Origin of the sequence: Curtobacterium sp. LFS084 (assembly GCF_047977705.1) — a bacterium.
Classification (GTDB): Bacteria; Actinomycetota; Actinomycetes; order Actinomycetales; family Microbacteriaceae; genus Curtobacterium.
In genome coordinates this window covers 223,063-275,945 of record NZ_JBFPFM010000001.1, presented here as the reverse complement: position 1 = coordinate 275,945, position 52,883 = coordinate 223,063, and the positions used below count along the sequence as shown (strand labels likewise).

Genomic DNA, 52,883 nt, shown 5'->3' with positions numbered 1-52,883 from the left:
TGGGTCGCCCCGTACATCGCGCCGAGCATCGCACCCTTGGCCTGCTGCCGGGTCTCGACCGCACCGGAGGCCACGACGCCGTCGTACAGGTCGCGCCCGTCCCCGGCCGTCGCCATCGCCCGGTCGCCGGACATCGCCGCGAGCACCCGGGGTTCCAGCTGTGCCGCGTCGGCCACCACGAGCTTCCAGCCGTCGTCGGCGACCACGGCGGCACGGATCCCCTTCGGCAGCTGCATCGCTCCCCCGCCGTCTGCGGCCCAGCGCCCCGTCACGACCCCGCCGACGAGGTACTTCGGGTGGAAACGACCGTCCTGCACCCACTCGTCGAGCCAGGTCCAGCCGTTCGCGGTCAGCAACCGGGCGAGCCGCTTGTACTCGAGCAGCGGTTCGATGACCGGGTGCTCGATCTCCTGCAGCTCCCACTTCCGCGTGCTCGTGACCATCAGGCCGGCCCGACGGAGGGCCTTCAGCACGTCGGCGGGTGAGTCCGGGTTGAGCGACGGGTCGCCCAGCCGGTCCCGCACGACGGCCGCGATCTCCTCGAGTCGTCGCGGTCGCACCCCGTACGGCACCCGTGGGCCGAGGGCGTCCTCGAGCAGGCGTTCGTGCACGTCCGCACGCCACGGTAGCCCGGCGTGGAGCATCTCCGCCGCGACGAGCGCACCCGCCGACTCCGCCGTCACCAGGAGTCGCAGCGCGCCGGGCGCGGTGGACGACGCGACCGCGTCGAGCTGCGCGCGCAGCTCCGCCACCGGGTCGAGCGCGTCGTCGGGAGGCGACACGTCGAAGAGCGCGTCGTCGAAGAGCCGGGCGTGCGTCGGTCGGGCGACCCGCGCCTCCTGGACGGGTGCGTCCCACCCGTCTGCCGGCGCCGCGGCGAGCGCGGTGCCCCGCGTCGCGAGCGCGGACCGCAGGATGCGTCGGCAGAGCCGCAGGTCGATGCACCGGCCGACACGGCCGCCCGCTCGGAGCACGGCCGGGTACCAGCGCGCGGTGTCGTCCCACACCCAGCGCACGTCGGGTGCGTCGCGGGCCGCGACGAAGGCCGGGAGGCGCGGCTCGTCCACGCGGATCGGCTCGCCGTCGGCGGTCCCCGCGTCGGTCAGGGGCGTCACGAGGACGCCACCGTCGACGCGGCGGAGGACGAGGTGCACGGAACGATCATGCCGTGCGCCACCGTCAGTGCCTCACACGGTCGGTGCGGTGGCTGCCGGTGTCACTGCTCGGGGTCGCGGCGGCGGTCCCGGCCGGCCGCGTCACCGGGACGCACGGCGGCGGTGTCGGCGACGTCGATGCGGACGTCGCCGTCGTCGGCGCGGGACACCTCGACGCGTGGGTCGGCGTCGTGCTCGTCGGAGCCTGACATGCGTCGGAGGGTGTCCTGCCGGCGGGCTTCGAAGGACATGTCGACTCCGTCGTCGAGGTGGTCACGGTCGGGCTTCGTCATGGGGCCGACCGTACGCGGTCAGCAGAGCGGGACGTTCACCGCGAGCCCGCCCATCGCGGTCTCCTTGTACTTCGTGGACATGTCGGCCCCGGTCTGGCGCATCGTCTCGACGACCTGGTCGAGCGACACGTGGTGCACGCCGTCGCCCCGGAGCGCCATCCGCGCCGCGTTGATCGCCTTGTTCGCCGCGATCGCGTTCCGCTCGATGCACGGGATCTGCACGAGTCCGCCGATCGGGTCGCAGGTGAGCCCGAGGTTGTGCTCCATCGCGATCTCGGCGGCGTTCTCGACCTGCTCGGGCGTCCCGCCGAGCACCTCGGCGAGCCCGGCGGCGGCCATCGACGCCGCCGACCCGACCTCGCCCTGGCAGCCGACCTCGGCGCCGGAGATCGAGGCCCGTTCCTTGTAGATCGAGCCGACGGCGCCGGCCGTCAGCAGGAAGCGCACGACGGTGTCGTCGCGGTTTTCCGCGGTGACCGTCGGGACGTAGGTGAGGGCGTAGTACAGGACGGCGGGGATGATGCCGGCAGCCCCGTTCGTCGGTGCCGTGACGACCCGGCCGCCCGTGGCGTTCTCCTCGTTGACGGCCATCGCCATGAGGTTCACCCACTCCATCGCGAAGAGCGGGTCGTGCTCGGGGTCGTCGGCGGTGAGCTGCTCGAACCAGTTCGCGGCGCGGCGGCGCACGGTGAGCCCGCCAGGGAGCGTCCCGGAGCGGGCGACGGACCGCTCGACGCAGGACTCCATGACGTCGTGGATGCGCAGGAGGCCGGCCCGGACGTCCTCGGTGCTGCGTGTGGCGGTCTCGTTGGCGAGCGCGATCCCACTGACCGGCAACCCGTTCGCCGCGCACGCCGCGAGGAGCTCGGCGCCGCTCGAGAACGGGAACGGCACGGCGTCGTCGACGGGGATGGCAGCCTCGGCGACGTCCCCCTCGGAGTCGTTCGTGATGAAGCCGCCACCGATCGAGTAGTAGGTCTCCTCGGCGAGCACCGCGCCCGAGGCGTCGGTGGCACGGAGGCGCATCGCGTTCGGGTGGCGGGGCAGCATCGTCAGGGGGTGCAGGACGATGTCCGTCAGCCGGAACGGGACGGTCGCGCCGCCGGCGAGTCGGAGCCGACCCGTGTCCTCGAGCTCGGCGAGCGACGCGCCCATGGCGTCGGGGTCGACGGTCTCGGGGTCGGAGCCCATCAGACCGGCGACGACCGCGCCGAGCGTCCCGTGGCCCTGGCCCGTCGACGCCAGCGAGCCGTACAGGTCGACGGCGACCGACGCGACCGGGGTTCCGGCCAGGCGGGACGCGAACGCGCGCCCGGCCCGCATCGGCCCGACGGTGTGGGAACTCGACGGACCGATCCCGATGCTGAACAGGTCGAAGACGGAGACCGGCATCCCGCCACACTAACCCGTCCGGACGGGTGGGCGATCAGCGACGCGAGCCCTGGTTCGGCATGAGGATCCAGAGGACGACGTAGGCGATCCAGAGCGGCCCGGGGAAGAAGCTCAGGATCACCCAGGCGACGCGGACGAGGGTGCGGGACCAGCCGAAGCGGTCGGCGATGCCGGCGCAGACCCCGGCGAGGAGACGGCCCGTGCGAGGGCGGATGAGTGTGGTCATGGCCTCGACGCTACGGAGGTTCCGCCCGGCATCGCACCCGGGGGACACCCCGATCCGAGGTGGGGACAACCCCACCCCCGCACCGCATGCATTGGTGGACCGCTCCATCGCCGTGGACATGGGAGACTGACGGCATGCCCATCCTCAACAAGGACATGCAGGTCTGCATCTCGCTCGCCGCGCGACCGAGCAACATCGGCACCCGGTTCCACAACTTCCTCTACGACGAACTCGGGCTCGAGTTCGTCTACAAGGCGTTCACCACGACCGACCTGCCGGGCGCCGTCACGGGCATCCGGGCGCTCGGGATCCGCGGCTGCTCGGTGTCGATGCCCTTCAAGGAAGCGATCATCCCCCTCGTCGACGTCGTCGAGGAGTCCGCGGCCGCAATCGAGTCGATCAACACCGTGGTGAACGACGACGGTGTGCTCACCGCGTCCAACACCGACTACGAAGCGGTGGCGTCGCTGCTCGCCTCGCACGCGGTCGACCCCGGCCGGAGCGTGCTCCTGCGTGGCTCGGGCGGGATGGCCAAGGCGGTCACCGCGGCGTTCCGCGGCGCGGGCTTCGACCGCCTCACCGTGCTCGCCCGCAACGAGCAGGCCGGGCCCGCCCTCGCCGCGCAGTACGGCTACGAGTGGGTCGCCGACGAGCGGGACGCGCCCGACGCCGACGTCCTCGTGAACGTCACACCCCTCGGGATGCGTGGCGACCAGCAGGACACGCTCGCCTTCGACCAGGACCGGATCGACGCCGCGACGACCGTGTTCGACGTGGTCGCGTTCCCGTCCGAGACCCCGCTCGTCCGCGCCGGGCGCGCTGCCGACAAGCAGGTCGTCACCGGCGCCGAGGTGATCGCGCTGCAGGCCGCACGGCAGTTCGAGCGGTACACCGGCGTCGCGCTGACCGACGACCAGGTCCGACGGGCGAGCGAGTTCAGTCGCCGCGAGGCGTGATCGGCTGGTCGGTGTACCGCATGCCCATGCGGGAGCGGACCTCGTCGAGGGTCACCTCGGCGATCTCGTTCGCCCGACGGTTGCCGGCGGTCAGCACCTCGGCGACGATCGACGGGTCGCGTGCGAGTTCGGCGCGACGGCGTCGGTGCGCGGCGAAGCGCTCGTTGACCGCCTCGACCGCGACACGCTTCACCGCCGCCGCGCCCGCTGAGCCGATCTCGTCCGCCAGTTCCTCCGGGGTCGTGCCCGTGCAGAGCGCCGCCGTCGTGAGGAGCGCTGCGATCCCCGGACGGCGCCCCGGATCGAAGGTGACGTGCCGGTCGCTGTCCGTCCGTGCCCGTCGCACCACCGCCGCCGTCTCGTCCTCGGTCATGCCGAGCGCGATGGCGTTGCCGTAGCTCTTGCTCATCTTCCGCCCGTCGACCCCCGGCACCTCCGGGGACGTCGTGACGAGGGGCTCCGGCTCCGGGAACACCTCGCCGAACCGGTCGTTGAACCGCCGCGCGATCGTCCTGGTCATCTCGACGTGCGGCAGGTTGTCCTTGCCCACCGGGACGAGGTTGCCCTTGCAGAACAGGATGTCGGCGGCCTGGTGGACCGGGTAGGTGAGCATCAGCCCGCTGAGCGTGCGACCGGAGGCCTGGAGCTCGGCCTTCACGGTCGGGTTGCGGTGCAGCTCCGCCTCCGTGACGAGGCTCAGGAACGGCAGCAGCAACTGGTTGAGCGCCGGCACCGAGGAGTGCGTGAAGATCGTCGTCGCAGCCGGGTCGAGTCCGGCCGCGAGGTAGTCGAGCACCGCCTCGTGCACGTTCGAGGCGACGTCGCCGGCGGTGTCCCGGTCGGTGATGACCTGGTAGTCGGCGAGCACGAGGAAGGTCTCGACGCCGCGCCCCTGCAGCGCGATCCGTTCGGCGATCGTGCCGAAGTAGTGCCCGAGGTGCAGGCGACCGGTCGGCCGTTCGCCGGTCAGGACGCGGAACCGATCGGGTCGGGCGCGGATCCGCGCGTCGAGGTCGTGCATGCGGTGCTGTGTGGCGGTGAAGGTGTCCACTGGAGTTGCCCTCTCGAGAGAAAGGGCTGCACGACGGTCCTGCGGGTCTGCGAGCTGCCGTGCAGCCCGCGACCATGCGTCAGGAGGCTGCTACCGCAGCCACCACGAAGAACGACGTGTACGCATGCAGCGGATCGTAGCGCGGTCACATCCGGAGTGACACCCCTCGGCGCCGTCCACCGTCCAGCGCCCGGCACGACCCCGCCACGGGTGCCGGGGTCGCCTACGCTGGTCGGATGCTCTCCCGACGTGACGCCGCCGTCCGGCTCGACATCCCCCTCGAGATGGCGACCCGACACGGGATCCCCGCACGCCTCAGCGAGGCCGAGCTCACGGCGATCGAGCAGGACCCGCCCGCCTGGCTCGTGCAGTCCCGAGCGAACCGCACCGGCACGAAGAAGGTCTGGACGCGGCTCGAGTGCGTCGTGTGCGGCTACTCCGAGGAGGCCCGTCCGAAGAAGTGGTGGCCCGACTGGGACCACCTGATGTGCGACTACCACGAGCCCTACCAGGCGCCGGACCCCGCCTCGGGCGCCACCCGGCACGAGGTCGAAGGCATCGGCAGCCGCTTCGTCGCGCTCGTCGACACCCGGCCGTAGCGCGGAGCACACCCGAACCTCGCACCGAGCTGCACCCGCGCCGCGCCCTGATCGTGCACCGTCCACGACGGAAGGCACGGTACCCACCGGCACCGCGCCTCCCGTCCTGCCCTCACACGGCGCCCACCGGCGCCGTCACGCGGCTGGGTCAGTCGACGGCGTCCCCGATGGCGGCACCGACCCCGGCCGCCGCCACGACGGCGCCGGCCCAGGCCACCGCTGCCGGGGTGGCCGCGACGGGACGGAGGCCACGGAACGTGGTCGCCTCGTCACTGTCGAACGGGACGGCGTCGAGCTGTCGTGTCTGCTGCATGCGCTGCTTCCTTCCTCGATGTCCTGGTGATCAGTTCCCGACGGCCTCTTCGACCGCGTACGCGGCGACCGCACCCGTGAAGACCGAGGTGGCGGCGAGCGCTGCGAGCGGGGTCGCGGCGAGGGGCTGCTCCGGTGCGAACCGCTGCCCGCGGTCGCTGTCGAACGCGATGTCGGCGATGGTGGTCATGCTGGATTCCTTCCGTTCTGCGATGGTGATGGTCGGGCGCTGGGCCCGGTTCCCGGCCCGGGGGGCCGAGGTCACTCTCGTCGTGCCGAGACGACGAAGACTGCGGCTGCGATGCCGAGCACGACCAGGACCGACAGCCACGCGAAGCCGGGCAGGTCGAACAGGAGTATCGCCACCGCGATGGCGATGAGCACGACGGGTGCTGCGAACCACAGCGCGGTCCGTGTGTTGGCGTTCATCTGGTCTCCTCCTTCGGTCGTGCGGACGCTGCGGAGGCGGCGTCCGGCTGCCGACGGGGGCCGTCCCCGTCGTGCATGGGTTCCCGTCGGGATGCGAAGAGCTCCTCGACGGGCACGGTGTCGTCGTGGCCGCCCGTGCGGACGATCGCGAACTGGACGGCATCGGCGCGGCCACCGGTCTGCGCGGCGACGACGCGGCGGACGAAGGCGAGCAGCGCGCGGTAGTCGGCGCCCGTCTCGTACCCGTCCGGCAGCTGTTCCGCTGCCACCAAGAACCGTCCGACCACGTCGAACAGGCCCTTGTCGACCCGCCGGTCCGGGAACCACAGCATGTGCCGGAGCCGGCGTGCTGCGACGTCCTTGGTCCGCGTCCACTCGCTGACCACGTCGTCCTGCCGGTACCGGTACAGCAGCTCGAAGTCCATCGAGGCGGGGATCGGTGCGAAGAAGCGCCAGTTCGGGATGAGCAGCGCGGCGGTGTCGACCTGCCGGACCCGGTCGAACCGACGGTTCGGGTGCTGGCCGATGACCGTCGCGATGATCCAGAGCGCGAGGCCGATCGCGAGGGGCAGTGCCGGACCGTCTCCACGGCGGCTCATCGGTCCACCCCGATCGCCTCGCGGACGAGTGCACCGACCCGTCGGACCGGTGCGGGGTGGACGAGCAGGCCGTCGTGGGTGGACCGCACGACCTCGCGGCGGCCGTCGTGCTCGTGCGCGACGCGTTCGTGCGCGGCGCTCACCGCCGGTTGGAGTTCGTCGCTCGTGCTCGCCGTGACGACGAGCACGTCGGCACCCTCGGGGATGCGGCGTCCGGGTCGGTCGGCGACGAGGTCCGGCTCCGCCGCCTGCCACTCCGCACGGCCGGTGCGCCAGAGCCGGGCGTTCCGGTACACGGGGCTCAGGTCGTCGGTCCGCCCCTGGCGTGCGGGGATCGCCCAGGTCGTGGCGTCGAGCAGCCATCCCCAGCCGGTCCGGAGGGACCACTCCATCAGCGGGAAGCCGTCCGTGAGCGACCGGACGGCGGTCAGGACGTCCTCGTCGGGTCGGTCCACGAAACCGGTGGTCGGGTCGAGGAGGACCACCCCGGCGACGTCGCGCCCGAGCTCGGCCGCGTGGCGTCGGAGCAGGTGCCCGCCGAACGAGTGCCCGACGAGCCAGAGTGGTCCGTCCCCGGCGTGGCGGCCGACGAGGAAGCGGAGGTCCTCCGCGTAGGTGGCGAGCGTCGCGCCTGGTGCCGTGCTCGCCCCGGTCCCGGGACGGTCGTACGTCAGCGTGGCGACGTCGCCGCCGAGCTCCGCGATGATCGGGTCCCAGTACTCCTGGACCGCGACGAGCGAGTTCTCGAACACCACCAGGGGTGCCCCCGGCCCCGAGGTTGCCGGCCGGTACCGCACGGCCAGGCGCGATCCGGCGGGCGTCTCGACCACGGTCTGCCCGGCGCGGGGACGTCGACTGCGCCGGGCGTCCACGACCTGCCGGACCACAGCCTGCGTCCCGACCGCGGCCCCGATCACGCCGAGGACCCACGGGAACCCGTCGTGACGACGCGGTACGACCGATCGGCGGTCTGCGGTGACGTAGAGCACCGCGGGCTGCAGTGCGAGGAACGCTGGGAGGAACCGACCGAGTCCCATGGTCGCGGCGATGGTGAGGTGCATCCCGGCGATCGCGCCGAGGTACGCCACGCGCATCCGCGGGCCGAGCACGAACACGATCGGGAACGCGCACTCGAGGACGAGCGTGGCGACCTCGCCCACCCGGGCCAGTGCCGGCCGGTCGCGCAGGACCCGCCACACCCACTCCGAACCGTAGGTCCGCGTGCGCATCACCCCGAGCAGCGCCGAGCCGTTCCGCCAGGGCTCACCCATCAGCTTCACCCACCCCGAGACGAGGTACGACAGCGTCGCCTGGCTCGCGACCGCCCACAGCGCGGTGTCCACCGTCGCGGGTCGTCGGGAGGCCCGGGCAACACCCGACAGCGCCTGCGTGAAGAACGCCGCCTGGTCGCTGCCGTCGCCGCCGTTGTGGTGCAGTGGCCCGAGTGCGTAGCCGGTGAGCACCGTGACGGCGGACGCCGCGGCGCGGACGCGTCGGTCGCGGACCGGGGACAGGTGGACGAGGGCGGCGGCCACCCGGAGCCCGTGCATCGCGGTCACCACCCGGGGCCGGTAGACGCGGTCGAGCACGCGGCGCAGTCGCTCGTTGCGGACGAGCGCGGAGCCCCGCAGCAGGGTCCAGTCGTTCAGGCCGCCCGTCCGGCGGTTGTCCGCGTTCGCGAGGTGCTCGAGACTCCCCATCAGCACCACGATCGCGGAGGCCCGCTCGGTCGCGGCGAGCACGTTCCCGCGGTCGGCCGACCGGTCGACGACACCGCGGACGACCCGGTCCACGAACCCGATCACGACGCCACCTCGAACTCCACCGTGTACGTGGGGGACTCCGGTGTCACCGGACCGCCGTCCCGGTCGCCCGTCACGGAGCGCACCGCGAGCCCGAGCTCCGTACCGAGGCCGGTCAGGACCTCGACCGATGTGAGGAGGCTCACCTCGTTCCCGATGGTCGTCCGTCCGCCGTCGTGCCACAGGTGACTGACCTGCCAGAGTCCGGTCGGCTCGTCCAGGGTCGCGTAGGTCTGCAGACCACGGCCGACGCCAGGGTACGGGACGAACCAGGTTTCACGACGACGTCCGCCGTGCAGGCCGAGCACCGCGTCCGGGTTGTGCGTCTCGACGACCAAGCGGCCACCGTCGGCGAGGTGGTCCCGCGCGGTGGCGAGCGTCTCGCGCTGGTGCTCGCGGGTCAGCAGCATCGAGATGGACGCGCAGACGCAGAAGACCAGGTCGAACCGCTGTCCGAGGCGGAGGTCGGTCATCGAGCCCTGCACCAGGTCGAGGTCGACGCCGGCCTCGTCGGCGCCGTCGCGGCACCGGTCGAGCATCTCGGCGGACAGGTCGACGCCGGTGACGCTGATGCCCCGCTGCGCGAGCGGGATCGCCACGCGACCGGTCCCCACGCCGAGCTCGAGCGCCGTCGCCGGTGCGCTGGAAGCGAGCACCTCGACGAGGCCCGGTTCCGGCGGGAAGACGTCGTCGTAGATCTCCGCGAACTGCTGCCCGTACGTGTGCTGCACGACCCGACCCCCCTCGGCGTCGGGCTCCCTCGGCCCGACACCGAGGGACGCTAGGCCTGTACGTCCGCTCAGTCACACGAGTCCCGACGATCGCTCAGGCTGCTCGGAGGCGTTCGCCAGGTCCAGTAGGCATCCCGCCTCGGCGCGTGCGCCGCGTCGAACCGCACCAGCTCGGGGAAGCAGGCGGGCGGGCACCGGATCGGGTTGGTCGGGCACGCGGCGGACCCGCGCGTACCCCGGCCCCGCGGTCAGTCGGCGGCTGTCGCCGCGAGGTCGCTGTGGGTGGCCGCGTACCAGCCGACGGTCGAGTCCCCGGACGTCGGACCGATGGTGACGTACTCGCTCCGGGTGCGCAGGTACAGGTCCTCGTCGTGTCCGCACCGGATCTCGCCCGAGGCGACCACAGGACGGACGGGAGGCGCGGTGCGGGCCCGACCCGCGCCTCCAGGCCCTCAGGCGGTCGCGGCGCGACCCGCGGCCACCCAGCCGAGCCGTCGCAACGTCTCGCGGTTCCGGATCCAGATCATCGGCTGCACCAGGAGGTCCGGCGCCCAGGCACCCGGCCCCGCCACGGCGTCCTCGACGATGGTGACCTTGCAGCCCCGTCGGTGCTCCTCGACGACGAGCTCGACCCGGGCCTCGCCGAGGGGCCACCCCTTCGGCTGGATCACCATGCGGTGCGGAGCGTCCCACTCGAGGACCGTCGTCACGTCGTCGATCACGAGCGGCCAGATGCCGAACGAGTGGTGCAGGCGGGTGCCGACCGCGGGCCACCCCTCGTCCTGACCGCGCATGCGTGAGGCGCCGACGACCCAGGTGGTGAAGAGCCAGCCGTCCGCGAACACGTCGAAGACGTCCTCCGGGCGGCAGCGCAGGATGCGGACGTTCTTCGCCATGGTCAGTCCTCCGGTGCGAGATCGACGTGCTCGGTGAGCCCGAACGTGTGTCGCAGGGCGCTCCGTGCAGCGTGCCAGCCGGCCATGCCGTGCACGCCGGGGCCCGGGGCGGACGCCTCGGAGCAGAGGTACATGCCACCGCCCATCCGCCACGGGTCGGACGACAGCACCGGGCGCTTGACCAGCTGCCAGAAGCTCGCGGCGCCGGCGGCGATGTCGCCACCGACGTAGTTCGGGTTGTACGCGCCCATGTCGACCGCGGTGCGGCTGCTCGACTGCAGGACGGTGTCGCGGAACCCCGGTGCGAAGCGCTCGATCTGCCGCGTGATCGCCTCGGTCTGGTCGATGTCGGACCCTGCCGGCACGTGCGCGTAGGCCCAGAAGACGTGCTTGCCGGCCGGTGCGCGGCTCGGGTCGACCACGGTGGGCTCGGCACCGAGCACGTAGGGCCGCTCGGCGTGCGCACCGCGCGCGACCGCGCCCTCGGCAGCGGCGATCTCGGCACGGGTCCCGCCGATGTGCACGGTGCCGGCATCGCGGAGCGCCGCGTTCGTCCACGGCACCGGGTCGGAGAGCGCGAAGTCGACCTTCGCGGCGGCATTGCCGAACCGGAACTGCCGGAGGGCTCCGCGCCGCGGCGTCGGGATCTGCTTCCCCGCGATCCGCAGCATGCCGGGGACGCTCGTGTCGAAGAGCACCGCCTTTGCCGGCGTGAGGTCGCCGAGCGAGCGGACCTCGCGGCCGGTCTCGATCCGGCCGCCGTGCGCGACGAGGTCCGCGGCGAGCGCGTCGACGATCGCCTGGCTGCCGCCGATCGGGACCGGCCAGCCCCGGGCGTGCGCGTAGGAGCCGAGCGACAGCGCCGCGGCGGCGGTGGAGAGGGACGGCATGTGCTGGATCGAGTGCGCCGCGACCCCGGAGACCATGGCGGGCGCGACCTGGTCGCGGAAGCGGAGGTTCCACGCGCTCGTTCCCTGCTCGAGGGCGCGGAGTCCGAACCGGAGGACCGTGAGGGGGTGCCGCGGGACGTGCAGCAGCGCGTCGGTGGCGAAGTCGGCGACCTGGTCGGCGTTGCCGGACAGCGGCGCCATGAGCTGCCGGAACGCGGGACCGTCGACGCCGAGCGACTCCGCGGTGCGAGCGAGGTCCCGGTACGCGATGCCGGCGCGCCCACCGTCGAGCGGGTGCCCGTACTGGACCTCCGGCAGGCGGAGTTCGATGCGGTCCTCGAGGCGGAAGCGCCGGAAGAACTCGGACTGCAGCGCCATCGGGTGCACGGCGGAGCACACGTCGTGTCGGAACCCGGGCAGCGTCAGCTCGGCGGTCCGTGCGCCACCGCCGATCGTGTCGCCGCGTTCGACGACCTCGACCGACAGCCCCGCGCGTGCGAGCGTCACCGCCGCCGCGAGTCCGTTCGGCCCCGCTCCGACGACCACCGCATCCACCATGCACCCGAGCCTAGGGACCGCTGCTGCGCGCCGTCTCGGTCGGGACGGTCCGCCGCGGACCGGAGGCGCGGCTCGGTGCCGCCCCGCGCCTCCGGTCCGTCGTCGGGCGCGGTCCAGGGCCGTTCCCGGTTCCGCCGCTGACCGTTCCGGTTCACGAACCCCGGGAATCGCGAACCAGAACGGTCAACGCGCCGACGGATTCAACGCATCCTGCCGAGCGCGCCGAGGACGATGGACCCGCTCGGCGACAGGACCCGGGCACGTGTCGGCGGCTCTGCCGTCCTGGCAGCCTGACAGGTCAGACGCGCGCCGCGTCCGGGTCCGCCGGGTCCGATCCGTCGTCGCCCGCGTCCGCCGCGTCGGGCTCGTCGGCGTCCAGCGCGGTGGACCCCACCGGGTGCTCGGCCAGGAGCGCCGCGAAGTCCTCGTCGAGCATCTGCTGCAGCCGGTCGTCCCGTCCGACCTCGTAGTCGTCGGCCGGACGCTGCGCCCACCCGAGCCGCCCGACGACGGTCGTGCCGATGTCGTCCCACGCCCGGGCCCGGGCCGCGAGGACGATGCCGTCGACGAACCCCTTGTCGTCCCGGCGCTTGTCGAGCATCGTCGCGAGCTGCTCGTACGTCGCCTCACGCGTGCGGAGCTTCAGGTCGTCGCCGCGGCGGTAGTCGTGCTGGTGCCGCGAGCGCCCCTTCTGCTTGCTCGACCGCGACCGGATGTCGCGCATCCGGGCAGCGTCGCCGCGCTGTTCGTCGGCCATGCGGTGGAGCTCCTCGCGCGCGGCCTCGGCGATCACGGCGTGGTCGAAGTACCCCTCGTCGCGCAGCGCGTTCGTGATGATCCGGTTGCCGACGGCGATGGTGACGGCGGCCTTGGCGATGAGGAAGCCCTCGTCGACCGCTCGCTTCAGCTCGACCTGGCTGACGGGCCGGTCGCGCACGTCGTGCTTGCTGCGTCGTCCGAACAAGGCCATGCAGTCGACGATACCGGCGTCGGGTGACCATCCGTCCGCAGGTGGACCCGGATCACGCTCGGGAGGGACGACCCGCCTCCCACGGACCCGTAGCGTCGGGTGCATGGCCACGATCTCGGAATCCCCCCGCACCGGTCTCGGCACGGCGAGTCTCGTGCTCGGCATCTGCTCGTTGCTCGCCGGGTGGACGTTCGTCGCGCCGATCGTGGGGCTGTGCCTCGGCGTCGCCTCGCGGAGCCGCGAGCCGTTCGCCCGTGGTCGTGCCGGCTGGGGGATCCTGCTCAACCTCGTCGCGCTGGCGGTCTGGATCCTGCTGCTCGCGCTGTTCGTCGTCGGCGGGGCGTTCGCGGTCTGGACCGGGGTCACCCACGGCCGCTGAACCGGAGCGCCCGACTCAGAACACGAGGCCGTACACGGCGACGTCGACCCGCACCGGCCCGAGCGGCAGCGCGCTCCGCAGGGTGCCCTCGTACGCGAAGCCGAGCCGCTCGGCGAGGGCACGGCTCCGGCGGTTGTCCACGGCGGTCCGGATCTCCACCCGGGCCGAGCCGCGGGTCCGGGCGACCCCGACGAGGACGGTGGCCGCCCGCCGGGCGACACCCCGTCCCTCCTGGCCCGCATCGACCCAGTAGCCGAGGGATGCCTGCCCGAGGTAGGGGTCGAAGGCGAGCGAGGCGGCACCGACGACCCGGTCGTCCAGCCGGATGACGCACGGGAGCGCCCGGTCCATCGCGTACTGCGCGAGCAGGCGCTCGGTGTGCAGGCCGATCGTCTCGACGGTCTGCTCCTGCCACGCCCACGGTTCCGCCGCGCGCAGCCGGTCGGCGTTGGCGACGACGAGCTCGTGCAGCGGCCGGACGGTCGTGAGGTCGCGCAGCGTCAGCGTGTACCCGTCCCCGAGGTCCCGTCCGAACGCCGCCACCCCTCAGAGACTAGGCACGCGCGCGCCTACTCGTACCGGAGCGCCTCGATCGGGTTCTGCCGAGCGGCCCGACGCGCGGGCAGGGTGCCCGCGAGGAAGGCGATGAACATCACGACGAGGATGATCGTGATCACCGAGGACGGCGCGAACTGCATGATCTGCAGGCCCGGCAGGTCCTTGAGGACGGTGCCGGCGAGCACGTTCGAGATCCCGGTGCCGAGCAGGATCGCCACGCCCGCGCCGATCGCGCTGCCGAGGAACCCGATGAACACGGCCTCGAGCGAGAACAGCGTGTAGACCTTCCCGCCGCCCATCCCCATCGCCTTCATCAGTCCGATCTCACGGGTGCGCTCCTGCACGCTCATGAGCAGCGTGTTGATGATGCCGAACCCGGCCGCGACGAGTGCGATGACGGCGAAGGCGTTCAGCACGCCGACGATGCCGTTGATGACCGTCTGGAACTGGCCGAGCTGGTCCTGGATGGTCTGGCCCGTGTAGCCGTCCTTCGACAGGGCGCTCTTCACGGTGGTCGCCGACGCGCCGCTGTCGAGGGTGGCGGTGGCGCTGGCGTACGAGGTGGCGATCGACGAGGGCTTGCCGGTCTCCTGCGCGGCCTGCATCGCGTCGGTGAGCGCTGCGTTCGCACCGGCCCCGCCGCCGAACAGCGACTCGTTCTGCACGCCCGCGACCGTGGCGGTCAGGGTGTGTTCCTTGCCCTGGTAGTCGTCGACCGCGATGGTGAGGTCCTTGCCGACCGCGGCCCTCGCGCTGCCGAGCCCGAGGTTCTTCAGGTAGTTCGTCGGCAGCAGCACCTGGTTGCCGGCGGAGGACGAGTCGTCGAGCTGCTTCCCCGCGGCGAGGTCGGCGTCGAGCTCCCCCGCGTTCGCCGCGATGTCGACGACGTACTTGCCCGCGCTGCCGTACTCGACCCACTTCGTGCTGAGGGCGACGGCCGGACGGACGCTCTCGATGCCCGCGACGTCCTCGATCTTCGTGACGTCGGACTGCGACAGGTACGCGAACGACGCCGGCCCGCGGTCGACGCTCTGACTCGACTCGTCGGGGTCGTACTTCGCCGGCCCCGAGTCGGTCGAGGACTCGACGGCCTTGGTGATCGTCAGCGACCCGGTGTCGCCGATGGAGGCCACCTGGGTGTCGATGTAGTTGCTGACGCCCGTGCCGATGGCCGAGGTCAGGGTGATGGTGAACGCGCCGATGAAGATCGCGATGACGGTGAGCGTCGTGCGGAGCTTCGACCGGAAGGTGTTCGCGACCGCGGTGCGGAAGAGGTCGAGGACGTTCATGCGGAGTGCCTCCCGTGACCGGGGGCGACGGCATCGACGGCATCGACGGCATCGTCCCCGCCCACGATGAGTCCGTCGCGGACGTTGACGCGGCGGTCGCAGCGTTCGGCGAGTTCCTCGTCGTGGGTGACGACCACGAGGGTGATCCCCCGGTCGCGCTGCAGGCCGAAGAGCATGTCCTCGACGACCTGACCGGTGTTCGTGTCGAGGTTGCCGGTCGGTTCGTCGGCGAAGATGACGCTCGGCTCCCCCACCAGGGCTCGTGCGATGACCACGCGCTGCTTCTGCCCGCCGGACAGGTCGTTCGCGTCGTTCTTCGCCTTGTCCGCGAGCCCGAGGGCGTCCAGCGCGGCCATGCCCCGGCGCTTCCGCTCGGCGCCGGTGACGCCCGCGATCTTCAGCGGGAGCACGACGTTCTCGAGCACCGAGGTCTTCGGCGTCAGGAAGAACTGCTGGAAGACGAACCCGAACGTGCTGTTCCGCGTGCGGTTGACCTGCCGTGCGCTGAGCGTCGCCGCGTCGGTACCGTCGAGCAGCACCTGGCCGGCCGAGGGCTTGTCGAGCAGCGCGAGCAGGTGCATGAGCGTCGACTTGCCGGAACCCGACTTGCCGACGATGGCGAGGCTCTCGCCCTGGTCCACCTGCAGCGACACCCCCTTGAGCGCGTCGAACCGCGTCGCGCCGCGGCCGTAGGTCCTGGCGAGGCCACGGGCCTCGAGCACGGGAGTGGTCATGCGCCAACCGTACTGTCCACTGCACGACTGCAAGTTTGCGTTTGCTGTAAACCATGTGACGTTCCGGTTACAGTCGGGCCATGCCCGACACCGCGCCCGCCTCCGAGATGGGCCTCCGCGACCGCAAACGCCTCGAGACCCGGCACCGCATCGCCGAGGCCGCACGCACGCTCGCCCTCGAACAGGACATCGACCGCACCACGATCGAACAGATCGCCGCGCGCGCCGAGGTGTCGCCCCGGACGTTCTTCAACTACTTCGAGAGCAAGGAGGACGCGGTCCTCGGGCACACCGAGCTCGACCTCGCCCCCGAGACCCTCGCCGCACACCTCGCCGCGGTCGAGGGCGAACCGGCGGCGCAGGCCGTGGTCGACCTGGCGTTCCTGGTGTTCGGGGAGTCCTTCGGCGACGAGCGCGAACGGCTCGCCCGCAAGGAGGTCATCGTGCGCTTCCCGCAGCTCATGCGCCGGCAGGTCTCGCGGATGACCACGGTGGCCGAGGCGATGACGGGTGCCGTCCGCACGATCCTCGAGCGGGACCCGGCGTGGGGTCCGGACGCGGCCACCCCCCAGGCGGCCGAGATGCTGCTCGGCATGTGCATGACCGGGCTGCGCAGCTCGGCACGCCACGAGGGGTCGGACCCCGACGCGGTCCGCGCCGCGGTCGTCGCGTCGATCCGCGACACCGCCGCGCGCATCACCACCCGGTAGCGGACGGGAGGCGCGTGACGGGCCCGCCCCGTGCCTCCAGTCCGTACATCGTGAGCAGAAATGGTCGGGTGCCGCGCGCGGACCCGACCATTTGTGCTCACGATGCGAGCGCGCCGCGCGCCGCACGCCGCACGCATCACGGCTTCGTGATGAAGCCCTCCTTGACCATCCAGTCGAAGGCGACGTCCGCCGGCTCCCGGCCCTCGACGTCGACCTGCCGGTTCAGCTCCTGCAGCACGGCGTCGGTGAGCTTCGGCGAGATCTGGTCGTAGACGTCCGCGAGCTGCGGGTACTCCGCGAGCGTCTCCGAGTCGAGCACCGGAGCGACGTTGTAGGCCGGGAAGAACCCCTTGTCGTCCTCGAGCACCGTCAGGCCGAGCGACTTGATGCGGCCGTCGGTGGTGAACACCTCGCCGAAGTTGCACTTGCCACGGTCGGTCGCCGTGTAGACCGTGCCCGTGTCGAGGATGCTGACGTTGCCGCGCGGGACGCCGTTCTCGCCCGAGCCGCCGAGCTCGAGCCCGTACTTCTCGAGCATCGGCTTGAAGCCGTCCGCGCGTGAGTTGAACTCGGACTCGACGCAGAAGGTGCGCTCGCTGACGGGCAGCTTGGTGATGTCGGAGAGCGTCGTGACGTCGCCGAGCTCCGACACGGCCTCGTCGCGGACGGCGAAGGCGTAGGTGTTGTTCATCGGCGCGGGTTCGAGCCAGGTGAGGCCGTTGCCCGCGTCCTCCTGCTTGACCGCCTCCCACTGCTCGGTCTTGTCCGGGATGCCCTCACTGTGCCCCATGAAGGTCAGCCAGGCCGTGCCGGTGTACTCGTACGTGAAGTCCGCCGCGTGCGAGGTCATCAGCTCGCGGACGGCGACGCTGCCGGGGACGTTCGTCTCGTCGGTCACGTCGAAGCCGGCGGCCTTGGCGGCGAGCACGGCGATCTTGCCGAGCACGAGCTGCTCGGTGAAGTTCTTTGAGGTCACCGTGAGGTGCGCCCCGGCGGGCAGATCGTCGATCCGCTTGATCGATCCCGGGTCCGCCGCGGGCACGAAGGACGTCGCCGGCTGGAGTCCGCAGCCCGTCAGTGCGAGCGCGGCGGCGCCCGCCACGGCGGTGGCGGTCACGATGCGGCGGCGGAGCGTCGGACGGGAGGCGCGGCGTGCGTCGCGCGCGTCGGCGTGCGTCATCGGAGTCCCTTCGGTCGTGCGACCGTCTCGACCACGCGGCCGAGCCAGTCGATGGACAGGGCGAGGAGCGCCACGAGGAGCGCCCCGGAGACGAGCACCTTCGGCAGGAACAGCGTCACCCCCGTGGTGATGAGGAGGCCCAGGCCGCCGGCGCCGACGAAGGTCGCCAGGCTCGCGGTGCCGACGAGCAGGACGAGGGCGGTGCGGATGCCGGAGAGCATGACCGGGACCGCCAGCGGCAGCTCGACCTTCATGAGCACACTGAAGGCACTCATCCCCATGCCCCGTCCGGCCTCGACGAGCCGAGCATCGACGCTCTGCACGCCGATCATCGTGTTCCGGAGCACCGGCAGGATGGCGTAGAGCACGAGGGCGACGACGGCGGACCAGGAGTTCAGCCCGAGCCAGGCCGCGAGCAGCACGATCAGACCGACGGCGGGCGCCGCCTGGCCGAAGTTCGCGACGGCGATCACCCCGGGGCTGATCCGACGCAGCGGCCCGCGGGTGAGGACGACCCCGAGCGGGATCCCGATCACGAGCACGAGCACGGTGGCCTCGAGGGTCAGCATGAGGTGCTGCCCGGTCAGGTCGAGGATGGTCGACGGGTTCAGGGTCCCCCGCTCGGTGGCGGTGAGGTCCGCGGTCGCGAGCCACACGGCGAACGCTGCGAGGACCACGAGGATCGCGATCGGCTGGAACAGCAGGCCCTTCCAGGACGTGCTGGCGCCCGTGGCCGGTCCGGCGGCGACCGCGCTCACAGGTCCTCCCCGGACGGCGCGATCGTCGGGGCGGCGGGCGACGAGGGCATGGTCTCGATCGGGTTGGTGTTCGTGCCGACCGGGGCGTACTGCTGCTCCTCCGCGGCGGCGGCGCGCGAACGGGTGATGGCGTCCATGACGACCTCGACCGTGATGACGCCGCGGAACGCCTCGCCGCGGCCGGTGACGAGCGCGGCACCGGCGCTCGAGACGAGCATGGTGTCGAGCGCGTCGTTCAGGGTCGCCGCCTCGCCCACGACGGGCAGGTCGGGCTCGATGCCCTCCGGGATCCGGTCCAGCCGCTCGAGCTGGCGGCGGGTCGGCCACCCGATCGGACGCTGACGACGGTCGACGACGACGGCGTGCCCGTGACCGCCGGCCTCCTGCATGCGCTGCAGGACGGCCTTCGTCTCCTCGCCGGGCGAGCAGGTGACCGCCGGCGCGAGCTCGACGTCGCGGACCCGGTTCAGCGTGAGCTGCTTGAGCCCGGCGCCGGACCCGATGAAGTTCTCGACGAACTCGTTCGCCGGCTCGGCGAGGATCCGCTCCGGGGTGTCGTACTGCACGATGTGCGCACCCTCGGTGAAGATCACGATCCAGTCGCCGAGCTTCACGGCCTCGTCGAAGTCGTGGCTGACGATCACGATCGTCTTGTGCAGCTCCTCCTGGATGCGGAGGAGCTCGTCCTGCAGGCGCTGCCGGGTGATCGGGTCGACCGCACCGAACGGCTCGTCCATGAGCAGGACGGGCGGGTCCGCGGCGAGCGCCCGGGCGACGCCGACGCGCTGCTGCTGCCCGCCGGAGAGCTCCCGCGGGTAGCGGTCGCGGTACGTGTCGGGGTCGAGCGAGACCAGGTCGAGCAGTTCGTCGACGCGGGCCGCGATCTGCTCCTTGGACCAGCCGAGCATCTTCGGCACGATCGCGATGTTCGCCGCGACCGTCATGTGCGGGAAGAGTCCGCCGGCCTGGATGACGTAGCCCATCCGGCGACGGAGCTCGTCGGCGTCGATCCCGGTGACGTCGTCGTCGCCCACGACGATGCGTCCCTCGGTCGGTTCGATGAGTCGGTTGATCATCTTGAGCGTCGTCGTCTTGCCGCAGCCGGAGGGACCGACGAGCATGACGATCTTGCCCGCGGGGATCTCGAGCGTGATGCCGTCGACGGCGGGCTTCTGCTGGCCGGGGTACCGCTTGGTGACCTCGTCGAGCAGGATGCTCCGGCCGGTGACGTCGCCGTCGGGAGCGGTGGTGGTGGCGGGGTCAGTGCTGGACACGGATACCTCTCGAGATGGTCAGGCGGCCGAGGCCGATGAGGAGCAGGTCGAGGACGAAGGCGATGATCACGACACCGACCACGCCGACGACGACGGAGGACAGGGCGTTCGCACCACCGAGGCGCGAGAGGCCCGAGAAGATGAAGCCGCCGAGCCCGGGACCGAGTGCGTACGCGGCGATCGCGGCGATGCCCATCACCATCTGCGCCGACACCCGGACGCCGCTGAGGATGATCGGCCACGCCATCGGCAGCTCCACCTGCACGAGCGTGCGGAAGCGGCTCATGCCGATGCCGCGCGCGGACTCGACGACGGTGGGCGGGATCTCGGCGAGTCCGACGACGGCGTTGCGCAGGATCGGGAGCGCGGCGAAGAACACCACGGTGGTCACGGACGGTACGACGCCGAACCCGAGGGGCACGATGAGCAGACCGATGACGGCGAACGACGGGAGCGTCAGGCCGATCGCGGACACCCCGTTCGCGACGGAGGTCAGCCGGGGGCTGCGGTAGACGAGGGTGGCGAGCACCACGGCGATGACGGTCGCGAGCACGGTGCACTGGACCACCAGCGAGAAGTGCTGCCACGACGCGAACCAGATCTGGTCCCATCGCTCCACGATGAACTGGAACACGCGGAAGCGCTCCTCCCGGTCGGCCGAAGTACCCACGGGTCGGGGCACAGGTGCCTTCGAACCTAGGCAGCGCGACGAGTGTTGTACACCTGCAAACGTCCGAACCGGGGTGATCCTGCGGATCCGTCAAGGAATAAACCCCAGGTCAGCAAGGCTTCAGGCGTGTGTAGCTGGGAGAACGGTAACGATCCCGAGCCGTCGTCGGCTATGCGTCGAGGTCGCGGAGCCCGGATCGCTCGGCGAGGTCGACGAGGTGCTCGCGCCAGGCGACCCACTCGGCGGGGCTCTTCTCGGCGAGGTTGCCGTCCCCGTCGCCGGCGAGTCCGTCGAGCATCTCGCGCACGATGTCGGCGTGGCCCGCGTGCCGGGCGGTCTCGGCGCCCATGTGCACGATGATCCGGTGCAGGGTCACCTGGCGGCGGTCCTCCGGCCACCAGGACACGACCCCGCGGCTGTCGAGGTCGAGCGCCTCGATCGTGGCGTCCGTGTGCGCGGCGCTGCGGTGGTGGAACGCGACGATCTCGTCCAGGGTCTCGTCGAGCGACGCGTACATGTCGTCGCCGTCCTCGGACTCGAGCCAGGCGGGCGGATCCGGCAGCGGACGCCCGAAGACCTCGCCGAAGTACCGGGCCTGCACGCCCGCGACGTGCTTCACGAGCCCGAGCACGTTCGTGCCGGTCGGCGTGACGGGCCACCGTGCCTGCCGCTCGGCGAGTCCGTCGAGCTTGGCGACCAGCGCGGCGCGCTGCTTCTGCAGGGAACGGTGCAGCGTCCGCTTGCGCGCGGCGGCGTCGACACCGGTCGCGACGCCCTCGTCCGACAGCATCGACCCACCGCTCGAGGCGATGGTCGGTGCTGCCGGTGCGGGGTGGACCTCGGGGACCGGGTCGGTGCGCGTCATGCCCTCGATCGTGCCACCGCGCGGTCACGCACGCCCTGCGACTCGGTCACGGCGACGCGTTCGGCGGTGAGCAGGAGACCGGCCACCTCGCCGGAACTGCGCGTCGGTGCGTCGTTCCAGCTCGTGAGGTCGCGGACGCGTCCCATCCGGACGTCCGGTGCCGGGCACCACAGCACCGGCGCTCCCTCGTCGGAGGCGAGCGCGTGCCACACCAGGTCGAGGGCGCGCTGGACCTGCTGCGAGTGCACGGCGTGCGGGCCGCCCGCCGCGGAGACGACCGAGCCGACCAGGCACGCGGCGACGAGTGGCCGACCCTGCACGTCCATGGCGGCGGCGCTCGAGGCCTTCCGCATCCGTCCGTGCTCGTCGACGTAGGCGAACCACGCGTGCTGGATCCACCCCCGTTCGATGACGCCGCGGGCACCGGAGAGCAGCCTGGCGAGGTCGTCGAGCTCCTGCAGACGGGCTTCGACACGACGCTCGCGTGCCGCGGTGCGGCGCGCTGCGAAGCGGTCGAGGAGCCCGCGGATGCCGGTGCGGGTCGGGGCGGACGGGACGGGAGAGGCGTCGGTGGCGACGTCGTGCTGGACGCGGAACTCGAGGGTCATGACGGCCCCTCCGATCTTCACGTGCACGGATTGGTGCGGTCACGATAGCCCCGCGCGGACTCAGTCGTCCAGCACTTCTCCGATCACCCGGTGGGCGACGGCGCGGAACGCGCGGTCGTCGGACAGGTGGAGTGCCGAACCGATCGAGACGGCCCAGGCGCGGGCCCGCTCCCAGGTGTCGTCGTCGGCCGCGACGCGTGCGCGGAAGGTGCGCCGCGCCTCCCGGTCGAGCGTGAGCCACGCGGTGGCGAGGTCGACCGCCGGGTCGCCCGCCGTCACGTCGCCGAAGTCGACGACCGCCGACAGGCGGGTACCGCCGTCCGGTGCCGTGTCGAACAGCACGTTGAAGGGGTGCAGGTCGCCGTGCACCCAGACGGGAGGCCCGGCGTACGCGGGCAGCGCCGCCGCCGTCCGCCAGACTGCCGCGAGTGCGCGGGCCCGTGGCACGTCCGCCGTCGCGAGCCGCGTGAGCACCGCCTCGCTCCGGGTCGCGAGCGGCACCGCCCGGACCGGGTTCACCGGGGCGTCGGCGGGTGCCGGGACGTGCAGCAGTCCGAGGAACGCGGCGAGCGCCTCGGCGACGCGCACCCCGCCCTGCCGTTCGCCGGCCGGTTCGCCCGGGAGCCAGCGGACCACGCTCCACGACCACGGGTAGCCGAGGGCCGGTCGACCGGTGCGGACCGGGTCCGGCACCGGCACGATCGGGGCCACCCGCTGCGCGATCCCGGGCAGCCAGCGTTGCTCGTGCTCGATGAGGGTCGCGGCGGCCGCACGGCGGGGGAGCCGGACGGCCAGCAGGTCGCCGAGCCGGACCACGACGTTGTCCCACCCGTTCGCGGCGATCGCCATCGGGAGGTCGGCGAGGTCGGGGTGCTGGTCACGGAGCAGGGCGGCGACGAGCGGGACGTCGACGTCGACCTCGGCAGCGGGGGTGGCCACCGGGTCAGGCTAGCCCGGACCGCGGCGGACCCGTGAACGGGGGCGTGAGCGCAAACCTACCGCTGGGTATGCTCGGAGCGATCAGCGACGTGGGTGTCGGTGGGGGGACCCGCGTCGCTCGGTCGAGGGAGTCCGCTCAGTCGAGCGGGTTCGCTCAGTCGAGCGGGAGCGGGGCGATCATCCCGACGAGTCGGGGGATCTCCGGGCGGACCCGGTCCGTGACGATCGCGGCGAGCAGGACCGTCCAGAGCTCGCGGAGCCGCTCGTACAGGTCCGAGCGGTCGGCGAGGACGTCGGAGACCGTCTGCACGCCCGTGTAGGCGGGGATGACGACCCGGCCGACGAGGTCCGCGTCCCACGCCGGGTCGACCTCGCCGGCGTCGATGCCCTGCCGGACGAGGTCGGCGATCACCTGCATCCAGTCGGTGTACGGGTCGCGCCGTGCCACGCCCTGCGCAGCGGTGTCGGTGGACAGCCGGATGCCGGCGCTCACGACCGTCTCGTGGACCATCTGCGACGCGAGCCCCTGCGACAGCCACATGAGCACCTCGAGCGGGGTGGTGCCGCGCGCGACGGCCGCCTCGCCGTACTGCCGGGAGACCTCGTGCTGCCGGGCGACCACCGCACCGGCGAGGTCCGCCTTCGAGGTGAAGTGGAAGTAGAGCGCGCCCTTCGTGAGGCCGGCCCGCTCGGCGACGGCGTCCATCGAGGTGCCGAGGTAGCCCCGCTCGTCGAACTCGCCCGCCGCGGCGTCGAGGATCGCGGCGCGGGTCTCGACCGCTCGCTGCTGCCGCGTCCCGCTCTCCTGCGCCATGATCCTGCAAGCGTACCGACGCAACCGCGCCCAGGCGGCGTCCGGCCGGCGTCCGGGATCCTCCCCGGTCGGCTGTCGTACGGTTCCCGACATGGACGGATGGCGGAACCCCGCGCGCTGGGCCCGGACGGGGCGGTGGCTGCTGCTGCCGATCGCCGTGCTCGACTGGGTCGCGCTGGCGCCGCAGACCGTCGTCGTGCTGGCGTTCGCGATCGCCGTCGTCGGGTTGGCCGGCATCGCCGCGGCACTCGTCGCGTGGATGCTCCGACGGTCGCGTGGTGCCATGGCGGCGCTCGGGGTGGTGCTCCTGCTCGGAGGGCTCGTCGTGTTCGGGCTCGACCCGTTCCCCGCGGTGTTCCCGCTCGTCGACGGGTGGTGGCCGGAGTCGATCACCCGGCCGCAGGTCGTCGCGAGCGCCTACTGGCAGCTCGCCGGGCTCGGGATCGAGCTCGCCGGGTTCGGCATGCTCGCGACGCTCCTCGTCGTGTCGCTCACGGCGAAGCCCGCGCAGCGCTGACGACCGGGGGTCCGGGCCGTCGGGCACCCGCGCGACCGGGCATCCGGGCGTCCGGCGGTCAGTCGCGCGTGAGCACGAGGAGCGTGCCGACCGCCGCGTCGCCCCGGACGCGTTCGACCAGGTCGGCGACGTCGTCGGCGGTCCGCACCGACGTGGTCAGGGCGTCGAGGCCCCCGACCGCGGCCAGCAGTCCGTCGGTGCACAGCACGACGCGGTCGCCCGGTGCGAGCTCGACGGTCCCCGTCGTCCGCGGGGTCCCCGCGGGTTGCAGGCCGATCGGCAGGTCGCGCGACCGGAGGACCTCGGTGCCGCCGTCCGCGCGCACCACGGCCGCCAGGCCGTGCCCGGCGTCCACGTACGCGGCGTGCCCCGACGCGGGGTCGAGCCGCAGGTGGAAGAGCGATGCGACGGTGTCCGCAGCCGACAGGTCGGCGGCGACCTGCGCCTCCAGGCCCTCGATCGCGGTCACGGTGTCGACGTCGGTGCGTGCGATCACGGCCGCCCGGACCGCGGCCGCGAGGAGCGCCGCGGCCCGACCGGCGACCGGGACGGCACCCACGGTGCAGTGCAGGCGGCCGTCCGCTGCGACGCGCCAGTCCGCGACGTCGCCGGAGTCCTCGCGGGGGAGTGCCAGCGCGTGGAGTGCGTACCCGGGGACGTCGACGGGCTCCGGGACGAGGCTGTCCACGACCCGCCGGACCCGGTCGCGCTCGATCGCGTGGCCGAGCTCCCGTTCCGCCCACCGTGCGAGGTCACGGAGCAGGTCGAGGTCCTCCGGCGACATCGTCCGTGGGATCGCGTCCATGATGCAGAGGGTGCCGACGCGGGTGCCGTCGAGCATCGACAGCGGTGCGCCCGCGTAGAACCGGATCCCCTGGTCGGTGACGGCCGCGAGGTGCGCGAACCGCGGGTCGAGCGTGGCGTCCGGCACCACGATCGGCGCATCGTCGAGCACCGTCGTCGAGCAGAACACCTGCTCGGCCGGCGCGCTGCGACCCTGGTGCCAGCCCTGGGTCGACTGCGCCGTCACCAGGCCGTCGTGCACGATGTTGAGGAAGGACAGCGGGACGCCGAAGGCCTCCTGCGTCATGCGGGTGATGCGGTCGAAGCGCTCTTCGGGGCCGCTCCCGAGCACGCCGAGCGCCTCGATCACGGCCGACCGGTGCGCTGCGGCGTCGAGGTGGCTCACCCGTCCTGTCTACCCGCACCCTCGCCCAGGAACCAGTCCCGCGGGTGGGGGTCGGCGGTGAGCTCGCGCCGCTCGGACACGGGCGCCGCCCACGCGGCCGCGTTCGACAGCACCCGCTGGACGTCCGGGTGGTGGTACACCGGGTACTCCTGGTCGCCGGGGGAGAAGTAGAAGACCTTCCCGAGGCCGCGGCGGTACGCGACGCCCGAGCGGAAGACCTCGCCGCCGGCGAACGTCGACAGGAAGACCTCTTCGTCGGGGCGCGGGATGTCGAAGTACTCGCCGTACATCTCCTGGCGGTCGATGACGATCGGGTGCGGGACGCCCGCGGCGATCGGGTGCTCGGGCGCCACCGTCCAGACCAGCTCGCGCTCCCCGTCGTTGCGCCACTTCAGGGAGCAGGTCGTGCCCATCAGCCGCTTGAACGGCTTCGAGTAGTGCCCGGAGTGCAGCACCACGAGGCCCATGCCCGCGTGCACGGCGTCGACGACCAGGTCGACGACGGCGTCGCTGACCTCGTCGTGGGCGGCGTGACCCCACCAGAACAGGACGTCGGTGGTGGCCAGGCGCTCGGCGGTGATGCCGTGGTCGGGCTCCTGCAGGGTGGCGGTGCTCACGGTCGCGTCCGGGTGGTGCTCGCGGAGCGCGGCGGCGATGACGGTGTGCATGCCGTCGGGGTAGTGCCCCACGACGGTCTCGTCACCCCGGCTCTCGTGCACGTTCTCGTTCCAGACGACGATGTTCAGGGGACGGGATTCGGTCGGCGTCGACATGGCTCCCACGCTAGTCCGCCTGGTCGTCGAATCGATACGACCACCGGAGTGTCGGGGCTTTCCCGGGAGGCGTCCGCGACGATGTGGGCATGACTCCCCGATCCCTGTTCCGCGCCGCCGCGGTCGCCGAACTCGTGACCTGGACCCTGCTCATCGCCGGGATGGTGCTGAAGTACGGGCTGGACGCCGGCGACTGGGGCGTCCGGATCGGCGGCGGGGTGCACGGGTTCGTGTTCCTGGCGTACCTCGTGGTGACCACCGTCATCGCGGTGAACCAGCGGTGGTCGGCGGGCGCGCTCGTGCTCGGGTGGGCGAGTGCCGTGGTGCCGTACGCGACCGTGCCGTTCGAGGTCGCCGTCGCACGGCGCGGGATGCTCGACGGAGACTGGCGCCGGTCCGCCGACGGTCGCTCGGGCTTCTGGGACCGCCTGCTGTTCTTCGTGGTGCGCCGCCCGCTCCTGGCGGTCGTGATCGGGGTCGTCGCGGTCGCTCTGGTCTTCGTGGTGCTGCTGGCGGCGGGCCCGCCCGTCCCGTCCCGCACCTGACGCGCGGCGCGCGCTCACTTCGTGAGCAGAAATGGTCGGGGTCGTGGTGCTGACCCGACCATTTCTGCACCCGGATCGGCGCGGCGCGGGCACGGACGGACGGGAGGCGGGGGGCCTGCGGGCACCGCGCCTCCCGGCCGTCGTCGCTCGCGCCTACAGCGCGGCGAGCGTCGCGTTCAGCGTCGCGGACGGGCGCATGACCGCGCTCGTCTTGGCGTCGTCGGGACGGTAGTAGCCGCCGATGTCGGCCGGGTGACCCTGCACACCGTTCAGCTCCTCGACGATCTGCTGCTCCTGGGCGTCGAGCTTCGCGGCGATCTCGGCGAACGACGCCGCCAGGTCGCCGTCCTGCGTCTGCGCCGCGAGCTCCTGTGCCCAGTACTTCGCCAGGTAGAAGTGGCTGCCGCGGTTGTCGATCGACCCGAGCTTGCGCCCCGGCGACTTGTCCTCGTCGAGGAAGGTCCCGGTGGCACGGTCGAGCGTCTCGCCGAGGATCTTCGCGCGCTCGTTGCCGGTCACGCCCGCGAGGTGCTCGAGGCTGACCGCGAGCGCGAGGAACTCCCCGAGACTGTCCCAGCGCAGGTAGTTCTGCTCGACGAGCTGCTGGACGTGCTTCGGCGCCGAACCACCGGCACCGGTCTCGAACAGGCCGCCGCCGCCGAGGAGCGGGACCACGGAGAGCATCTTCGCCGAGGTGCCGAGCTCCATGATCGGGAACAGGTCGGTGAGGTAGTCGCGGAGCACGTTGCCGGTGACGGAGATGGTGTCCTCGCCGCGGCGGATGCGCTCGAGCGAGAAGCGCATCGCGTCCTCGGGCGACATGATCTCGATCTGCAGGCCGTCGGTGTCGTGTTCGCCGAGGTAGGTCCGCACGAGGCCGATGAGGTTCGCGTCGTGCGCACGGCTCTCGTCGAGCCAGAACACCGCGGGGGAGCCGGTGGCACGGGCGCGGGTGACGGCGAGCTTCACCCAGTCGCGGATGGCGACGTCCTTCGTCTGGCAGGCGCGCCAGATGTCGCCGGCCTCGACCTCGTGCTCGATGACCGTCTCGCCGCCGCTCGTGACCACGCGGACGCGGCCGGCGGCCGGGACCTCGAAGGTCTTGTCGTGCGAGCCGTACTCCTCCGCCTTCTGCGCCATCAGCCCGACGTTCGGGACCGAGCCCATGGTGGCCGGGTCGAAGGCGCCGTTGGCACGGCAGTCCTCGATGGTCGCCTGGTAGATACCCGCGTAGCTCGAGTCCGGGATGACCGCGAGGGTGTCGTGCTCCTCGCCGTCCGGACCCCACATGTGGCCGGAGGTGCGGATCATCGCCGGCATGGAGGCGTCGACGATGACGTCGCTCGGGACGTGCAGGTTCGTGATGCCCTTGTCGGAGTCGACCATCGCGAGCTCGGGGCCCGCGTCGATGCCGTCCATGAAGGCCTGCTTGATCTCCGCACCGTTCGGCACGGCGTCGAGCCCGGCGAGGATCGAGCCGAGGCCGTCGTTCGGGTTGAGCCCGGCGGCGGCGAGGTCGGCGCCGAAGCGTTCGAAGACGGTCGGGAAGAACGCGCGGATGACGTGCCCGAAGATGATCGGGTCCGAGACCTTCATCATCGTGGCCTTGAGGTGCACCGAGAACAGCACACCCTGCTCGTCGGCCGCGCGGATCTGGTCCCGCAGGAAGGCCTCGAGCGCGCGGACGTGCAGCACCGTACCGTCGACGACCTCGCCCTGGAGGACGGGGATCGACTGCTTCAGGACCGTGGTCTCGCCGTCGCTGCCCACGAACTCGATCGTCAGGACGTCGTCGGCCGGGGCGATCCAGGACTGCTCGTTCGAGCGGAAGTCGTCCGCGCCCATCGTCACGACGTTCGTCTTCGAGTCGTGGCTCCAGGCGCCCATGCGGTGCGGATGCTTGCGGGCGTAGTTCTTGACGGAGAGCGGGGCACGACGGTCGGAGTTGCCTTCGCGGAGGACCGGGTTGACGGCACTGCCCTTGGTGCGGTCGTAGCGGGCGCGGGTGTCGCGCTCCTCGTCGGTCGCGGGCTCGTCGGGGTAGTCCGGCAGGTCGTAGCCCTGCGCCTGGAGTTCCTTGATCGCGGCCTTGAGCTGGGGGATCGACGCCGAGATGTTCGGCAGCTTGATGATGTTCGCCTCGGGCGTCTTCGCCAGGTCGCCGAGCTCGGCGAGGGCGTCGTCCAGGCGCTGCTCGGCGGTGAGGCGCTCCGGGAACTGGGCGATGATCCGGCCGGAGAGCGAGATGTCGCGGGTCTCGACGTCGACACCTGCGGTGCCGGCGAAGGCCTGGATGACCGGGAGGAAGGAGTGGGTGGCGAGGAACGGCGCCTCGTCCGTGAGGGTGTAGATGATCTTGGCCATGCTGGCGGGTACTCCCTTGTTCGACCGTCGGTACGTCCACGCTACTCGCGCAGCGGGATGTCTCGACATCAAGATACATGGTGCCGCCTGCGTGGAGCGGATGCTCGGTCCGCTTTCTGGAGGCGCACTGGCGACTCATAGGGACGTCCCGTCGACTGGTCTTCCGCGACACACGGACCAGGAGGCGCACATGGCGACGACACGGCAGACACCGGAGGACTTCGGTTGGTCCGCGGAGGACCTCCGCTCGGCCTACGCCGTGGACGGCAGCGGACCGTACCGGTACGCACCGGACGGCTCGGGACCGTTCTCCTACGACGAGGACGGCTCCGGCCCCTGGCTGGTGGGGCCGACGCCCCGACGCGGGCTCGCCCGCTTCGCGCCGCGGGACCGCGGGTCGGGCTCGCGGCTGCGGCGGATCGGGACCGCCGTGACCGCGGGCACGCTCGCGCTCGTCCTCGCCGCAGGGAGCGTGGCACTCGTCGCCCACGTCGCCCCGCCGCACCACGCGGTGAACGCCTCGTCCGTCCACACTCCGGAGCCGGACGGGGACTGACCGCCCGGTCCGACCCGGACTGCGCGCGTCACTCGCCGATGCGCACCCGGAACACGCGGACACCGGCGGTCTTCAGCGCCGCGAGCCCGAGGCGCATCCGGAAGGTCCGGAACGGACGCTCGAACCCGGACGGCGCCGACGCCGCGCCGATCTGGTGCAGGACCTCGGACGTCAGCGTCCGCTCGATCTTCGGGGCGAGACGCGTCAGCCCGGACACCGTCACGACGATCCGGACGGCGTGCGGCGCCAGCAGCGGGTCGATCATCTCGGCGGCCTCGTGCGCGCGGTGGAACGCGGGATCGTCGCCCGGTCGACGGATCGCGATGACCGCGAGTTCGGCGTCCCACGTCTCGGCGGGGTCCGGCAGGTCGTCGACCCCGACCACCCGCATCCGAGCCGCGTCGACACCAGCCCGCACGGCAGCGGTGCGGAGCACGGGGAGGAGTTCCTGCGTGCCGGCGAGCACGACGTGGGCCGTGCCCAGGTCGACCGGTTCGTGCCGCTCGCGCGGTCTTCGGGCCATGTGGAGGGTCCTTTCGGCTCGCTCACTGCGGACACTACTGACCGGGCGTCGTCGGGGTCCGCCGCGGGCCTCGGGGATCAGCACCCTCCCAGCACTCGGTAACGATGAGATCACGAAAGGACCTGTACAAAGCGACAGAGTCGTGCAGAATGGTGGGCGGCCATGACGACTGCACGCGAACTCGACCAGCACCCGGACACCCCGGTGGTGCACCTGTCCCGTCGCGCCGCCCTCGAGGCCGAGCGCGCCGCAGCCCGGAAGCCGGCCCGCCGCGAGCGTGCATCGAAGCCGGTGCCGACCGGTCGTCGCACGGCAGCCGCACGCGCCGCGACCGAGCACGTCGACCCCCGCGTCCAGCGCGTCGTCCGCCGACCCGCGCCGACCGCGCCCGCCGTCGTCCGCGCGACCCGCGCCTCCCGGTCCCGCCGCGCCAGCCGCATCACCCTCACGAGCGCCCTGGCGGCCCTCGCCATGTTCGCCGCGTCCGCGATGCCCGCGCACGCGAGCGTCGGCACCTCGATCGCGACCGCGACCCTCGCGCCGTCCGTGCGCACGCAGGACTACGCCGTCACGCAGGCGATCGCCGCCTCGGCCCTCGACCGCGACGGGTTCACGGTCGGCGGCGGCTCGACGGGCACCCCCGGCACGTCGGTGTCCTACGGCGGCGAGATCCGCTCGCCCTTCCCCGGTCCGGTGCGGATGAGCTCGGGCTTCGGCTACCGTGCGGCTCCCTGCGGCGCCTGCTCCTCGCTCCACCAGGGCCTCGACTTCAACCCGGGCATGGGTGCGCCGATCGGCGCCGTCGCCGCGGGCACCGTCCGGGTCTCCGGCACGTACTTCTCGTACGGCACCGCGGTGATCATCGACCACGTCGTGGACGGCCGCAAGGTCTCGACGCTCTACGGGCACATGATCCCCGGCTCCTCGCCCCTCCGGGCCGGCGACACCGTCGAGGCGGGGCAGTTCATCGGCAAGGTCGGGTCGTCCGGCGTCTCCACGGGCGCACACCTCCACCTCGAAGTCCTCATGGACGGCGTGACGCCGATCGACCCAGAGGCCTGGCTCGAAGCGCGCATCGGGCGTTCCCTCACCGCTTGATCAGGTTTCCTGTGCAGAGTCACAGGCATGGACGACTGCCACAGACCGCCCGCCCGACGCCGATCTGAGCCGGTGGCCCGCTGATGGGAGCCGACACCTGGATCGCCTTCGGGCTCGTGGTCCTCTTCGTGCTCGTCGGCGGCGTGTTCGCAGCGGCCGAGATCGCCCTCGTCTCCCTGCGCGAGTCACAGCTGCAGCAGCTCGAGCGTCGCGGTTCGCGGGGGATGCGGGTCGCCGAGCTCGGTCGCGACCCGAACCGCTTCCTGTCCGCCGTGCAGATCGGCGTGACCGTCGCGGGGTTCTTCTCTGCCGCCTACGGTGCGTCCTCGATCGCGCCGGACGTCGCCCCGCTCTTCACCGGCATCGGCCTCGAGCAGGGCGCGGCCGAGGTGGTCGCACTGGTGCTCATGACCCTCGTGATCGCCTACCTGTCGCTGGTGTTCGGCGAGCTCGTGCCGAAGCGGCTCGCCCTGCAGCGGGCCGAGGGCTTCTCGATGGCCGTGGCGCCGACGCTCGACCGGTTCGCCACCCTCATGCGCCCGGTGATCTGGCTGCTCTCGAAGTCGACCGACGCCGTGGTGCGACTGCTCGGCGGGGACCCGGACGCCCGGAGCGAGTCGATGAGCACCGAGGAGCTCCGCGGCCTCGTCGAGGAGCACGACGCCATCGACGCCCAGGGCCGCCGCATCGCCCGGAGTGCCCTCGACGCGGGCGACCGGATCCTCCGCGAGTCGATGCGCCCGTGGTTCGACGTCGCGACCATCGCCGCCGACACCACCATCGCCGAGGCCACCGACCACGCCATCGAGGTCGGCCACACGCGGTACCTCGTGACCGAGGGCTCGCGCGACGACGTGGCCGGGTTCGTGCACCTGCGCGACCTGCTGCGACCCGAGGACCCCACCCGGCCGGTGTCGACCCTCGTCCGTCCCGTGCTCGCGCTGCCGGAGACGAAGTCGCTGTCGAGCGCCATCGCGGACATGCGCACCGAAGGCCACCAGATCGCCCTGGTCGTCGACGAGTACGGCGGGAGCGCCGGGATGGTCACGCTCGAGGCGCTGCTCGAGGACCTCGTCGGACGCATCCGGGACGAGTGGGACGCCGCCGAGTTCGACGAGCAGGCGGCCCGTCACGACGGCGTCGACGGGGCGACCGTGCTCGAGGACCTCGCCGCCGACGGCGGCCCGACGCTGCCGGACGGTGACTACGAGACGGTGGGCGGCCTGGTGCAGGTGGCGCTCGACCGCGTGCCCGAGGTCGGCGACGTGGTCGAGGTCGACGGGTACCGGCTCGAGGTCACCGCGATGGACGGGCACCGCGTGGCCCGGGTGCGCATCACGGCGGACGTCGCCGCCTGAGGTCGCGGTCCCGGGCAGGGCCTCCCGGGTACGGGCAGGGCCTGCCGGGGTACCAGGCACGGGACGTACGCTCGTCGCATGGGTATCGACGTGCGCAACGAGATCCGCGACTTCCTGTCCTCGAGGCGGGCGCGGCTCACCCCCGAGCAGGTCGGCATGCCCTCGTTCGGCGGCGGCGTCCGGCGGGTGCCGGGGCTGCGACGCCACGAGGTCGCCATGCTCGCCGGGGTGAGCGTCGACTACTACACGCGCCTCGAGCGGGGCTCGCTGAAGGGCGTGTCGGACAGCGTGCTCGAAGGGCTCGCCGCCGCACTCCAGCTCGACGAGGACGAGCGCGTCCACCTGTGGGACCTCGCGCGCCTGGCGAACTCCGGCGTGAAGGTGATGCACCGGAACGTCCCGACCCGCGTCCGGCCCGGGGTGCAGCGGTTGCTCGACTCGATCACCGGAGCGCCCGCGTGGGTGCGGAACGAGCGCGGCGACGTCGTCGCGACGAACGACCTCGGTCGTGCCCTGTACGCGCCGATGTTCGCCGGACCCGGGCGCCCGGTGAACACCGCCCGCTTCACGTTCCTCGACCCGGCGGCGAAGGAGTTCTTCGCGGACTGGGCGCAGACCGCCCGGGACGCGGTGGCGATCCTCCGCGCGGCCGCGGTGTCGAACCCGTGCGAGCCCGGGCTCGTGACCCTCGTCGGCGAACTGTCCACCCGGAGCGAGGAGTTCCGCACCTGGTGGGCCGCGCACGACGTCCGGATGCACCGCACCGGCAAGAAGCGGATCGTGCACCCCATCGTCGGCGAACTCCGGCTCGACTACGAGGCCCTCGAGCTCGTCGCGGACCCCGGGCTCGTGATGTTCTCGTACTCGGCCGAACCCGGCAGCGAGTCCGAGCGCTCGCTGGCACTCCTCGGGTCGTGGGCCGCCACGGAACGCGCCGAGCACTACGCGGCACTGCGCGCGTCGGAGACCGAGTCGGTCGACTGACCCGGAGCCCCCGTGGGCCCGAACGGTCACGGTGGATCGGTCCGGTCACGGTGGATCGGTCCGGTCACGGTCGATCGGTCCGGTGAGGCCGCTCGGCAACCCGTGCCGTCGCGTCGTTGACCGTTCCGGTTCGCGATCCCCGGGATCCCCGAACCAGAACGGTCACGGCGGATCGCCAGGGGCGGTGTCAGGTGGTGGGAGCCGCAGGACCGGTCGCGTCCGTGCCCGCGCCACCGTCGTCGGTCGCGGCACTGCCGTCGTCGGTGCCGGCGATGCCGTCGACGATCGCCCGGTACCGCAGCCGCTCGATGCGCAGCACCCGCTCCGTCGCGGAGAGGCGCAGCACGCGGATCGCCGCGAAGACGAGCACGATGAGCGCGACCGTCAGGACGGCGAGCGCCACGACGAAGGCGACGTACAGCAGGCTGACGACGGCGAATCCCCCGGAGATCATGGGGCGACGGTAGCAGGCACCGTCCGTAGGCTGGGGCCGTGACGAGGACGGCGGACGGCCCAGCGGGGGAGCCCGGAGCCGTTCGCGCGGAGCAGGACCACCGGAAGTACCGCCGGCCGGAGCCGTCCTTCGTCCGGGCGGTCGCGACCGCCCTCGGCGACGCCCGGACGGTCCTCGAGGTGGGTGACGGCGCGGTGTCCTCCGTGCCCGCCGACCGCGCGGTCACCGCGGCGACGTCGACGAACGCGATCGACACCGACGCCGCCAGCGACACCGACGCCACCACCGACACTGACTCCGACACCGACACCGACACCGACACCGACACCCAACGCGACTCCGACTCCGACTCCGACGCTGACGCCGACGCCGACGCCGACGCCACCGACGGATCCGGCACCTGGGCGCTGCCGTTCCCGGCCGACCGCTTCGACGCCGCGGTCGTGACGTTCCCCGTGGAGGGGTGGGTCGACCCCGAGCGGGGACTCGCCGAGGTGCGCCGGGTGACTCAGGGTCCGATCGTGGTCCTGACGTCCGACCCCGACCGCGTCCCGGACTTCTGGCTCGCCGAGTACGCCCCCGAGGTCACCGCGGCCGAGGCCGGGCGGTACCCGCCGGTGGGCCGCATCGCCGCGGCCCTCGCCGGGGACACCGTCACGACCACCCCGCTGCCGATCCCGTTCACGTGCGTCGACGGGTTCTCCGAGGCGTACTACGCCCGACCGGAGCGGCTCCTCGACGCGGCGGCGCGGCGGGCCGACCCCGCCTGGGGCCTCGTGGACGAGCTGACCGCACGCCGCTCGGTCGCGGCGCTCCGGAACGCGCTGGACTCCGGGGACTGGGACCGTGCGCACGGCGCCCTCCGGACGCAGCCGTCACGGGTGGGCTCACTCGTCCTCGTCACCGCGGTGCCGCCGCGCGCTTGACACGTCGACGTAGGCTGGTCCCGTGAGCTTCCAGGAGGTGGTCGGCGCCCGTTTCGCCGACATCAGGGCGTGATGCCCCCGGTCGCACCGTGCGGTGCGGCCGCCGTCATCGAACCCTGAGACCCTCCGCCCGGTGCGGCGCGCGTCCGCGTGCCCCGGGCCCTGTCGAGAGCGAACCACCATGCTGCCCATCAGCGAGAAGACCATCCGCACGTCCTTCGTCAACGCCTCCCGCAAGGAGACCGGCGACCTCACCCTGCCCGGGGACCTCGACACCCTCGACTGGGACGCGCTCGACTACCTCGGCTGGCGCGACCCGAAGCTCGCGCGCCGCGCGTACGCCGTCGTGCCGACGCTCGAGGGCGAACTCGTCGGCATCCTGTTCCGGCAGGCCGAGGCGTCCCCCCGCGCCCGGGCCCAGTGCTCGTGGTGCCAGGACGTCAAGCTGCCGAACGACGTCGTGTTCTACAGCGCGAAACGGTCCGGGCCGGCTGGGCGCAACGGCAACACCGTCGGCACGCTCGTCTGCCAGGACTTCCAGTGCTCCCGCAACGTGCGGCGGACGCCGCCCCTGGCGTACGAGGGGTTCGACGTCGAGGCCGCCCGCCGGCAGCGGATCGAGGACCTGCAGCTGCGCGCGGCGTCGTTCGCCGCGGAGGTCTAGGACCGGCGCGACCAGCAGACGGCCCGGAGGCGCGGTGCGGGCCGGCACCGCGCCTCCAGGCCGTCGGGTCGTGCGGTCAGCGACCGATGGACGACATGTCCGGGTAGCGGTCGCCCGTGGGGACCGGCAGCGCCGACAGGCGCGCGACCTGGTCGGCGGTGAGGGTGAGGTCGGTGGCGCCGACGTTCTCCTCGAGCCGCGTGACCCGCTTCGTGCCGGGGATCGGCACGACGTCGTCACCCTGCGCGAGCAGCCAGGCCAGGGCCACCTGCGCCGGGGTGCCGCCCGCCTCGGACGCGATGTCCTTGACGGCGTCGACGATCCGCATGTTCTCGGCGAACGCTGCCTCGGCGAACCGCGGGTTCGCACGGCGGAAGTCGTCCGAGTCGAGGTCGGACGGCTTCGTGATCGCGCCGGTCAGGAACCCGCGGCCGAGCGGCGAGTACGGCACCAGACCGATGCCGAGCTCACGGAGGGTGTCGAGCACCTCGCCCTCCGGGTCCCGGGTCCACAGCGAGTACTCGCTCTGCAGGGCCGTGATCGGGTGGACTGCGTGGGCCTTCCGGATCGTCGCGGCGCTCGCCTCGGAGAGCCCGATGTGCCGGATCTTGCCCTCCTCGACGAAGCCGGCGAGCTGCCCGATCACGTCCTCGATCGGGACGGCGGGGTCGACGCGGTGCTGGTAGTACAGGTCGATGTGGTCGGTGCCGAGCCGTCGCAGGGAGCCCTCGAGCGCCTCGCGCACCGACTCGGGCGCACTCGAGATCCCGCGCTGGGTGCTCGGCTCGGTCTCGCCGGGGGTGTGGGTGATCAGGCCGAACTTCGTCGCGATGACGACGTCGTCCCGACGGTCCCCGAGGGCCCGGCGGAGCAGGTCCTCGTTCGTGTACGGGCCGTAGGCCTCGGCGGTGTCGAACAGGGTGACGCCGAGGTCGATCGCGCGGTGGATCGTGCGGATCGACTCGTCGTCGTCGGTGCCGGCGCCCGTGTAGAAGGCGCTCATGCCCATGGTGCCGAGGCCGACGGGGCCGACCTCGAGGTCTCGGAGCGTGCGTGTCTGCATGGGTGCAGGTCTACTCCGGGTCCCTCGGTTGGAGGGAGGCACTGACCGGACCCGTCAGCCAGGAATGCCCGTTCGTGCGGTTCCTCCAAGGTTCCGCGCGTTCCCGACCCGACCCTGGTGTGATCGGAGCGTGAACCTGTACTTCCGGCTGTTCCTGCTCCGGTTGCGCGTCCGGCTCCGCCCCGCGGTCGGTGGACGTCGACCGACGCTCTGGGACGAGGTCCGCACGCCGTTCCGGGTGACCCTGACCGACCTCGACCCGCTGCGCCACGTGAACAACGGGAAGTACCTGTCGATGCTCGACCTCGGGCGACTCGACCTCATGCTGCGCTCCGGGTTCTGGGGTGCGATCGCCGAGCGCGGCTGGTACCCCGTGGTCTCCGCGCAGACCATCACGTACAAGCGGTCCCTGACGCTCGGGCAGCGGTTCGAGCTCGTGACGCGCGTGTTCGGGATGGACGACCGCGCGGCCTACCTGGAGCAGACGTTCGTCCGACGCGGCACCGTGGTGGCTCGAGCCGTGGTGCAGGCGCGGTTCCTGCTGCGGACCGGTGGGACGGTGTCCCCGGCGGAGCTGCTGGACGCCGCGGGTGCCACCGACCGGGACCTGTCGGTACCGGAGTGGGTGCACGACTGGGCCGGGGCCACCCGGATCAGCAGCTCGGGTACGCTCGCGGGCAGGGGGGCGGATGCCCCGGGACGAGAGGGGACGTCATGACCATCGTGTGGATCGTGATCGGCATCGCGGTGCTGATCGCCGCCGTCATCACCGTGCTCGAGGTGCAGAACCACCGACGCGCGAAGCGCCTCGCGCACCTCGGACCGGCCGACCCGCGGCTCGGGGCGCAGGCGAGAGCGGACGCCGATGCCGCGCACTCGGTGACCGAGGGACTGTCGAAGTCCGCGCACCCGGGCGTCTCCGGCGCCGGCGGCGGGGTCTCCGGCCCGTGACCCGGCCCGCCACCAGGCGGACGGTGCTCGCCGGGGGAGTCGGACTCGGCATCGCCGGGGTGCTCGCCGCGTGCAGTCGACCGGCACCGTCCCCGTCCCCGTCGGCCACGGGCACACCCGGACCCACGAGGACCCCGACCGCGTCACCGACACCCGGCGGCCCCGACTCGTGGGACGCCCTCGCCGCCGCGGTCTCCGGACGGCTGCTGCGCTCGGGGTCGGACGGGTGGAACACTGCTCGCCTGGTCGAGAACCCACGCTACGACGACGCCGATCCGCAGGGCATCCTGCGCGCAGCCGGGGTCGCCGACGTGCAGGCCGGGCTGGCCTTCGCCCGGAACACGCACACCCCGGTCGCGCTCCGCGCCGGCGGGCACTCGTACACGGGGTGGTCGGCCGGCGGCGCACCCGGCACCGACGTCCCACGGTCGCTCGTCATCAGCACGCAGGACCTCGACGGCATCGAACTGCACGACGACGACACCGTGACGATCGGCCCCGGCGCACAGCTCGGGGACGTCTACGCCACACTCGCGACGGCCGGTCGGGCCATCGGCGCCGGCTCCTGCCCGACCGTCGGCATCGGCGGGCTCACCCTGGGCGGCGGGGTCGGCGTGCTCGTCCGCTCCTTCGGTCTGACCTGTGACCAGCTCACCGGCGTCACGCTCGTCACCCCGGACGGCGCCGTGCACGACGTCTCGACCTCGGCCGAACCGGACCTCTTCTGGGCCTGCCGCGGTGGGGGCGGCGGGACCGTCGGCGTCGTGACCGCACTGACCTACCGGACCCAGGCCGCGCCTCCCGTCCTGCTCTTCACCATCACCTTCGCGTGGTCCGCCGCCGCTGCCGTGGTGCGCGCCTGGCAGGACTGGGCGCCGACCGCCGACCCGCAGCTGTGGTCGACGCTCAAGCTGCTGAACGGCACCCGCCACACCGCGCCGACCGTCACCGTGACCGGTGTGTGGACGGGTTCGAAGACCGGTGCCGACACCTCCGTGGACGGTTTCATCGCCGCCACCGGGGCGAAGCCGCTGGCCCACACCGCAACGCAGCGCACGTACGGGTCCGCGATGGCCGCGCTGGCCGGCAAGCCGCAGCGGGTGTCCGAGGCGGCGACCTCCTCGATCGGATCGGTCAAGCTGACCGACGCGCAGATCGACGTGCTCGTCGCCCGGGCGGACGCGGCCGGCGACGTGCCGGGGAACCTCGAGGGCGGTGTCTCCCTCGATGCCCTCGGCGGCGTCGTGGCCGACGTCGGCCGGACGGACTCGGCCTTCCCGTGGCGGTCCGCGCTCATGACCGTGCAGTACACCGCGGTCTTCGCCGACGGATCGGACCCGGCGCCCTTCGACGCCTACGTCCGGGGCTTCCGGAAGGCGATGCGGCCGGCGTGGGGCGACGCCGCCTACGCGAACTACTGCGACGCGGCCATCACGGACCCCTCGGCGTACTTCGGCGACAACACCTCGCGCCTGCACCGCATCGCCGAGCAGGCGGACCCGGACGGGGTGCTCTCGCAACCGCACTGGGTGTGAACCGACCCGTCGACGGTGGGTCGCCCTACGATGACCGCATGAACGCCGACGACCTGGTCCTGCCGGACGCCGCCGCCTGGCGTGCCTGGCTCGACGCGCACGAGGACGAACTCGACGGCGTGTGGCTCGTCCTCGCGAAGAAGGGCACGACCGAGCCGACGACGCTGACCTACGACCAGGCGCTCGACGAGGCCCTCTGCTCCGGGTGGATCGACGGGCAGAAGCGCGGGCGCGACGCGGCCACCTTCCGGCAGCGGTTCACCCCGCGGCGGAAGGCGTCGCTCTGGTCCGAGCGGAACATCGGCCTCGTCGCCACGCTCGTCGCCGACGGGCGTATGCGCGTCCGGGGCCAGGCCGAGGTCGACCGTGCCAAGGGCGACGGCCGGTGGGACCGTGCCTACGCCGGTGCCGCGACGGCCACGGTGCCGGACGACCTGCGGGCAGCGCTCGACGCCGCACCGGCCGCGGCCGCCCTGTTCGCCGGACTCGACGCCACGAACCGGTACGCGGTGCTCCACCGGATCGCGACCGCGCCGAGTGCGACGTCCCGGGCGAACCGGCTCGCGAAGCTGGTCGGTGGGCTCGAGCGGGGCGAGACCCCGTACCCACGGAAGCCCTGACGCGCCGACACCGGCACGAGCCACGGTGAGAGCGAGCCGAACCGGTTCCGACCGATCCCGGGGGACACCGACTCAGCGCGCTGCGACGAACGCGGCGTAGACCGGGGACATGACCACTGGCACCGACACCACGAACCGTCCGGCCGCCGCCTCCGGCACCTTCCGCATCGGGGGCGACGTCGAGGTCCACCGCCTCGGCTACGGCACCATGCAGCTCACCGGCCCCGGCGTCTGGGGACCCCCGAAGGACCACGACGAGGCGATCCGCGTCCTCAAGCGCGCGGTCGAACTGGGCGTCGACTTCTTCGACACCGCCGACTCGTACGGCCCCTACGTCGCCGAGGACCTGCTCCGCGAGGCACTGCACCCCTACGGCGACGACATCGTCATCGCGACGAAGGCCGGCCTCACCCGCACCGGGCCGAACGAGTGGCCGCCGGTCGGCCGCCCGGAGTACCTGCGGCAGGAAGCCGAGATGAGCCTCCGCCGACTCGGCCTCGAGCGCATCGACCTGTTCCAGCTCCACCGCATCGACCCGAAGGTCCCGCTCGAGGACCAGGTCGGCGAGCTGAAGAAGCTGCAGGACGAGGGCAAGATCCGGCACATCGGTCTGTCCGAGGTGTCGGTCGACGAGGTCAAGGCGGCGCAGGAGATCGCGACGATCGTCTCCGTCCAGAACCTCTACAACCTGCAGAAGCGCGACGCCGAGGAGCTCCTCGACTGGTCGACCGAGCAGGGCATCGGCTTCATCCCGTGGTTCCCGCTCGCGACCGGCGGTCTCACCGGCAGCGACTCGCCGCTGACCGAGATCGCCGAGCGCAAGGGCGCCACCCCGGCCCAGCTCGCCCTGGCCTGGCTGCTCAAGCGCTCGCCCGTCATGCTCCCCATCCCCGGCACGTCGAGCGTCGCCCACCTCGAGGACAACCTCGCGGGCGCGACCGTCGAGCTGACCGACGACGAGTTCGAGGAGCTGTCGAAGCTGGGGTCCTGACCCCGGGTCGCGGACGCGACCACCCACCGGACAGGAGGCGCGGTGCCAGCTGGCACCGCGCCTCGCGTCCGTCTGCTGCCCCGTCCGGAACGCCCCCTTGCGCATGCATACCGAGTATGGGCATACTCGGTATGTCCAAGGCGGACGGATCGAGGGGGAAGACGACATGAGCGTACGAATGGGCGTACTCGCACTGCTGGTGGCCGGACCCGGGTACGGGTACCAGCTCCGGGGGGAGTTCGAGCACCGGACCGGGGGCAGCTGGCCGCTGAACATCGGCCAGGTCTACACGACGCTCGACCGCCTGGAACGCGACGGACTCGTGGCCCGCGGCGACGCCGACGACGACGGACACGTCGTCTACACGGCGACCGACGCGGGTCGCGAGGAGGTCGCACGCTGGTTCAGCGAGCCCGTCCCGCCGAAGCGCGGTCGCGACGAGCTCGCGATCAAGTTCGCCCTCGCCGTGACCGTGCCCGGGGTCGACGTCCCGCGACTGGTCCAGGTCCAGCGCGCCGCCGCCGTGCGGAACCTGCAGGACCTGACCCGGCTGAAGCGCTCCTCGGACCCGGCGGACGACCTCGCCTGGTCGCTCGTGCTCGAGTCGATGCTGTTCCAGGCCGAGGCCGACGTCCGCTGGCTCGACCACGTCGAGGCGAGCGTCGCCCGGTTCCGACCGTCCCCGGCGCCCGGGTCGACCGACGTCGCCGAGCCGTCCGACGCAGCCGTGCGGAGCGCCCGGTGAACGCCGGGACGCCGCTCCTCGAGCTCGACGCCGTGAGCGTCCAGTACGGCTCCGGCGCGAAGGCCGTCACCGCCCTCGCCGGCATCGACCTGCGGATCGCCCGCGGCGAGATGGTGGCCGTGATGGGCACCTCGGGCTCCGGCAAGTCGACGCTGCTCGCCTGTGCGGGCACGCTCCTGCCGCCGACCAGCGGCGAGGTCGTCATCGACGGCGCCTTCGTGTCCGACCGGCCGGCCAAGGACCTCGCCGCCCTGCGTCGTCGACTCGTCGGGTTCGTGTTCCAGGACTTCAACCTCATCCCCTCGCTGACCGCGGTCGAGAACGTGGCGCTGCCGCTCGAGCTCGACGGGTGGAAGGCGAGCCGGGCCCGGCGCGCGGCCGAGCTCGCACTCGAGAACGTCGAGCTCGGGCACCGGACCGACGCCTTCCCGGACGACCTGTCCGGCGGCCAGCAGCAGCGCGTCGCGATCGCTCGAGGGGTCGTCGGCGATCGTCGACTCGTCCTCGCCGACGAGCCGACCGGCGCCCTCGACTCGCAGACCGGCGAGGTCGTGCTCCGCATGCTCCGTCGCCACGTGGACGCCGGGGCCGGTGCACTCCTCGTCACCCACGACGCCCGGCACGCCGCGTGGGCGGACCGGATCGTGTTCCTCCGCGACGGACGGGTCGTCGACGAGACCGTGTACTCCGGCGTCGAGATGGCGCTCATGGACCGAGCCGCGTCGTGAGTGCGCGTCGGCGCCGTGCCGACGCCCGCCCGGCCCGCCGCACCCCGTTCGCCCTGCGTCCGGCGCTCCGGCTGGGTCGACGGCTGGCGTTCGCGAAGGCCGGACGGGCGGCGCTCATCGTCGCGCTCATCGGCATCCCCACCGCGGGGTTCGCCGCGGTGTCCGTCGTGGTGCAGTCCACCCAGCCCACCCAGGCCGAGGCACTGCGCTACGACCTCGGGCACGCGGTCGCGCAGATGCAGGTCGTCGGCCCGGACCTGCCCGGCATGCGGCAGGACCCGGTCCAGTGGCAGTACACCGAGTCGGCGAAGGGCAGCCCGGTCGCCGAGTCCGACGGCGAGGCCCGGTTCGCCGACCTCCTCGACCACGTCCCCGCCGGTGCCGTGTCGATCCCGGTCACCTCGGCGCAGATCGTGCTGACCGGTCCGAAGGGCCCCATCGGCATCCAGGCGGTCGAGGGTTCGGTCTGGTCACGGGTCCTCGACGGCCACTGGCACGTCCTCGACGGTGCGGCACCGACCAGCCGCGACGAACTCATGGTCACACCGGCCACGCTCCAGCGGCTCGGCGCGTCGATCGGTGACACGGTCGACCTGACCGACCCGGTGACGAAGCGCTTCACGATCACGGGCACCATGCGCGACGCCGCGTCCGACCCGGGCGCCCAGGGCGTCTTCCTGCCGTGGGGCACCACCACGCCGTCGATGACGGACGCGGGCCCGGCACCGTACGACGTCACCGTGTACCTGGCCTCGGACGCCCCGACGTGGTCGGAGATCCGCGCGCTGAACGCGCACGGCATCACGGTGCAGTCGCGTCCCGTCGTGCTCGACCCGCCCGACGAGCGGTTGCACGGCGCCGGCTTCAGCAGCCCGATCGGCTGGTTCCTCGGGGCGATGGCGCTGCTCGGCGTCTTCGCGATGTTCGAGGTCGCCCTGCTCGCCGGCGCCGCGTTCCTGGTCGGCACCCGGGCGGACACCCGCTCGTACGCCATCGTCACGAGCGTCGGTGGGGACCGTCGCTTCGTCCGGTCGATCGTGGCCGGGTCCGGGCTGGTGCTCGGGCTCACCGGCGCCGTCCTCGGGGTCGCGCTCGGTACCGGTGTCGGCGTGCTCGCGTTCCGTCTCGCGGACAACGGCAACGTCGGCACGTGGCCGGGGCTGCACATCCCGGCCGGCCTGGTCCTGTCGATCGGTGCCGCCGCCGTCCTCGCGGGTCTCGTGTCGGCGCTCGTCGCGGCCCGTGCGGCGACCCGGGTGAACGTCCTCGCGGCGCTCCGCGGTTCGCTCCGGCCTGCCGCGGTGAACCCGCGCGCCGAACGCCGCCGACGGATCTGGGCACCCGTGCTCGTCGTCGCGGGCAGCGTGATGACCCTGGCGTGCGGTGCCGGCGTGCTCCTGCTCAACGACCGCCCGGTGCAGCAGGACCACCTCGCCTGGATCGTCGGCGCCGGTGTCGCGATCGGCCCGTGCCTCATGCAGCTCGGGGTCGCGATGTCGTCACCGTGGCTCCTCGCCCTCGTGTCCAGGACCGCGACGCGGCTCGGGCTCTCCGCCCGCCTCGCCGCGCGGGACGCCCGGCGCAACCCGGTGCGCACCGTGCCGGTGCTCGCGAGCGTCATGAGCGTCGTGTTCGTGGCCTCGGTGGTGATCACGTGGAGCGCGTCGCAGCACGCCCAGTTCGTCCGCGACTACGAGTACCGCACCGCCGTGGGCGTCGCGACGGCCGACGTGTCGCTCTCGAACGAGGACGGCAGCGACAGCGGGTACGACGCCTCCGTCACGGCGAAGGCGGCGACGATCGTCTCCGGCGTCCTCGACCACGACCGGGTCCGCGTGCTCGGTGTCGTGCCCGACATCGCCGGCGACCGACCGTCGACGATCTCGCTCCTGCACTCCTGGGGCCGGACGGACTGCCCGACGAACGACACCACGTCCTGCTCGCGGTACCTGGAGTCGCAGGACACCTCGGCGCCGCACATCTGGACCGGCACGGTCGACGACTACGCCGTCCTCACCGGTCACCGTCCGTCCGCGGAGGTCCGCGACGCACTCACCTCGGGCCGCGCCGTCGCCCTGTGGCCGGAGTACGCGCACGACGGCCAGGTCCGGATCGACGCGTTCCGCGACCAGACGTCGAACAGCCCCGCGATCACGGCCGAGACCCGTCCGGACGCCACGACCACGATCCCCGCCGTGCTCGACGTGCAGACCCCCCGCATCCAGGTCGGCGTCTTCATGACCCCGGAGACCGCCGAGCGGTACCGGGTCCCGGCGGTGGACGGCATGCTCGTGACGGAACAGACCGAGCCGATCACCCCCGCGCAGTCCGACGAGCTGACCTCGGCGTGGCAGAGCCTCGGCGGCGCGGACCGCCAGCGCTGGGGCGGCCCGTACTTCCAGTACGAGACCGGTCCGGTCGACGCGCAGGGCATCGTCAAGGCGATCGTCCTCGCCCTCGCCGCCGCGGTGACGATCGGCGCGACCGCCGTCGCCATCGGGCTGGCGCGGTCGGACGGTCGACGCGACGACGAGGTCCTCGACGCGGTCGGTGCGGCACCGGTGCTCCGGCGACGGGTGTCGGCGTGGCAGGCAGCGATCCTGACGACCGTCGGTGCGGTGATCGGCACGCTGCTCGGGCTGCTGCCCATCCGGGCGCTCACCCTCCGGTTCACGGCCGGGCCGACGGGCACCACGCACCTGCCGTTCGTGGCGGACTGGCCCGTGCTCGCGCTCCTCGCGATCGGGCTGCCGGTGCTCGTGACCGCGGGGACCTGGCTCTTCGCGGGTCGCCGCCACCGCGTGGCCCTCCGGCGCACGCCGTGACCGGACGCGGCGGGTCCCGGACCCGACGGTGGCGGCCGGCTGGGAACGGCCGCGAAGACCCACAGCCAACGGCGCGGTTCCCCAGGTCTGGGGACTGGTACGGCAGGCGGATCCGGGGGATACCTGATGTCGTGTCCCGCACCCGTCGTCTCGCCCTCGTCGCGAGCATCGTCACCGCCGCCGGCCTCGTCGCCGGCGGGTCCCTCGTCGTCGGCACGGCCGTCGTGTCGGCGAGTACCGCCGCAGCCGAGCGCGCTCCGTCCACGAGCCACGTCACGGCGGCCCCGGTCGAACGCGCGGACACCACGACCACCGGCGGGACCCGGCTCCGTGCCGCGACCCCGGGCGACGCCGTCACCGGTGCACTCGGCACCGGCGACCGGCCCGGCGCGACCACCTTCGCGTACGCGGGCGACTCGATCACGGCACGGCCGGACTCGTGGCTGCACGACCTCGTGCCGGACACCCGGTTCCACGCCGTCGGCGGCTACGCGCACAGCGGCTACCGCTCCGACCAGGTCCTCCACGAGATCGGCCCCGTGCCGGACGCGGACGTCCTCGTCGTCGAACTCGGCACGAACGACGTGAACCAGGCGATCCCGACCGCGACGACGATCGCGAACGTGGACGCCGTCGTCCGGAAGGTCGGCGCGCAGCACGTGCTGGTCGTCTCCGGGCCGCCGTCGGACTGGACCTGGAGCCAGTGGGGCGCCGACCGTCGGTCGGGACAGCTCGTGCTCAGCCGGGCGCTGGAGCGGGACGCGGCGGACCACGGCTGGTCGTACGTCGACCCGTTCGCCCGGTTCCGGCAGACGGACGGCGCGTGGGTCCGGGGCGCCTCGGCGGACGGCATCCACGGGGACGCGGCGACGAACGTCGTCGTCGCCCGCGTGATGGCGACCGCGATCACGCGCGCCGCACGCTGACCGCGACGCGACCGGGGGCGGACGTCGGTCACTCGGGCAGCGGCTCGGCGTACGTTCGGAACGCACCGCGCTCGGTGTGGATCGCCCACAGGCGGTCCGCGATCGCCGCACCGGAGTGCTCCGGCTGCCCGTCGTCGATGCCGAACGGGATGATGAGCTGACCGACGTGGACGTCCTCGTCCCGGACGGCGTCGTGCAGCAGCTGCGCGTAGGCGCTCTCACCCGCGAAGGCGACCGACGTGCCGGTCACCCGCGCGCCGGGGCGCACCGCGCTCCCGCCGTTGACGAACAGGATCGTGCCGTGGCCGATCGCGCGCATGCCGGGCAGCACCTGGCGGACGGCGTTGACCGAGCCGTAGACCGAGAACTCGATCGGGCCGACGAGGTCCTCAGCCGTGGTCTCGAGCACCGGTCGCATGTACTCCTTGGCGGGCAGGGGGCTGTACTGCAGCACCTCGATCGGGCCGAGCTGCTCGGTCGCACGCTCGAGGGCAGCGCGCAGCGAGTCCCCGTCGCGGACGTTCGCGGCGAACCCGGCGGCGGTGTGGCCGTGCTCCCGGAGCTCGGCGGCGAGGGAGTCCAGGCGGTCCTGGTTGCGGGAGACCAGGGCGATCGAGAAGCCCTCCCGTGCGAAGCGTTCGGCGACGGCGAGGCCGAGTCCCTTGCCGGCTCCGACGATGGCGATGGTGGTCATGCGGTGGTCCTTCCGGTGGTCAGGTCGTGTGCCGCCGGTTTCGGGCCGCGCGGCACTGCACGTCCCCGACCGTAGGCCGCTCCGCGCACCCGAGGGGGGTGGTGCCAGTGCCACCCAGGGGTTTCCCGACCGCCACGAGTGCAATCGACCCACGACCCGGGAGGACCACCGTGCACACCACCGCTCGCCGCCACCGCACCCGCCGCACCCTGGCCGCGCTCGGGACCGTCGCCGCCGCGACCCTCGTCCTCGCCGCCTGCACGGACGACGGCGCCCGCACCCTCGAGGGCCGTGCGTCCGCGACGAGCGGCCCCTCGGCCAGCGCGGCACCGTCCGCGGCGAGCGCCGCCGGCCAGCTCGCGCCGGGCGGCGAGACGACCGACGTCGTGACGGGACTGGACGCCCCGTGGTCGGTGGTCCGCACCGGCGAGGGCGACGACGCGCTGATCAGCGAACGCGACTCCGCGAAGGTGCTCGAACTGACCGACGCCGGGAGCACGCGCGAGGTCGGCACGGTCCGGGGCGTCCGGCAGGGTGGCGAGGGCGGCCTGCTCGGGCTCGCGCTGCACGAGGGCGACCTCTTCGTGTACTCCACGGGCGACGACGGCAACCGCATCCAGCGCTACGAGCTGACCGGGAGCGCCGGGTCGTTCGCGCTCGGTGACGCCACGACGGTGATCGACGGGCTGCCGTCGAACAGCTTCCACAACGGCGGCCGGATCGCGTTCGGCCCGGACGGCATGCTCTACGCGAGCGTCGGGGACGCCGGCACCGGCTCGGACGCACAGGACAGGGACTCGCTCGCCGGCAAGATCCTGCGGCTCACCCCGGACGGCGAGGTGCCCGGCGGCAACCCGTTCCCCGGCTCGCCGGTGTGGAGCCTCGGCCACCGGAACGTCCAGGGCATTGGGTGGACGGCCGACGGCACGATGTTCGCGTCCGAGTTCGGGCAGGACACCTGGGACGAGTTGAACGTGATCGAGCCGGGGAAGGACTACGGCTGGCCCGAGGTCGAGGGCACCGGCGGCACCGACCAGGGGTTCGTCGACCCGGTGCAGCAGTGGGCGACCGACGACGCCTCGCCGAGCGGCCTGACGGTGATCGACGACACCGTGTTCATCGCGAACCTGCAGGGCGAGGTCGTCCGGGCCGTCCCCGCCGACGACCCCTCGACCTCGACCGAGTACTTCGCCGGGGACTTCGGGCGGATCCGCACCGTGCTCGAGGGGCCCGAGGGCGCGCTCTGGTTCGTCACGAACAACACCGACGGGCGCGGGGACCCGACGGACGGCGACGACCGGATCGTCTCGGTGCCGCTCGCCACGAGCTGACCGGCCCTGACGGGTACCAGCAGCCCCTGCTCCGACCCGTCGATCGGACCTACCGTGGAGGACATGGACACGAAGGCCGAAGTCCGCGACTTCCTCCGCAGCCGCCGTGCGCGCGTGACGCCGCAGCAGGTCAGGCTGCCCGACTTCGGCGGCGGCGCCCGACGCGTCCGGGGCCTGCAGCTCCTCGCCGACCTCGCGGCGACCACGGTCGCCGCCGTCCCGGAGACGGAGGACGCATGAGCGAGACCGACTCGATCCCGACCACCCGCACCGCGGGGCCGCTGACGTTCCTCGAGCGGGTCCGGTTCCGCCTGCGTGCCGAGCGCGAGATCGAGGAACTCGTCCGCGACCGAGCCCGGGAGGAACGCATCCGCGCCGAGGCGGCCGTCCGACTCGCACCGGGGCCATGGCACCTCGCGGAGCTCTTCCGGCGGCGTCCGTGACCACCCGTGCGGGGATGACGCCCGCCCGCACCCTGCTGTTCGCGGTCGCCGGGGGTGCCGCCGTCGGCAATCTCTACTGGGCGCAGCCGCTGCTCGACGAGATCGCGTCCTCGCTCGGGACGTCCGCCGCGGTGGCCGGGCTGCTCGTCACGCTCACCCAGGTCGGCTACGCGCTCGGCATCCTCCTCGTGGTGCCGCTCGGGGACGTGCTCGACCGCCGACGTCTGGTCCCCGGGGTGCTCGTGGCGTCTGCAATCGCGCTCCTGTTCGCCGCCGTGGCCCCGTCGTTCGCCGTGCTCCTGGTCGCGCTCGCGCTCGTGGGCCTCACCACCGTCGCCGGACAGCTGCTCATCCCGCTGGCCGGGGACCTCGCCGATCCCGCCGCGCGTGGCCGGGTGGTGGGCACGATCGCCTCCGGTGTCCTCACCGGCATCCTCGTGTCCCGCACGGTCAGCGGGCTCGTCGCGGACGCGTTCGGCTGGCGCGCGATCTACGTGGTCGCCGCCGCCGCTGCCCTGCTGTTCGCCGTGCTGCTCCGGCGGGCGATCCCCGAGCTCGACCGACGGGACCGAGTGCGGTACCCGACGCTCATCGCCTCGGTGTTCCGTGCCGTCGCGGCGCACCGGGCCGTGCGCGTGACCCTCGTCATCAGCTCGGCGATGTTCGCCGTCTTCACGATGTTCTGGACCGCGCTGACGTTCCTGCTCAGCGCGGAGCCGTTCGGGTACTCCACGAGCGCGATCGGGCTCGTGGGCCTGGCCGGGCTCGCCGGGGCGGTCGCCGCGCAGCGGGTCGGTCGGTTGCACGACCGCGGCCACTCGGTGCCTGTGACCGGGGCGGCGATCGCCCTCGTGCTCGTCTCGCTCGTGGTCGCCGGGATCGGGTCGACGTCGATCGTCGTCGTCCTCGTCGCGGTGGTCCTGCTGGACGTCGGCGTGCAGGCGACGAACGTCCTCAACCAGACGCGGCTCTTCGCGATCGACCCCGCGGCGCGCAGCCGGCTCAACACGGCCTTCGTCACCGGCAACTTCGTCGGCGGTGCGATCGGCTCGGCGCTCGCCTCGGTGCTCTGGAACACCGGCGGCTGGACAGCGGTCACCGTGGGCGGCGCGGTCCTGGTCGGGTTCGCCCTGACGGTCTGGGCGGTCCACCGCCGCCGCGGGCTCGTGGTCACCGCCAGCGCCTGACCTCAGATCGCGAGTTCGACGTCACGTCCGTTGACGGTCACGATGATCCGGGGGTTCTCCGCGCCGGCCGCGGTGATGTAGCTCCGGAGCGTGGACAGCAGCATGTCCTCACGACGCTCCATCTGGGACACCGCTCCCTGGCTGATCCCCAGCTCGTGGGCGATCTCGACCTGGGTCCGTTTGCCGGCTTCCCGCACCATCGCGAGGCTCATGGCGTGGATCCGGTCGAGCTCGTCCGCCTCCGTCTCGAGCGCCGCCACGGCGTCGGCCATGCCAGGCCGCTCGAGCATCCGCTCGAGGCGGTCGTTGCCGTGCACGAAGTCCTTCTCGCCCATCATGCTTCCTTCGTCTCGTCGACCCACCGGTCGATCAGTCGGTCGGCACGGACGCCGACCGTTTCGTAGAACACGTCACCCATCGCGGCCTTGTCGCCGGAGAACAGCGCGACCACGACACGGTCCGTACCCGGCGGGAACCAGCAGATCAACCGGAGCGCGATCCCCTGGACGTACGGGTGCGAAACCCGCCAGACGACGTGTTCCCTCGACTGTCGGACTCGCTTGATCACAGCGGTGTCCTCCGTCGGCGCTGCATCCAGGTCCCGCAGCCGCTTGAGCATGAACGTGAGCAACTCGAGCCGCCGCCGACCCCGTTCGGTGGTGTCAGCGTCGAGCCGGTCGAGCTGCGCGTTGAACTCTCGAGGCCAGTCGATCTGCATGCATCGCACATTAGCCACGACTGATATTAGCCGCAACTGATCACACGCGCAAGCACAACCTCAGATCGCGAGGGGGCGCGCGAGGTCGACCCGGTCGTGCTCCACGAGCCACCGGAACGCGTCGAGCACCGTCGCCTCGGCCGTGTACGCCGGTTCGTAGCCGAGCAGCCGCCGGGCCTTCTCGGTGCTGAACACCTGGCTGCGCGACAGGTGCTCCCAGCTGGCGCCCGCGTGCTCCGGGTCCGTGGTCTCGCGGAACCGGTCCCACGAGACGGACTCGAGCCGCGCCTCCTGGCCGAACCACGAGGCGACGAGGTGTGCGTACCCACGGGCGGTCAGCGCCGTCGACGCCGTGACGAAGAAGTCCTCACCGGCCGCCTCGTCGCGGTGCTCGACGGCCAGCTGGAAGGCCTGGGCGACGTCGTCGGCGTGCACGTGCGCCATCGCCTCGGCACCGAGGCCTGGGACCTCGACGGGCTCGCCGGCGGACAGCTTCGTCCACACCGTCGGGTCGAGGTTGCCGAGCGGTCCGATCGGCATCCACCCCGGACCGCTGATGTGGCCGGGGTGCAACGAGGTCGTCAGCAAACCCCCGTCGGCGGTTTCACGCCCGAGCATCCGGGCGATCGCGTCCTTCTGCACGCCGTAGTCGCCGAAGGGCTCGGTCCCGTTCTCCTCGGTGATCGGCAGGACGTGCGACGCCCCGGCGCGCCAGATCGACCCGCAGTGCACGAGGTGGGTGCCGGTCCCGCGGAGGGCCGAGACGAGGGCTTCGGCGGATGACATCGTGAAGCAGACGAGGTCGACGACGGCGTCGGCACGGAGCCCGGCGATCCGTTGGCCGAAGGTGCCGTCGCGGTCCTCCTGCTCGCGGTCGGCGGTGACCTGCTCGACCTGCTGCCACTCGGGGGAGTCGGCGTAGGGCGTGCTGGTCCCGCGGGTGACGGTCACGACCTCGTGACCGGACCGGACGAGACGGGGGACGAGGAAGGTGCCGATGTGGCCGGTGGCCCCGATGACGACGATGCGCATGCCCGTCACGGTAGGCGCACGCGGCCGGGCGTGGCAGGCCCGGACGGAACCCCTGTGACGGACGGGAGGGACGGCGCCGGCTGGCACCGTCCCTCCCGTCCCGCAGGCGGTCCGGACCGTCAGTCGGCGGTGATCACCTTCACGGACCCCGCGATGGTCGCGGCGTCCTCGGCGAGCCCGACCACCGGGTCCGGCAGGTGCGTGGTCGCACCGACCAGCTTCCGGGCGCCCCAGCCGACGAAGCTGCCGACGATCGCGCCGACGCCACCGAGGATCGCGCCCTCGATGCGCAGGTCGCGACGACCGGTCGTGCCGAGCGCGGCACCGACGAGCGCGCCGGACGCCACGCGCCCGACGAGGCCGGCGGGGGAGATGCGGTTCGGGGCCTGCGGCAGCTTGTCCCCGATCAGCTCGCCGATGGCCGAGGCGACCAGGACGCCGCGGCCGAGGGGCGTGCTGAAGACCTTCCAGTCCTGCCACGACCCCTTCAGCGAGGACCGGTCGTGGTTCAGGGCCATGACGGCCAGCGGGGTGGCGCTGCGGCCGCCGGAGAGGAAGCCCAGTGCCAGGGTGCGGACCAGGGTGTGCTGCTCGTGCTTCATGCTCATCGGTGCTCCTGTCGTGTCGGTCCGGACGCTACTCCCGAGCACTGAGCCGCCGCGAGTAGCGTCCGCGGCATGAGCAACGTCATCCTCTTCGGCGGCCACGGCAAGGTCGCCCTCCTCGCCACCCGCATCCTCACCGATCGCGGTCACACCGTCACCTCGGTCATCCGCGACCCCGACCAGGCCGACGAGATCCGGGCCCACGGCGGGCAGCCGAACGTCGCCGACATCCAGCAGCAGACCCTCACCGACTTCGCCGAGCTCATCCACGGACACGACGCCGTGGTCTGGTCGGCCGGGGCCGGCGGCGGCTCGGCGGACCGCACGTGGGCGATCGACCGCGACGCGGCCATCCTGTCCGTGCAGGGCGCCGCGAAGGCCGGGGTGGACCGGTACGTCATGGTCTCCTGGTCCGGTTCGCTCCTCGACCACGGGGTCCCGCAGGACAACGACTTCTTCGCGTACGCCCAGTCGAAGATGATCGCGGACGCGGTGCTCCGCGACTCCGGACTCCGCTGGACGGTCGTCGCACCGAGCACCCTCACCGACGACGAGCCCACCGGCTCCGTCGACTGGGACGGCTCGTCGACCGAGGTGCCCCGCGGTGACGTGGCGCACGTGGTGGCCGACGCGGTCGAGGGTGACGGCACGGTCGGGGAGACGATCCGCTTCAACACCGGGTCGACGCCGATCGCCGACTTCCTCCGCACGGCGGGCTGAGCGGTGGCGCGGAACCCCGAACCGTTCCGGGGCCGCCTGGCCCTGGTGACCGGCGCGAGCGGCGGCATCGGCGAGTCACTGGCCGAGGGCCTCGCCGCGGGTGGCTCGGACCTCGTCCTGGTCGCCCGGTCCGCCGACAAGCTCGACGCCGTCGCCTCGGGGATCCGCGCCCGCCACGGTGT

64 protein-coding genes (2 of these 64 only partly in view) are annotated in these 52,883 nt (G+C 72.5%); 27 read left to right on the top strand and 37 right to left on the bottom strand.

Going from position 1 to position 52,883, the window contains the following annotated elements:
* The 4 genes from ACNQOV_RS01435 to ACNQOV_RS01420 all read right to left on the bottom strand — a co-directional run.
* On the bottom strand, positions 1–1,154 hold the 5' portion of the coding sequence (locus ACNQOV_RS01435; RefSeq protein WP_416393031.1) for a bifunctional 3'-5' exonuclease/DNA polymerase. It extends 532 nt beyond the left edge of the window; 1,154 of the gene's 1,686 nt are visible here — the first part of the coding sequence; its start codon is at positions 1,152–1,154; its stop codon lies beyond the left edge, outside the window.
* Positions 1,155–1,216: 62 nt separating this feature from the next.
* A complete protein-coding gene (locus tag ACNQOV_RS01430; RefSeq protein ID WP_022905503.1) occupies positions 1,217–1,447 on the bottom strand; it encodes a hypothetical protein in 231 nt (76 codons plus the stop codon).
* A gap of 18 nt (positions 1,448–1,465) precedes the next feature.
* A complete protein-coding gene (locus ACNQOV_RS01425; protein ID WP_416393030.1) occupies positions 1,466–2,839 on the bottom strand; it encodes an L-serine ammonia-lyase in 1,374 nt (457 codons plus the stop codon).
* A 34-nt stretch (positions 2,840–2,873) separates the two neighbouring features.
* On the bottom strand, positions 2,874–3,065 hold the full coding sequence (locus tag ACNQOV_RS01420) for a PspC domain-containing protein (RefSeq protein ID WP_022905505.1): 192 nt from the start codon (positions 3,063–3,065) through the stop codon (positions 2,874–2,876).
* Positions 3,066–3,199: 134 nt separating this feature from the next.
* Here ACNQOV_RS01420 and ACNQOV_RS01415 point away from each other — a divergent pair, with 134 nt between their 5' ends.
* A complete protein-coding gene (locus ACNQOV_RS01415; RefSeq protein WP_416393029.1) occupies positions 3,200–4,021 on the top strand; it encodes a shikimate 5-dehydrogenase in 822 nt (273 codons plus the stop codon).
* Here ACNQOV_RS01415 and trpS read toward each other — a convergent pair.
* Positions 4,002–5,042 (bottom strand): tryptophan--tRNA ligase, encoded by a 1,041-nt coding sequence (gene trpS, locus ACNQOV_RS01410; RefSeq protein WP_416393028.1) that lies wholly within the window; start codon positions 5,040–5,042, stop codon positions 4,002–4,004. The two genes, ACNQOV_RS01415 and trpS, sit on opposite strands and share 20 nt — an antisense overlap.
* Positions 5,043–5,308: 266 nt before the next feature.
* Here trpS and ACNQOV_RS01405 point away from each other — a divergent pair, with 266 nt between their 5' ends.
* Entirely contained in the window at positions 5,309–5,671 is a 363-nt protein-coding gene (locus ACNQOV_RS01405) for a hypothetical protein (protein ID WP_022905508.1), read from the top strand.
* A gap of 148 nt (positions 5,672–5,819) precedes the next feature.
* On the opposite strand, the gene ACNQOV_RS01400 is transcribed toward ACNQOV_RS01405, so the two are convergent.
* The 10 genes from ACNQOV_RS01400 to ACNQOV_RS01355 form a co-directional block, all read right to left on the bottom strand.
* Positions 5,820–5,984: a hypothetical protein gene (locus ACNQOV_RS01400; RefSeq protein ID WP_156794816.1), complete on the bottom strand. Its 165-nt coding sequence runs from the start codon at positions 5,982–5,984 to the stop codon at positions 5,820–5,822.
* A gap of 30 nt (positions 5,985–6,014) precedes the next feature.
* Complete coding sequence (locus ACNQOV_RS01395; protein ID WP_156794815.1) at positions 6,015–6,173, bottom strand: hypothetical protein; 159 nt, start codon at positions 6,171–6,173, stop codon at positions 6,015–6,017.
* A gap of 71 nt (positions 6,174–6,244) precedes the next feature.
* Positions 6,245–6,412, bottom strand: coding sequence for a hypothetical protein (locus ACNQOV_RS01390; RefSeq protein WP_022905510.1), 168 nt, complete (start codon positions 6,410–6,412; stop codon positions 6,245–6,247).
* A complete protein-coding gene (locus ACNQOV_RS01385; protein WP_022905512.1) occupies positions 6,409–7,011 on the bottom strand; it encodes a hypothetical protein in 603 nt (200 codons plus the stop codon). Before ACNQOV_RS01385 ends, ACNQOV_RS01390 begins: the two co-directional genes overlap by 4 nt.
* The gene (locus ACNQOV_RS01380) at positions 7,008–8,816 is read right to left on the bottom strand and encodes an alpha/beta fold hydrolase (RefSeq protein ID WP_416393027.1); all 1,809 of its coding nucleotides are present in this window, start codon (positions 8,814–8,816) and stop codon (positions 7,008–7,010) included. Before ACNQOV_RS01380 ends, ACNQOV_RS01385 begins: the two co-directional genes overlap by 4 nt.
* On the bottom strand, positions 8,813–9,544 hold the full coding sequence (locus ACNQOV_RS01375) for a class I SAM-dependent methyltransferase (protein WP_416393026.1): 732 nt from the start codon (positions 9,542–9,544) through the stop codon (positions 8,813–8,815). The genes ACNQOV_RS01380 and ACNQOV_RS01375 overlap by 4 nt, the downstream gene beginning before the upstream one ends.
* A 248-nt stretch (positions 9,545–9,792) precedes the next feature.
* The gene (locus ACNQOV_RS01370) at positions 9,793–9,948 is read right to left on the bottom strand and encodes a hypothetical protein (protein WP_416393025.1); all 156 of its coding nucleotides are present in this window, start codon (positions 9,946–9,948) and stop codon (positions 9,793–9,795) included.
* A gap of 48 nt (positions 9,949–9,996) precedes the next feature.
* A complete protein-coding gene (locus ACNQOV_RS01365) occupies positions 9,997–10,440 on the bottom strand; it encodes an SRPBCC family protein (protein WP_416393024.1) in 444 nt (147 codons plus the stop codon).
* A gap of 2 nt (positions 10,441–10,442) precedes the next feature.
* Complete coding sequence (locus ACNQOV_RS01360; RefSeq protein ID WP_416393023.1) at positions 10,443–11,888, bottom strand: phytoene desaturase family protein; 1,446 nt, start codon at positions 11,886–11,888, stop codon at positions 10,443–10,445.
* Positions 11,889–12,186: 298 nt separating this feature from the next.
* Positions 12,187–12,858 (bottom strand): hypothetical protein, encoded by a 672-nt coding sequence (locus ACNQOV_RS01355; RefSeq protein WP_402266464.1) that lies wholly within the window; start codon positions 12,856–12,858, stop codon positions 12,187–12,189.
* A 103-nt stretch (positions 12,859–12,961) separates the two neighbouring features.
* Here ACNQOV_RS01355 and ACNQOV_RS01350 point away from each other — a divergent pair, with 103 nt between their 5' ends.
* A complete protein-coding gene (locus ACNQOV_RS01350; RefSeq protein ID WP_416393022.1) occupies positions 12,962–13,237 on the top strand; it encodes a hypothetical protein in 276 nt (91 codons plus the stop codon).
* Positions 13,238–13,252: 15 nt separating this feature from the next.
* Here the strand turns inward: ACNQOV_RS01350 and ACNQOV_RS01345 are convergent, their stop codons facing one another.
* Genes ACNQOV_RS01345 through ACNQOV_RS01335 form a run of 3 tightly spaced genes read right to left on the bottom strand, consistent with a single transcriptional unit; the run spans position 13,253 to position 15,818 of the window.
* Positions 13,253–13,780: a GNAT family N-acetyltransferase gene (locus ACNQOV_RS01345; RefSeq protein ID WP_402266458.1), complete on the bottom strand. Its 528-nt coding sequence runs from the start codon at positions 13,778–13,780 to the stop codon at positions 13,253–13,255.
* 26 nt (positions 13,781–13,806) lie between these two features.
* Positions 13,807–15,084 (bottom strand): ABC transporter permease, encoded by a 1,278-nt coding sequence (locus ACNQOV_RS01340; RefSeq protein ID WP_416393021.1) that lies wholly within the window; start codon positions 15,082–15,084, stop codon positions 13,807–13,809.
* Entirely contained in the window at positions 15,081–15,818 is a 738-nt protein-coding gene (locus tag ACNQOV_RS01335) for an ABC transporter ATP-binding protein (RefSeq protein ID WP_416393020.1), read from the bottom strand. Before ACNQOV_RS01335 ends, ACNQOV_RS01340 begins: the two co-directional genes overlap by 4 nt.
* Positions 15,819–15,898: 80 nt before the next feature.
* Between ACNQOV_RS01335 and ACNQOV_RS01330 the strand changes: the two genes are divergently transcribed.
* Entirely contained in the window at positions 15,899–16,528 is a 630-nt protein-coding gene (locus tag ACNQOV_RS01330; protein WP_022905972.1) for a TetR/AcrR family transcriptional regulator, read from the top strand.
* Between the two features lie 136 nt (positions 16,529–16,664).
* Here the strand turns inward: ACNQOV_RS01330 and ACNQOV_RS01325 are convergent, their stop codons facing one another.
* The 8 genes from ACNQOV_RS01325 to ACNQOV_RS01290 form a co-directional block, all read right to left on the bottom strand.
* Positions 16,665–17,708: a glycine betaine ABC transporter substrate-binding protein gene (locus tag ACNQOV_RS01325; RefSeq protein WP_416393019.1), complete on the bottom strand. Its 1,044-nt coding sequence runs from the start codon at positions 17,706–17,708 to the stop codon at positions 16,665–16,667.
* The gene (locus ACNQOV_RS01320; protein WP_416393018.1) at positions 17,705–18,466 is read right to left on the bottom strand and encodes an ABC transporter permease; all 762 of its coding nucleotides are present in this window, start codon (positions 18,464–18,466) and stop codon (positions 17,705–17,707) included. Before ACNQOV_RS01320 ends, ACNQOV_RS01325 begins: the two co-directional genes overlap by 4 nt.
* Positions 18,463–19,740 carry an ABC transporter ATP-binding protein gene (locus tag ACNQOV_RS01315; RefSeq protein WP_416393017.1) on the bottom strand — a complete coding sequence of 426 codons (1,278 nt, stop codon included), beginning with the start codon at positions 19,738–19,740 and terminating at the stop codon, positions 18,463–18,465. Before ACNQOV_RS01315 ends, ACNQOV_RS01320 begins: the two co-directional genes overlap by 4 nt.
* A complete protein-coding gene (locus ACNQOV_RS01310) occupies positions 19,727–20,374 on the bottom strand; it encodes an ABC transporter permease (RefSeq protein WP_022905976.1) in 648 nt (215 codons plus the stop codon). The genes ACNQOV_RS01315 and ACNQOV_RS01310 overlap by 14 nt, the downstream gene beginning before the upstream one ends.
* A gap of 205 nt (positions 20,375–20,579) precedes the next feature.
* A complete protein-coding gene (locus ACNQOV_RS01305) occupies positions 20,580–21,275 on the bottom strand; it encodes a DinB family protein (RefSeq protein ID WP_416393016.1) in 696 nt (231 codons plus the stop codon).
* Complete coding sequence (locus ACNQOV_RS01300; protein ID WP_416393015.1) at positions 21,272–21,883, bottom strand: hypothetical protein; 612 nt, start codon at positions 21,881–21,883, stop codon at positions 21,272–21,274. Before ACNQOV_RS01300 ends, ACNQOV_RS01305 begins: the two co-directional genes overlap by 4 nt.
* Before the next feature lie 60 nt (positions 21,884–21,943).
* Positions 21,944–22,822, bottom strand: a complete 879-nt coding sequence (locus ACNQOV_RS01295) for an aminoglycoside phosphotransferase family protein (RefSeq protein WP_022905978.1) — start codon at positions 22,820–22,822, stop codon at positions 21,944–21,946.
* 154 nt (positions 22,823–22,976) lie between these two features.
* Positions 22,977–23,636, bottom strand: coding sequence for a ScbR family autoregulator-binding transcription factor (locus ACNQOV_RS01290; protein ID WP_402266436.1), 660 nt, complete (start codon positions 23,634–23,636; stop codon positions 22,977–22,979).
* Between the two features lie 91 nt (positions 23,637–23,727).
* Between ACNQOV_RS01290 and ACNQOV_RS01285 the strand changes: the two genes are divergently transcribed.
* The gene (locus ACNQOV_RS01285) at positions 23,728–24,153 is read left to right on the top strand and encodes a hypothetical protein (protein ID WP_402266433.1); all 426 of its coding nucleotides are present in this window, start codon (positions 23,728–23,730) and stop codon (positions 24,151–24,153) included.
* A 58-nt stretch (positions 24,154–24,211) separates the two neighbouring features.
* Here ACNQOV_RS01285 and ACNQOV_RS01280 read toward each other — a convergent pair whose 3' ends face one another.
* Positions 24,212–25,342 carry a PP2C family protein-serine/threonine phosphatase gene (locus ACNQOV_RS01280; RefSeq protein WP_416393014.1) on the bottom strand — a complete coding sequence of 377 codons (1,131 nt, stop codon included), beginning with the start codon at positions 25,340–25,342 and terminating at the stop codon, positions 24,212–24,214.
* Positions 25,339–26,115: a ThuA domain-containing protein gene (locus ACNQOV_RS01275; protein WP_309886503.1), complete on the bottom strand. Its 777-nt coding sequence runs from the start codon at positions 26,113–26,115 to the stop codon at positions 25,339–25,341. Before ACNQOV_RS01275 ends, ACNQOV_RS01280 begins: the two co-directional genes overlap by 4 nt.
* Before the next feature lie 89 nt (positions 26,116–26,204).
* Between ACNQOV_RS01275 and ACNQOV_RS01270 the strand changes: the two genes are divergently transcribed.
* On the top strand, positions 26,205–26,660 hold the full coding sequence (locus ACNQOV_RS01270) for a DUF3817 domain-containing protein (protein WP_416393013.1): 456 nt from the start codon (positions 26,205–26,207) through the stop codon (positions 26,658–26,660).
* 153 nt (positions 26,661–26,813) lie between these two features.
* Here ACNQOV_RS01270 and ACNQOV_RS01265 read toward each other — a convergent pair whose 3' ends face one another.
* A complete protein-coding gene (locus tag ACNQOV_RS01265; RefSeq protein WP_416393012.1) occupies positions 26,814–29,024 on the bottom strand; it encodes an NADP-dependent isocitrate dehydrogenase in 2,211 nt (736 codons plus the stop codon).
* A gap of 190 nt (positions 29,025–29,214) precedes the next feature.
* Between ACNQOV_RS01265 and ACNQOV_RS01260 the strand changes: the two genes are divergently transcribed.
* Positions 29,215–29,580, top strand: coding sequence for a hypothetical protein (locus tag ACNQOV_RS01260; RefSeq protein ID WP_416393011.1), 366 nt, complete (start codon positions 29,215–29,217; stop codon positions 29,578–29,580).
* Positions 29,581–29,608: 28 nt separating this feature from the next.
* Here ACNQOV_RS01260 and ACNQOV_RS01255 read toward each other — a convergent pair whose 3' ends face one another.
* Entirely contained in the window at positions 29,609–30,103 is a 495-nt protein-coding gene (locus ACNQOV_RS01255; protein WP_402266417.1) for a hypothetical protein, read from the bottom strand.
* Positions 30,104–30,265: 162 nt separating this feature from the next.
* Here ACNQOV_RS01255 and ACNQOV_RS01250 point away from each other — a divergent pair, with 162 nt between their 5' ends.
* The 3 genes from ACNQOV_RS01250 (at position 30,266) to ACNQOV_RS01240 (ending at position 33,543) form a co-directional block, all read left to right on the top strand.
* Positions 30,266–31,201 (top strand): M23 family metallopeptidase, encoded by a 936-nt coding sequence (locus ACNQOV_RS01250; protein WP_402266414.1) that lies wholly within the window; start codon positions 30,266–30,268, stop codon positions 31,199–31,201.
* A gap of 83 nt (positions 31,202–31,284) precedes the next feature.
* Positions 31,285–32,559 carry a hemolysin family protein gene (locus ACNQOV_RS01245; RefSeq protein ID WP_402266411.1) on the top strand — a complete coding sequence of 425 codons (1,275 nt, stop codon included), beginning with the start codon at positions 31,285–31,287 and terminating at the stop codon, positions 32,557–32,559.
* A gap of 78 nt (positions 32,560–32,637) precedes the next feature.
* Positions 32,638–33,543 (top strand): helix-turn-helix transcriptional regulator, encoded by a 906-nt coding sequence (locus ACNQOV_RS01240; protein WP_402266408.1) that lies wholly within the window; start codon positions 32,638–32,640, stop codon positions 33,541–33,543.
* A gap of 187 nt (positions 33,544–33,730) precedes the next feature.
* Here ACNQOV_RS01240 and ACNQOV_RS01235 read toward each other — a convergent pair whose 3' ends face one another.
* Positions 33,731–33,997: a hypothetical protein gene (locus ACNQOV_RS01235; RefSeq protein WP_402266405.1), complete on the bottom strand. Its 267-nt coding sequence runs from the start codon at positions 33,995–33,997 to the stop codon at positions 33,731–33,733.
* Between the two features lie 38 nt (positions 33,998–34,035).
* On the opposite strand from ACNQOV_RS01235, the gene ACNQOV_RS01230 reads away from it, so the two are divergent.
* Both ACNQOV_RS01230 and ACNQOV_RS01225 read left to right on the top strand, forming a co-directional pair.
* Positions 34,036–34,923: an SAM-dependent methyltransferase gene (locus ACNQOV_RS01230; protein ID WP_416393010.1), complete on the top strand. Its 888-nt coding sequence runs from the start codon at positions 34,036–34,038 to the stop codon at positions 34,921–34,923.
* A gap of 181 nt (positions 34,924–35,104) precedes the next feature.
* Entirely contained in the window at positions 35,105–35,587 is a 483-nt protein-coding gene (locus ACNQOV_RS01225; RefSeq protein ID WP_022907023.1) for an FBP domain-containing protein, read from the top strand.
* Between the two features lie 76 nt (positions 35,588–35,663).
* Here the strand turns inward: ACNQOV_RS01225 and ACNQOV_RS01220 are convergent, their stop codons facing one another.
* On the bottom strand, positions 35,664–36,650 hold the full coding sequence (locus tag ACNQOV_RS01220) for an aldo/keto reductase (protein ID WP_402266398.1): 987 nt from the start codon (positions 36,648–36,650) through the stop codon (positions 35,664–35,666).
* Positions 36,651–36,780: 130 nt separating this feature from the next.
* Here ACNQOV_RS01220 and ACNQOV_RS01215 point away from each other — a divergent pair, with 130 nt between their 5' ends.
* The 9 genes from ACNQOV_RS01215 (at position 36,781) to ACNQOV_RS01175 (ending at position 45,971) form a co-directional block, all read left to right on the top strand.
* Positions 36,781–37,368, top strand: a complete 588-nt coding sequence (locus ACNQOV_RS01215) for an acyl-CoA thioesterase (RefSeq protein ID WP_416393009.1) — start codon at positions 36,781–36,783, stop codon at positions 37,366–37,368.
* Entirely contained in the window at positions 37,365–37,601 is a 237-nt protein-coding gene (locus ACNQOV_RS01210; protein WP_022907020.1) for a hypothetical protein, read from the top strand. Before ACNQOV_RS01215 ends, ACNQOV_RS01210 begins: the two co-directional genes overlap by 4 nt.
* Positions 37,598–39,136, top strand: a complete 1,539-nt coding sequence (locus tag ACNQOV_RS01205; RefSeq protein WP_416393008.1) for an FAD-binding oxidoreductase — start codon at positions 37,598–37,600, stop codon at positions 39,134–39,136. The genes ACNQOV_RS01210 and ACNQOV_RS01205 overlap by 4 nt, the downstream gene beginning before the upstream one ends.
* A gap of 38 nt (positions 39,137–39,174) precedes the next feature.
* The gene (locus ACNQOV_RS01200) at positions 39,175–39,756 is read left to right on the top strand and encodes a YdeI/OmpD-associated family protein (protein ID WP_416393007.1); all 582 of its coding nucleotides are present in this window, start codon (positions 39,175–39,177) and stop codon (positions 39,754–39,756) included.
* 109 nt (positions 39,757–39,865) lie between these two features.
* Entirely contained in the window at positions 39,866–40,747 is an 882-nt protein-coding gene (locus ACNQOV_RS01195) for an aldo/keto reductase (protein ID WP_416393006.1), read from the top strand.
* A 166-nt stretch (positions 40,748–40,913) separates the two neighbouring features.
* Entirely contained in the window at positions 40,914–41,492 is a 579-nt protein-coding gene (locus ACNQOV_RS01190) for a PadR family transcriptional regulator (protein WP_022906258.1), read from the top strand.
* Positions 41,489–42,220, top strand: a complete 732-nt coding sequence (locus ACNQOV_RS01185; protein WP_416393005.1) for an ABC transporter ATP-binding protein — start codon at positions 41,489–41,491, stop codon at positions 42,218–42,220. The genes ACNQOV_RS01190 and ACNQOV_RS01185 overlap by 4 nt, the downstream gene beginning before the upstream one ends.
* A complete protein-coding gene (locus tag ACNQOV_RS01180; protein WP_416393004.1) occupies positions 42,217–45,045 on the top strand; it encodes a hypothetical protein in 2,829 nt (942 codons plus the stop codon). The genes ACNQOV_RS01185 and ACNQOV_RS01180 overlap by 4 nt, the downstream gene beginning before the upstream one ends.
* A 131-nt stretch (positions 45,046–45,176) precedes the next feature.
* Positions 45,177–45,971, top strand: a complete 795-nt coding sequence (locus tag ACNQOV_RS01175) for an SGNH/GDSL hydrolase family protein (RefSeq protein ID WP_416393003.1) — start codon at positions 45,177–45,179, stop codon at positions 45,969–45,971.
* Positions 45,972–45,999: 28 nt separating this feature from the next.
* On the opposite strand, the gene ACNQOV_RS01170 is transcribed toward ACNQOV_RS01175, so the two are convergent.
* The gene (locus ACNQOV_RS01170) at positions 46,000–46,665 is read right to left on the bottom strand and encodes an SDR family NAD(P)-dependent oxidoreductase (RefSeq protein ID WP_402266371.1); all 666 of its coding nucleotides are present in this window, start codon (positions 46,663–46,665) and stop codon (positions 46,000–46,002) included.
* Between the two features lie 170 nt (positions 46,666–46,835).
* On the opposite strand from ACNQOV_RS01170, the gene ACNQOV_RS01165 reads away from it, so the two are divergent.
* The 4 genes from ACNQOV_RS01165 (at position 46,836) to ACNQOV_RS01150 (ending at position 49,626) form a co-directional block, all read left to right on the top strand.
* Complete coding sequence (locus ACNQOV_RS01165) at positions 46,836–47,996, top strand: PQQ-dependent sugar dehydrogenase (protein WP_416393002.1); 1,161 nt, start codon at positions 46,836–46,838, stop codon at positions 47,994–47,996.
* Between the two features lie 63 nt (positions 47,997–48,059).
* Complete coding sequence (locus ACNQOV_RS01160; RefSeq protein WP_416393001.1) at positions 48,060–48,236, top strand: hypothetical protein; 177 nt, start codon at positions 48,060–48,062, stop codon at positions 48,234–48,236.
* Positions 48,233–48,439 carry a hypothetical protein gene (locus ACNQOV_RS01155; protein WP_022906253.1) on the top strand — a complete coding sequence of 69 codons (207 nt, stop codon included), beginning with the start codon at positions 48,233–48,235 and terminating at the stop codon, positions 48,437–48,439. The genes ACNQOV_RS01160 and ACNQOV_RS01155 overlap by 4 nt, the downstream gene beginning before the upstream one ends.
* Positions 48,436–49,626, top strand: a complete 1,191-nt coding sequence (locus ACNQOV_RS01150) for an MFS transporter (RefSeq protein ID WP_022906252.1) — start codon at positions 48,436–48,438, stop codon at positions 49,624–49,626. The genes ACNQOV_RS01155 and ACNQOV_RS01150 overlap by 4 nt, the downstream gene beginning before the upstream one ends.
* 2 nt (positions 49,627–49,628) lie before the next feature.
* Here ACNQOV_RS01150 and ACNQOV_RS01145 read toward each other — a convergent pair whose 3' ends face one another.
* The 4 genes from ACNQOV_RS01145 to ACNQOV_RS01130 all read right to left on the bottom strand — a co-directional run bounded on the left by ACNQOV_RS01145 (position 49,629) and on the right by ACNQOV_RS01130 (position 51,984).
* Positions 49,629–49,964, bottom strand: coding sequence for a helix-turn-helix domain-containing protein (locus ACNQOV_RS01145; RefSeq protein ID WP_031261729.1), 336 nt, complete (start codon positions 49,962–49,964; stop codon positions 49,629–49,631).
* Complete coding sequence (locus tag ACNQOV_RS01140) at positions 49,961–50,344, bottom strand: hypothetical protein (protein ID WP_402266356.1); 384 nt, start codon at positions 50,342–50,344, stop codon at positions 49,961–49,963. The genes ACNQOV_RS01145 and ACNQOV_RS01140 overlap by 4 nt, the downstream gene beginning before the upstream one ends.
* 60 nt (positions 50,345–50,404) lie before the next feature.
* Complete coding sequence (locus ACNQOV_RS01135; RefSeq protein WP_416393000.1) at positions 50,405–51,376, bottom strand: NAD-dependent epimerase/dehydratase family protein; 972 nt, start codon at positions 51,374–51,376, stop codon at positions 50,405–50,407.
* A gap of 119 nt (positions 51,377–51,495) precedes the next feature.
* Positions 51,496–51,984, bottom strand: coding sequence for a DUF4126 family protein (locus ACNQOV_RS01130; protein ID WP_416392999.1), 489 nt, complete (start codon positions 51,982–51,984; stop codon positions 51,496–51,498).
* 69 nt (positions 51,985–52,053) lie between these two features.
* Here ACNQOV_RS01130 and ACNQOV_RS01125 point away from each other — a divergent pair, with 69 nt between their 5' ends.
* Positions 52,054–52,701 (top strand): SDR family oxidoreductase, encoded by a 648-nt coding sequence (locus ACNQOV_RS01125; RefSeq protein ID WP_416392998.1) that lies wholly within the window; start codon positions 52,054–52,056, stop codon positions 52,699–52,701.
* Between the two features lie 45 nt (positions 52,702–52,746).
* On the top strand, positions 52,747–52,883 hold the 5' end (the start) of the coding sequence (locus ACNQOV_RS01120) for an SDR family NAD(P)-dependent oxidoreductase (protein ID WP_402266344.1). 607 nt of this gene lie beyond the right edge of the window; 137 of the gene's 744 nt are visible here — the first part of the coding sequence; it begins with the start codon at positions 52,747–52,749; its stop codon lies beyond the right edge, outside the window.

Coding starts and splice junctions, on each gene's coding strand:
- ACNQOV_RS01210 (WP_022907020.1), top strand. CDS start 37,365: ATGACCATCGTGTGGATCGTGATCGGCATCGCGGTGCTGATCGCCGCC.
- ACNQOV_RS01200 (WP_416393007.1), top strand. CDS start 39,175: ATGAACGCCGACGACCTGGTCCTGCCGGACGCCGCCGCCTGGCGTGCC.
- ACNQOV_RS01405 (WP_022905508.1), top strand. CDS start 5,309: ATGCTCTCCCGACGTGACGCCGCCGTCCGGCTCGACATCCCCCTCGAG.
- ACNQOV_RS01265 (WP_416393012.1), bottom strand. CDS start 29,024: ATGGCCAAGATCATCTACACCCTCACGGACGAGGCGCCGTTCCTCGCC.
- ACNQOV_RS01220 (WP_402266398.1), bottom strand. CDS start 36,650: ATGCAGACACGCACGCTCCGAGACCTCGAGGTCGGCCCCGTCGGCCTC.
- ACNQOV_RS01305 (WP_416393016.1), bottom strand. CDS start 21,275: ATGACGCGCACCGACCCGGTCCCCGAGGTCCACCCCGCACCGGCAGCA.
- ACNQOV_RS01395 (WP_156794815.1), bottom strand. CDS start 6,173: ATGACCACCATCGCCGACATCGCGTTCGACAGCGACCGCGGGCAGCGG.
- ACNQOV_RS01250 (WP_402266414.1), top strand. CDS start 30,266: ATGACGACTGCACGCGAACTCGACCAGCACCCGGACACCCCGGTGGTG.
- ACNQOV_RS01360 (WP_416393023.1), bottom strand. CDS start 11,888: ATGGTGGATGCGGTGGTCGTCGGAGCGGGGCCGAACGGACTCGCGGCG.
- ACNQOV_RS01290 (WP_402266436.1), bottom strand. CDS start 23,636: ATGGCGCAGGAGAGCGGGACGCGGCAGCAGCGAGCGGTCGAGACCCGC.
- ACNQOV_RS01130 (WP_416392999.1), bottom strand. CDS start 51,984: ATGAGCATGAAGCACGAGCAGCACACCCTGGTCCGCACCCTGGCACTG.
- ACNQOV_RS01190 (WP_022906258.1), top strand. CDS start 40,914: ATGAGCGTACGAATGGGCGTACTCGCACTGCTGGTGGCCGGACCCGGG.
- ACNQOV_RS01160 (WP_416393001.1), top strand. CDS start 48,060: ATGGACACGAAGGCCGAAGTCCGCGACTTCCTCCGCAGCCGCCGTGCG.
- ACNQOV_RS01285 (WP_402266433.1), top strand. CDS start 23,728: ATGGACGGATGGCGGAACCCCGCGCGCTGGGCCCGGACGGGGCGGTGG.
- trpS (WP_416393028.1), bottom strand. CDS start 5,042: ATGCACGACCTCGACGCGCGGATCCGCGCCCGACCCGATCGGTTCCGC.
- ACNQOV_RS01330 (WP_022905972.1), top strand. CDS start 15,899: ATGCCCGACACCGCGCCCGCCTCCGAGATGGGCCTCCGCGACCGCAAA.
- ACNQOV_RS01270 (WP_416393013.1), top strand. CDS start 26,205: ATGACTCCCCGATCCCTGTTCCGCGCCGCCGCGGTCGCCGAACTCGTG.
- ACNQOV_RS01195 (WP_416393006.1), top strand. CDS start 39,866: ATGACCACTGGCACCGACACCACGAACCGTCCGGCCGCCGCCTCCGGC.
- ACNQOV_RS01225 (WP_022907023.1), top strand. CDS start 35,105: ATGCTGCCCATCAGCGAGAAGACCATCCGCACGTCCTTCGTCAACGCC.
- ACNQOV_RS01415 (WP_416393029.1), top strand. CDS start 3,200: ATGCCCATCCTCAACAAGGACATGCAGGTCTGCATCTCGCTCGCCGCG.
- ACNQOV_RS01335 (WP_416393020.1), bottom strand. CDS start 15,818: ATGACCACTCCCGTGCTCGAGGCCCGTGGCCTCGCCAGGACCTACGGC.
- ACNQOV_RS01240 (WP_402266408.1), top strand. CDS start 32,638: ATGGGTATCGACGTGCGCAACGAGATCCGCGACTTCCTGTCCTCGAGG.
- ACNQOV_RS01365 (WP_416393024.1), bottom strand. CDS start 10,440: ATGGCGAAGAACGTCCGCATCCTGCGCTGCCGCCCGGAGGACGTCTTC.
- ACNQOV_RS01140 (WP_402266356.1), bottom strand. CDS start 50,344: ATGCAGATCGACTGGCCTCGAGAGTTCAACGCGCAGCTCGACCGGCTC.
- ACNQOV_RS01385 (WP_022905512.1), bottom strand. CDS start 7,011: ATGAGCCGCCGTGGAGACGGTCCGGCACTGCCCCTCGCGATCGGCCTC.
- ACNQOV_RS01125 (WP_416392998.1), top strand. CDS start 52,054: ATGAGCAACGTCATCCTCTTCGGCGGCCACGGCAAGGTCGCCCTCCTC.
- ACNQOV_RS01350 (WP_416393022.1), top strand. CDS start 12,962: ATGGCCACGATCTCGGAATCCCCCCGCACCGGTCTCGGCACGGCGAGT.
- ACNQOV_RS01135 (WP_416393000.1), bottom strand. CDS start 51,376: ATGCGCATCGTCGTCATCGGGGCCACCGGCCACATCGGCACCTTCCTC.
- ACNQOV_RS01275 (WP_309886503.1), bottom strand. CDS start 26,115: ATGTCGACGCCGACCGAATCCCGTCCCCTGAACATCGTCGTCTGGAAC.
- ACNQOV_RS01245 (WP_402266411.1), top strand. CDS start 31,285: ATGGGAGCCGACACCTGGATCGCCTTCGGGCTCGTGGTCCTCTTCGTG.
- ACNQOV_RS01420 (WP_022905505.1), bottom strand. CDS start 3,065: ATGACCACACTCATCCGCCCTCGCACGGGCCGTCTCCTCGCCGGGGTC.
- ACNQOV_RS01340 (WP_416393021.1), bottom strand. CDS start 15,084: ATGAACGTCCTCGACCTCTTCCGCACCGCGGTCGCGAACACCTTCCGG.
- ACNQOV_RS01155 (WP_022906253.1), top strand. CDS start 48,233: ATGAGCGAGACCGACTCGATCCCGACCACCCGCACCGCGGGGCCGCTG.
- ACNQOV_RS01425 (WP_416393030.1), bottom strand. CDS start 2,839: ATGCCGGTCTCCGTCTTCGACCTGTTCAGCATCGGGATCGGTCCGTCG.
- ACNQOV_RS01325 (WP_416393019.1), bottom strand. CDS start 17,708: ATGACGCACGCCGACGCGCGCGACGCACGCCGCGCCTCCCGTCCGACG.
- ACNQOV_RS01390 (WP_022905510.1), bottom strand. CDS start 6,412: ATGAACGCCAACACACGGACCGCGCTGTGGTTCGCAGCACCCGTCGTG.
- ACNQOV_RS01145 (WP_031261729.1), bottom strand. CDS start 49,964: ATGATGGGCGAGAAGGACTTCGTGCACGGCAACGACCGCCTCGAGCGG.
- ACNQOV_RS01170 (WP_402266371.1), bottom strand. CDS start 46,665: ATGACCACCATCGCCATCGTCGGAGCCGGCAAGGGACTCGGCCTCGCC.
- ACNQOV_RS01300 (WP_416393015.1), bottom strand. CDS start 21,883: ATGACCCTCGAGTTCCGCGTCCAGCACGACGTCGCCACCGACGCCTCT.
- ACNQOV_RS01260 (WP_416393011.1), top strand. CDS start 29,215: ATGGCGACGACACGGCAGACACCGGAGGACTTCGGTTGGTCCGCGGAG.
- ACNQOV_RS01235 (WP_402266405.1), bottom strand. CDS start 33,997: ATGATCTCCGGGGGATTCGCCGTCGTCAGCCTGCTGTACGTCGCCTTC.
- ACNQOV_RS01400 (WP_156794816.1), bottom strand. CDS start 5,984: ATGCAGCAGACACGACAGCTCGACGCCGTCCCGTTCGACAGTGACGAG.
- ACNQOV_RS01430 (WP_022905503.1), bottom strand. CDS start 1,447: ATGACGAAGCCCGACCGTGACCACCTCGACGACGGAGTCGACATGTCC.
- ACNQOV_RS01255 (WP_402266417.1), bottom strand. CDS start 30,103: ATGGCCCGAAGACCGCGCGAGCGGCACGAACCGGTCGACCTGGGCACG.
- ACNQOV_RS01355 (WP_402266464.1), bottom strand. CDS start 12,858: ATGGCCTTGTTCGGACGACGCAGCAAGCACGACGTGCGCGACCGGCCC.